Source organism: Falsochrobactrum ovis, assembly GCF_003259955.1.
Lineage (GTDB): Bacteria > Pseudomonadota > Alphaproteobacteria > Rhizobiales > Rhizobiaceae > Brucella > Brucella ovis_A.
The window spans coordinates 288358-346028 of the sequence record NZ_QLMK01000001.1; the positions used below are offsets into that span (position 1 = coordinate 288358).

Genomic DNA, 57671 nt, shown 5'->3' on the forward strand with positions numbered 1-57671 from the left:
CCGTCGACATCGCCGTCGAGGCCGATGAACAGACCGAATTCGGTCTTGTTCTTAACTTCGCCTTCAACAACGGTACCGGTTGGGTATTTGTCAGCAAAGGTTGTCCATGGGTTGTCGAGGGTCTGCTTGAGACCGAGGGAGATACGGCGCTTGACCGGATCAACTTCGAGCACAACCACTTCAACTTCCTGTGTGGTGGAAAGAATCTTGCCCGGATGGACATTCTTCTTGGTCCACGACATTTCGGAAACGTGGATAAGACCTTCGATGCCTGGCTCGATTTCGACGAATGCACCGTAATCGGTGATGTTCGTGACAGTACCGGTGATCTTCTTGCCGATCGGGTACTTCGCGCCGATACCATCCCAAGGATCGCTCTCGAGCTGCTTCATGCCGAGCGAGATACGATGGGTTTCCTGGTTGATGCGGATGATCTGCACCTTGACCGTCTGGCCGATGGTGAGGATTTCCGATGGATGGTTCACACGACGCCATGCCATGTCGGTGACGTGCAACAGACCGTCGATGCCGCCGAGATCAACAAACGCACCGTAATCGGTGATGTTCTTGACCACACCTTCAACGACCTGACCTTCTTCAAGGTTCTGAACGATTTCAGAGCGCTGTTCTGCACGGGATTCTTCAAGAACCGTACGGCGCGAAACAACGATATTGCCGCGACGCTTGTCCATTTTGAGGATTTCAAACGGCTGCGGAACGTGCATGAGCGGGGTAACGTCGCGGATCGGACGAATATCGACCTGTGAACGCGGCAAGAAGGCAACTGCGCCATCCAGATCGACGGTGAAACCACCCTTGACCTGATTGAAGATAACGCCGTCAACGCGTTCGCCATTGGCAAATTTCTGCTCGAGCTTGCCCCAGCTTTCTTCGCGGCGAGCCTTTTCACGCGACAGAACAGCTTCGCCGAGTGCGTTTTCAATGCGCTCAACGTAAACTTCAACTTCGTCGCCCGGCTTCATCGAGCCGTCTTTGCCCTTCGCGCCGAATTCCTTCAGCGGTACGCGACCTTCGACTTTGAGGCCAGCATCAATGATTGCCATGTCTTTTTCGATGGCAACGATGCGGCCCTTTACAACATAACCTTCAGCAAGATCATTATGAGCAAAGGATTCGGCCAGCAGCGACTCGAAGTCTGCGAGAGAGGGATTAAAATCAGACATAAATACTCCTGATGCATCCGGTATGAAAAAACATCGGATGCGGCGCCGGGGGTTAGCGTTGCGTTATACCTGATCTCGGCCCCGTCTATAAAGACACCGGCGCGTGGAGCGCGAAGTCAGGTTTATCAATACGAGAGCAGCCTAATTAGGGCCGTAATCCCATTAATCCAGCGTTTTGACTGAACGATCCCAGGAAAAACCCGGAAAACTATGCGCTATGCTGCGCTAAAGCGTGATCAATCAGCTTTTTTGCTGCTAGAAATGCCGTTTCTATACTCATTTCGCTCGTATCTAGCAAGTGCGCATCTGCTGCGGGCCGGAGTGGAGAATCATTTCGGCTCATGTCACGCTCGTCACGCTGTTTGATATCGCGAAAAATTTCCTCAAAATTCGCGCTTAATCCCCGCGCCGTGATTTCATCAAATCGCCGGCGTGCGCGCACTTCAGGCGAAGCGGTGACAAAGAGTTTTATCGCCGCATCGGGACAAACAACTGTTCCAATATCACGGCCATCAAGCACACTTGAAGGCAGCTTATTGGCAAATTTTCGCTGCACATCAACCAAAGTGCGACGAACCGCTGGCATGACTGCGACTTTTGATGCCGCTTCACCAATTTCATGCGCGGAGAGAATATTCTTATCCATATTAAGCAGATTAATATGTTCCGCAGCTTGAGTTGCCAGCCGCTCATCGTCAAGTGGCAACCCCTGATCGAGCAACGCTTTAGCGACAGCGCGATAGGTCAAACCCGTATCAAGATGCGGAATTCCGTAATGGATAGCAATGCGGCGGGCAAGAGTACCTTTGCCCGACGCCGCTGGTCCATCTATGGCGACGATAAAGTTTTTCATTCGGCGTCGCTTTGTTCGATTTTTGCACCAAGCCCCGCCATCATATCCATGAATTCGGGGAAGGATGTCGCAATGATCTTGTAATCATCCACGCTCACAGGCTTTTCCGATGCAAGACCCATTACGAGAAAGCTCATGGCAATACGGTGGTCAAGATGGGTTTTAGCAGTGCCGCCGCCAATTCCCTTACCATCCGGGCGTCCGCGAACGCTCAACGACATTTCGCCTTCGGTGCAATCAACGCCATTGGCTTCAAGTCCGCGCGCAACGGCTGCAAGACGATCTGATTCCTTGACGCGCAATTCATCAAGCCCATCCATGATGGTTTCGCCTTCGGCAAAAGCTGCAGCAATGGCGAGAATAGGATATTCATCAATCATTGATGGTGCACGTTCGGGCGGAACAACAATGCCTTTGAGTTTTGACGATCTCACCCGCAGGTCCGCAACATCTTCCCCGCCCGCAAGGCGAGCATTGAGCACCTCAATATCGGCACCCATTTCCTGAAGCGTGAGGATCAGACCCGTGCGTGTTGGGTTCATCAGCACATTGCGGATGGTGAGATCAGAACCCTCAACCAAAATTGCAGCAACGAGCGGGAAGGCGGTTGAGGATGGATCGCCCGGCACGTCGATAATCTGGCCGGTAAGCTGGCCTTGCCCGACAATATGGATATGACGAACGCCAGCGGAATCTGTTTCCACCGTCAGATCAGCACCAAAGCCTTGCAGCATTTTTTCGGTATGGTCGCGTGTCATAACCGGTTCGATGACAGTCGTAACGCCCGGCGTGTTAAGCCCGGCAAGCAATATGGCTGATTTAACCTGTGCCGATGCCATCGGCACGCGATAGCTGATCGGATTTGCTGTCTTTGGACCTGTAAGTGTGAGCGGCATGCGGTCGCCTTCAGCGGCCTTGACCTGCACCCCCATCTCTCTTAGCGGGTTGAGTACGCGGCCCATCGGGCGCGAGGATAAGGACGCGTCACCAATGAAGGTCGTTGTCATATCATAGGTGCCGACAAGGCCCATGGTGAGGCGTGCGCCGGTTCCGGCATTGCCGAAATCGAGCGGTGCTTCTGGCTGCAACAGGCAACCATTGCCGACACCATTGATGATCCACACATCGCCTTCTTTACGGATTTTTGCGCCCATGGCTTCCATAGCGCGGCCCGTATTGATGACATCTTCGCCTTCCAGCAAGCCTGTAATGCGGGTCTCGCCCGAGGCCAGGCCGCCAAACATGAAGGAGCGATGAGAAATGGACTTGTCGCCCGGAATGCGAATATCGCCCGATAGACCCTCTGAGCGGTGGGCGGTAGCAGGTTTCAGGGGTGAGGAATGGGACATCGATTTTCACTGTCTCATTTTTGGCGTATCTGACGCCGGGATTGAAGAAAGCGCAGCTTCCCTAGCATAGCTTCCCGACCGGGTCACCCCGCCATACTATAAATCGTGCACAGGTCTTATTTATCACAGAAAAGCACAGTGTTTTTCGAGCATTTTAAGCGAGCGAAAAAACTGTTTACGACAATGAGAGATAAAGAGTAAGTATGGAAACTGTCTTTAGCTTTGACAAAGGCAGCAAATTGCGTTTATGCACCGGGCAACATCGCAAAGCGCGTCTGCGCTGCCCGGATTAGCTTGTCTGCAAGATTGGATTGTGAGCAAGTTCGCCGGGAGCGTGTTTGGTAGATACCATAGAAGCGTTTCAGGCGCGGTATTTAAATTAATTTGTGGCCCCGGCTGAACAAAATAGCATATTACGCAATATGCGGACGGGGAACTCAGAGTAACGAGGCTAGACGTGGCAAAACCTGAACTTGGTACCAAGCGCATCGACCCGGAGACGGGCAAGAAGTTTTACGACCTCAATCGTGATCCGATTGTATCGCCCTATACTGGGATTTCCTATCCAAGATCTTATTTCGAAGCGACCGTAGCGGAAGCGCGTGCTGAAGAAGAAGCCGAAGAGGAAGAACTGGATACAGTTCTCGAAAAGCCTGAATTCGTCTCGCTTGAAGAGGCCGATGACGAAGCCAAGGGTGGCGAGGATATTCCGGATCTTGATGACGACGTTGATCTTGGCGATGACGATGAGGATGCATTCCTTGAGGAAGAGGAAGACGAGAATGATGACGTTGTCGGTATTATCGGCGGCGGCGTCAGCGACGATGATGAAGACGTCTGATTCTCTTCACTAAGCAACAAGCGGAAAGGCGGCCTCTGGGTCGCTTTTTCGTTTTATTTCCGGGATTTATGGGTTTTTTTTAGAGACTTATGGCGCGGAAGCGCAAAATATTTCATTATCAGTGTGAAAGTTGCGATTTAGCTCTTGATCTTCCTGATATTGCCCTTTAATAAGCCGCTCGACAGGGCAGTGCATTTCTGCTTTGTATTCCCTCGCAAGAGGTCTGATGGGGCCATAGCTCAGCTGGGAGAGCGCCTGCATGGCATGCAGGAGGTCAGCGGTTCGATCCCGCTTGGCTCCACCAACATAATTTCCCATACATATTGTTGCTACATTTCAATATTTACAGCCATTGTGTCGAGATGATTCCGAACAATCGTTCCGACCAAGTCCTCATGTCTTGATAATCCAATGAGAAAGCAATGGTCATGAAATAACGAATGACAGCAACAGCGTACTCTCAATATTCGACTTCAACAGCAATGAAATCCGCGTAGTCACGATTTTTACCCACAATGGTGATTTTCATTTCCTTATTTCATGATTATTTCCTATCAAAAAGCAATATAGTTAATTTTGGGGGGGCAATGTGGCCTTTTAATTATCTAAAGAGATCAAAAACTCCTAAAAAGAGTTCAAAAGAAAATAACGAAAATTCGTCAGCAGAGACGATTATTCGCTCTTTTGTTTCCTACGTAGAAACGTCCAACCTTCAGCCGTTAGAGGTTCGGGATGTAAGTAAGCTTCCTTACCCGAAGGAAAAGATCGTTCAAGCATTCCTTACTGCCATATCATCTAATATTGATTATTCTGTTAGAGAAAAACTGAAGGTTTTGGCGTTAGACATTCCTTCTTTTCAAGAAGGAGTGGGTGCTGTTGACCTTACGAGGCTCCCAAAGAATTTTGATAATCTAACGGCTCAGCCGGAAAAGTTGTTATTCGCGATTTCGCAGCATGAAACTATTTCTGAGGCTTATTCCAAGTTCGAGAAAATTGTTGCGAGTGAACAGAAAAATCTTTTGAAAATTATCGAAGCTATTGAGAAAACTGAATAATTTTTATTTACGGGATATCTAGGCAAAATTAAGAACGCAGAGGAAACCTCACAGCCTCGACACAGTGTTCATCTGAACTACAGGAGCACAGTTTGAAGGTGACGGATTTGCGGCCTTCCTTGTGGCCGACAACTGTGAGATAGTGCTTTCTGGTTGTCCTGCCCTCTCAGCTTCTGTGATGATCCAGCGACGGAGGAATGGAAGTTTACAACGCTTCTGCGTCTGCCTTCCCGTTTACCGTCAACGCTCAGTTTCTCGATTTCGTTGAAGCCTAAGCTCTGCCTATTCAGGCAGCGAGCACGCGATAAACCCGCGCTAACTTGCTTGCCTAAACGATTTTTACCTTCGTTCAAACTCGTTGAAACCCGCAGGCAGTTTCCTGGCGTTAACAGCGTGCTGGCCCCTTGCAATCAGCGGCTGGAAATGCATTCTTATAATATTACGAAAGCTAGACTCTGCTTCGCATAATAAAGACAATAAAACCATGACGGTTTTGATTATATTTATAGCGCAGTTGGGCTCACGCTATTGATTTTTGGTATTACATGCCTTTGGCACATCAAACACGCCAAAGGTTGGGGGTCAGCAACCCAATGCACAGACATTGGCGTTGCAGTACGGGGATTGATGAGGCTGTCCAGAAAAGCCTCGCCGAAGGAGAAAAATATGAATCGGAAACTGCTTTCCAGCGTTGTTTTCGCTGCAACGATAGGCTTCACCAGCGCAGCATACGCAGATATTACAATTGGTGTCGTCGCACCACTGACCGGTCCTGTTGCTGCCTATGGTGATCAGGTTAAGAAAGGTGCCGAAACTGCAGTAGAAGTGATCAATGCTGCTGGCGGTATTAAGGGCGAAAAAGTCGTTTTAAAGTTCGCTGACGACGCAGGTGAACCAAAGCAGGGTGTTTCCGCAGCCAACCAATTGGTTGGTGATGGCATCAAATTCGTTGTCGGTCCGGTAACCACGGGCGTTGCAATTCCCGTTTCGGACGTTTTTGCTGAAAACGGTATCTTGATGGTTACGCCAACGGCCACTGGGCCCGATCTGACCGCACGTGGTCTTGAAACCGTTTTTCGCACTTGTGGACGTGACGACCAGCAAGCCGACGTGATGGCCGATTACTACCTGAAGAACCTTAAAGACAAAAAAGTTGCTGTCGTCCACGATAAGGGCGCTTATGGCAAAGGACTGGCCGATGCTTTTAAGGAGGCCATTAATAAAGGTGGCGTCACGGAAGTTCATTATGATTCGGTAACGCCGGGCGATAAGGATTTCAGTGCGCTGGTCACCAAACTAAAGGCCGCTGATGCAGAAGTCATTTACTTCGGCGGATATCACGGTGAAGGTGGCCTGCTTTCACGTCAGCTACACGATGCCGGACTTGATGCCCTTATTCTTGGCGGAGAGGGTCTCTCCAACACGGAATACTGGGCTATTGGTGGTGATACGGCGCAGGGAACACTCTTCACCAATGCCGTGGATGCTACAAAAAACCCAGCTTCCAAAGAAGCGGTTGATGCGCTGACTGCGAAAAATATTCCGGTCGAAGCTTTCACCATGAATGCATATGCGGCTGTTCAGGTGCTTAAGGCAGGCATGGAGCGGGCCGATACCACCGAAGACGCAGCAGCGGTTGCAAAAGTGCTGCATGAGGGTGAGCCAATCGAAACAGTCATCGGTGAACTGACCTATGGCGGCACCGGTGATCTCACCTCACCAAGCTTCGACGTCTTTAGCTGGGATGAAGGCAAGATTGTCGGCCTCGACTAATATTCGCATTCAACGCCGGGGTTTCCCCCGGCGTTTTCTTTCAAGTTTCGGCATTCTGCCGCGTAATCAAATTCTCATATGCTGCATTTGATTTAGAGCCAGAAAAACCCAAGCAAATCCTACTGGGTGGCTGGGACGCGCGCGCAACCGGGGCGGTGGATCGCTAGCCTTGCTTTAGGCGAGCCTTCCAAAGTCCCGATTCGCTGTATCGTGCAAATGATTGTGAAATCCGCCCGCTGAAATAACCAGAATGACGCAGCTATATTGCAATATTCGGCTTTAAACTAGCCCAAACTTTATAAGCGAATACGGTTATTTCACTCTTCTTAAATATAGTTAAAGCGATCTATTTTTAGGAGTGATTTGACTTCCAGCATCTGTATAGTCGAGCAGGCAAAAGAAACTCACTCTCCAGATTTTACATTACTTAAAGAACTATTATTTCGCAAAAAATTTGTCTTTTTAATCCTATGTTAACCATAGGGCCCTATTGTTTGATACAGCAGTACCCAGCCAGGGGAGCAATTTATGCAACGCTATAGATTTGATGATAAAGCAGTTCTCACAAAGGCAATCGTTGAGCTTCTCAATCAAGGCGTAGAGCCAGACGAACTCGACTTGGTGCTTTCCCGAATTGGCCCCGTAGACCTCGATTTAATGCATGATTGTCTGGTTGAGGTGTGGGATTACAACCATCGTATTCAGGCAGAAGCCCCTATGGCCGCCTGAAGCTAGATCGCGGGCACGGTGCGCAGTCGGGCTAAAACACATTAATGATGTCATAAATCCGATACAGCGACGCTTTAATATGCTTGTATCGGACATTATCGAGAGCCATGACCACGGATGTACTGGCATGGAACTTGATAAAACAAAGGTCGGGAAAATCCCGGCCTTTTTGTTTTGTAGGGAATAAGAATATGCCCACAGCGTGATAGAGACTTTGCTAATTAACGCTGCTGAAACGCATTGTGAATTATTTGCTGAATATATTTGAGCGGCGTGGCGTGAAATTTGCCAATGATCCAGCTTTTACCGGGTTGTTTCAGACCGGGTTGAAACCCAAAGCTTGGCCGATCTGCAGAAATCAAAATACAAAATAAAATCGAAAATTGGCCTTGTTTGCGCTCCTTTTTGGCAAAGGCAGGCTAAATGTTTTCTTTTTTGCAACGCTGCTTTCTTCGCGAAAATAGCCAATTATTTCGGTAGTTTGACCTGAAATATCATCAGGGCGCGACAATTCAGACACGCAAAATTATCAACTAAAGGGTGACAAATTTCGATAATAGCTATATCGGTACGGTCGGAATTTTCAGAATTTACCGAAAACTAAGAAATCGCATATGCGCCGGATCTTCCGGATGCTAGATGGAAAAACCAATGAAACACGGCACCCCCCGAACGATCATTTCGTTCGCCGTTTTAACCCTCGCTGTTTTTCTCGTTGGCTGCGAGAATCAGGTCCTGCTCTCTCCCAAAGGTCAGGTCGGGTTGGAAGAACGCGATCTTATATATTTTGCGACGGGCATGATGCTCATCGTTATTCTGCCGGTCATTTTCATGACCCTTTATTTTGCCTGGAAGTACCGCTCCACAAATGAAGAGGCGGAATATGAACCGGATTGGCATCATTCGAACAAGATTGAGGCTACGGTCTGGTTGATTCCGGTTGCTATTATTATAGCACTCGGCACGGTAACCTGGATCGCCACACATAAGTTGGACCCATATCGTCCGATTGATTCCGACGTGCCACCCATTAATGTTGAAGTGGTTTCGCTCGACTGGAAATGGCTATTCATCTATCCCGATTATGGAATTGCCACGGTCAATGAAATGGCCATGCCTGTGGGTGTGCCGGTTAATTTCAAGCTGACTTCCAGCAATATGATGAATTCGTTCTTCATCCCCGTGCTCGGTAGCCAGGTCTATACAATGCCCAGTATGCAGACGAAACTGCATCTGATTGCTGATCAGACCGGCGAATTTGACGGTATTTCCGCAAATTATAGCGGCCAAGGCTTCGCCCAAATGCGTTTCAAAGCCCTTTCCTTGGATAGGCAAGATTTTGATAAATGGGTGGCCGAGGTTAAGGCATCTGGCCAAGATTTGAACCGCGAGCGCTATGCTTCGCTGGTGCAGCCCAGCGAAAAACATCCGGTGCAGTATTTTGCGTATACGGACAAGTCGCTGTTTCATGGCATTGTTAACCGTTGTTGGGATGGCAAATCTGTCTGCCTTGATGATCAAATGCATCGTGAGAAACTGGTAAGGGATGCGCGTGCAGATCTGCGCAATTCCTCTCCCGTCGATTTCAGCCAGTGGGCGGATGACATCATTTGCGCAATCCAGCCTCAACGCATGTCGCAGCTTGAAAACTGATTTGTCGATACCCAGCCGCCTCGGGGATTAGCTCCGGGGCTTTTGGGTAATTCGCACTCCAATCGAAGCAAGAAACGAAATGTTTGGAAAACTAACGCTCGAAGCGATACCCTTCCACGATCCTATCATCTTAACCACTCTGCTTGGGATAGTTGTTGGAGGTGTCGCTCTTCTCGCCGCTATAACCTACTATAAAAAGTGGGGCGTCCTTTGGACTAACTGGCTAACCACTGTCGATCATAAGCGGATCGGCATCATGTATATTATCTTAGCATTCGTTATGCTGTTCCGTGGTTTTTCGGACGCAATCTTGATGCGTGCGCAGCAAGCGATTGCTAGCGGGGCCAATGAAGGTTTTCTGCCGCCCCATCACTACGACCAGATATTTACCGCCCACGGCGTTATTATGATCTTCTTTGTGGCAATGCCGTTCATCGTAGGTTTGATGAACTTCGCCGTGCCATTGCAGATTGGCGCCCGCGACGTTGCTTTTCCATATCTCAACTCGCTGAGCTTCTGGCTGACGGTTGCCGGTGCGGTTTTGATCAATATCTCGCTTGGCGTGGGTGAATTCGCAAAGACTGGCTGGCTGGCCTATCCGCCGCTTTCCGGCAAAGAATTCAGTCCCGATGTCGGAATGGATTATTACTTATGGGCGTTGCAGATTTCCGGAATGGGAACGCTGCTTTCTGGCGTTAATCTTATTACCACTATCATCAAGATGCGTGCGCCCGGAATGGGGATGATGCAGGTGCCAGTTTTCACCTGGACTGCACTTTGCTCCAACATTCTGATTGTCGCAGCTTTTCCGATCTTGACGGTGACGCTTTCCCTGCTGACGCTTGATCGCTATCTGGATTTCCACTTCTTCACCAATGATTCCGGTGGCAATCCGATGATGTATGTGAACCTCATCTGGATCTGGGGACACCCGGAAGTCTATATTCTAGTTCTGCCCTGTTTTGGTGTTTTCTCCGAAGTTATCGCAACCTTCTCCAGCAAGCGGCTCTTCGGCTATACATCAATGGTCTACGCAACGCTGGCCATCACAGTGCTGTCGTTTCTGGTCTGGGTGCACCATTTCTTCACCATGGGCGGCGGCGCAAGCGTCAATGCCTTCTTTGGTGTTGCAACCATGATCATCTCTATCCCGACCGGGGCTAAGGTCTTTAACTGGCTCTTCACCATGTATAAAGGCCGCGTCCGGATGGAAACGCCGGTGCTCTGGACCATTGGTTTCATGTGTACCTTTGTTATCGGCGGTATGACCGGTGTGTTGCTGGCGGTTCCGCCTGCGGATTTTGTGCTGCATAATTCGGTGTTTTTGATCGCGCACTTCCATAATGTGATCATCTCTGGCGTGCTATTTGGCTGTTTTGCAGGCCTGATCTACTGGTGGCCGAAAGCCTTTGGCTTTAAACTGCATGAAGGCCTTGGCCGTAAAGCATTCTGGTGCTGGCTCGTCGGCTTCATTCTCGCCTTTGCTCCGCTTTATGTACTGGGCCTGATGGGCATGACCCGTCGTCTCAACCATACAGAAAACCCTGCTTGGCATATCTATCTGATTATTGCTGCGGTCGGTGTGGCAATCATTCTGTGCGGTATCGTGTTCCAGGTTCTGCAGATCATGATCTCGATCCGCGATCGCGAAAGGCTGCGTGAAACCAATGGCGACTCATGGGGTTCAGGCCGTACGCTTGAATGGTCGCTTTCTTCGCCACCACCATTCTACAATTTTGCTGAAATTCCGCATGTACGCGATCACGATAGCTGGTGGGACATGAAGCAGAATGGCTATGTGCGTCGCACCAAAAGCTTTGCCCGCATTCATATGCCAAAAAATACCGGCGCTGGTTTTGTCATCGGTATGCTGACCGTCCCGCTTGGCTTTGCAATGGTGTGGCATATTTGGTGGCTGGCGATTGCTTCTGGACTTGCAGTCCTGGGCGCCGCAATCATCCATTCTTTTAACAATGACAGAGACTATTATGTCTCGGCCGAAGAAGTGCAGTCCATTGAAGATGCCCGCACTCGGCAACTGCAAGCGCAGGAGGCTTAATCCATGAGCGCTAGCCTTACCAAGACTGCCCCGTTCAAGGGCGGAAACGAATATCCCGTTCAAGAAGACCATCATGATTCAGGGTCAACGACACTCGTTGGCTTCTGGATCTACCTGATGAGCGACTGCATTCTCTTCTCGGGTCTTTTTGCCACCTATGCCGTTCTGGCGCATCAATTTGCTGGCGGTCCGACGGGGCGCGATCTTTTCGATCTGAATTTCGTGCTGGTCGAAACCATGATCCTGCTCGTTTCCAGTGTGACCTATGGCATGGCGACGCTCGCCATGTACAAAAATAACAAGGCAGGAGTTCTTCGCTGGCTGGGCGTCACTTTCATGCTTGGCGCCGCCTTCCTTGTGATGGAAATTTATGAGTTCCATCATCTGATCTCTATTGATGCTGGGCCGGGCCGTAGCGCTTTCCTGTCTGCTTTCTTCACGCTGGTAGGCACACATGGTCTGCATATTACATCGGGCCTGATCTGGATTCTGGTGCTTGTTGGCCAGCTTCAACGCGATGGCCTTACCGAAAAGAACCGGACGCGTGTGATGTGTCTTAGCCTCTTCTGGCACTTCCTGGATATCATCTGGATCGGCGTCTTTACCCTTGTCTATCTGCTGGGTGTATTGTGATGAGCACTTCAAATGAAACACACGATCAAGCCGCACATGGAAGCGTCAAATCATATTTGATTGGCTTTGTACTGGCTGTCATTCTTACCATCGTTCCTTTCATGCTTGCCATGAACGGTTATTTCACACCGGGAACGACAGCCGCCATTGTGCTTGGATTTGCGGTGATTCAGGTGATTGTGCACCTGGTCTATTTCCTTCACCTTGATCCGAAATCTGAAAATGGCTGGAATATATTGGCATTGATCTTCGCAGTGATCATACTGGCCATCGTATTGGCTGGGTCCATCTGGGTTATGCACCACCTCGATACCAATATGATGCCAATGCATATGACACCCGATGCGGTGCGCAATCTTCCCTGAATATGAGGCTGGCCTAGCGCCAGCCTTTTTCTTTCGCTGTTGTTTTAAGTCGCGCCAGCTTGGGTCAGCGAAAATACATAGATGCGCCCCACTATTTCATATCTGTGAGTATAGTTTTATTCCAGCTTTACTGTGGCAGGATTCTTATTGTATCTACTTGTAACTTATTGTTACTGTTTACCATCTTGTTAGAAAGAACTTGCGATAACTATATGTCAATTATAAAATTACAAGTATTAAGTGCTTAATTATTATAATTTAATATAATTTAGCGGAGTTTTTCCGATGGCGTTATTTAAGAGGATTTCCCTGGCAGGGTCCTTAGCTGCTTTATTGCTTACAGGTCTGTCAGTATCTGCTTTTGCCAGCACCGCAACCGTGGCCACCAATGTGAATGTGCGCTCGGGGCCTGGCGTTGATTTCGTAAAAGTTGCTACCCTCCCTGCGGGCTATCGGGTCGATATGGGCCAGTGCCGCGGCAGCTGGTGTCAGGTGCATGCCGGTGGCGTTTATGGATGGGTTTCGGCTCGTTATCTTCGTGCGTCAGATGCGAGGCGGGCACGAAACTATGCGCCGCGGCCCGCTTATAATCCGCGATCGCAATTGGATATTGTGATCCACTCCTATCCCCCTCTTCCGCGCGATAATCCTTTTTGGGATGGTCCGATGGATTGGCGTCGGGGAGGGCATTGGTATCCGCATCGTCCTCATCGTCGCCATTGGATTCCTGTTCAACCTAGTCCGCATCCTTCGATCCCCATCTGGGGCCCGGGTCCTGTCATTCAACCCGGTGTCGCACCGGGGCCGGATTGGTCTAATATCGGGCCAGCACGTAAGCGCGGGCATTTTGCCGGGCGTTAGGCGTCGATAGTTACCCATCAGGTCATTTCCCCCTCCCCGATGACCTGACCCGCGGTCCGCCGGTTCCTCCGCCGGTGGGCCGCACTTTTGTTAACGCTCCATTGATCCTGTTTATGCTAAAAAGATACAGTTGTTGATTACTTATGTGTCAGAAACGATTCTGTCACTTGTCTGGCGCGCGTAACTTGGCGCTGGACGCGCTCTGTGTTAACTCCTGAACGTCCTGGGATCGGGGGAGTATAGGGCGCCGGTATCGGCCAATATAGAGAACGGGACAGATTGGCGTATGGTTTGGAGTAAAAGGACGATACCGGGAAGAAGCGTAGTAACGCTCATGTTGACGGCGTGTTTGTCAACGCTACACGCGTCGCCGGTTTTGGCCTTTGAGATTTTCGGTATCCGACTTTGGGGCGAAAGCAAGAAAGAGGACGCCGACGCTGTTATTGCAGACCCGAAGAACTATTCGGTAGATGTCGAAATGCTCGGCGAGCGCAAGAATGCCGATGGCTCAGAAGCTGATCTAAAATCTGTCATCGAAGGTGCCTCAAGCCTGGTTTCCGACGAGGCCAAGCCTGCTTCCGGCTCGGCAGGGCTTTTAGCCAAGGCGCGCGGCGATTATCGGCGCATTTTGGCTGCTCTTTATAGCGAAGGCCGTTATGGCGGTACGATTTCGATCAAGGTTAATGGAAGCGAGGCGGATGATATACCGCCTGACGCTGATATTCCCGATGACGCCAAGATTAATATTTCCGTTGATCCCGGTCCGCAATTTCTTTTCTCGCGTACAGCGATTTCCAACATTGCTCCGCCACCAACAGATAAGAAAGACCATGTCGAAAGCCCCGAAAGCATAGGCTTTGCACCGGGCCAAGTGGCGCGGTCGGGTACAATTTTGCGCGCAGAGCGTCTGGCCGTCGAAGCATGGCGCCAACAAGGTTATGCCAAGGCCCGCGTAACGGGTGAGAACGTCGTAGCCGATCACGCGGATGATCGTTTGAGCGCGGATATTACATTAGATCCTGGCCGCAAAGCGCATTATGGGCCTGTTAGCGTGGTGGGAACAGCACGGATTGATCCGGAATTTATCGCTTGGATGACGGGCCTTAAGCCCGGACAAGAATATGATCCCGACGATATTGAGCAGGCAAAAAAACGCCTTGGCCGGATGGAAGTTTTCCGCGCCATGAGTTTTGAAGAGGCAGAAACCATCGAACCCGATGGCAGTCTGCCCATTACCCTTAATGTGCAGGAACGTAGACCTCGGCGGATCGGTGTCGGTGCCGAATATTCCACAATCGACGGTTTTGGTGTCACAGGTTACTGGATGCATCGTAACCTGTTCGGCAAAGGTGAACGACTGCGGTTTGACGCCAAAGTCGCCGGTATAGGTGGAACACAAGATAATTCCTTCCATCCGGAAAACTTCACTTATCTGGTGGGCACAAGCTTCACAAAACCCGGCGTCTATACGCCTGATACTGATTTTGTGGCTGCGTTAGATGCAAAACGAGAAGTAATTGATTCTTATACGGAAACATCGGTGAATGCCAAAATTGGCTTCTCACAGATTTTCAGTGAAGAGCTGTCTGCTGCCATTTATGCCAAGGCAAGCCACGGGCGATTTGACGATGATTACTTTGGAAAGCGTGAGTTTACGACCGGTGGATTGCAAGCGGGTGTCATTTACGACAACCGCAATAATAAGCCAGATCCAAGCTCCGGTGTTTATCTGGAAGGCAATATAGAGCCATTCTATGAATTTCAGCGTGGCAATTTCGCAACCCGGTTTACCGCAGAAGGCAGAACCTATTACGGTTTTGGTAAGCAAGACCGGATCGTTCTGGCAGGACGTGTGAAACTTGGCTCCGTTGTTGGTGCGTCCGTTGAGGACCTGCCGCCAAGCCAGCTCTTTCTTGCAGGTGGCGGCGGCTCCATCCGTGGCTATCCCTATCGCGGCATAGGGATTGAAACACCCAATGGCGAAATAATCGCCGGGCGTTCTTTGGTGGAAGCTTCGGGCGAAATTCGTGCACGCGTCACCGATTCAATCGGCGCGGTTGCTTTCCTTGACGCAGGCTATGTCGGTGAACAATCCTATCCAGATTTTTCGGAAGATTTGCGCCTCGGCACGGGTATAGGCTTGCGTTATCTAACCGGGCTAGGCCCGCTCCGGCTGGATGCTGCGATTCCACTTAACCGCCGCTCGGGCGATCCGAGCTATGCATTTTACGTAGGCATAGGACAGGCGTTTTGACTAGATTTCTTGCTCTGCTCGCTTTTCTTCTTTTCGCATTGCCCGCTGTTGCACAGGAACAGGCGGAAGAGGAAAAATCATATTTCCTGTCCTTCGTCGAAAATCAGCTTTCCGCTCCAAATCGCCGGATTTCTATTTCCGGCATAAGTGGTTTGCTTTCATCTGAAGCATCGGTGGCCTCGATTACGGTGGCGGATCGTGACGGTGTTTGGCTCCGGATAGAAAATGCACAACTCAACTGGAGCCGCTTGGCGCTGCTCAGGGGCAATCTCAGCATTCAGTCGCTTGTTGCGGAACGAATTGATTTTATCCGCACGCCCTTGCCGGATACCAATGTACCAACACCGGAAGCCTCCACATTCAGCCTGCCCGAACTTCCGCTATCCATCAATATTGATCGCCTGGAAATCGCAAAGCTTCATTTTGGCGAAGATGTTTTCGGATTGGAATCGGATATCTCGCTTGATGGCAATCTTTCTCTGGCTGGCGGTTCTCTGAATTCAGATTTTGATATCAAACGGCTAGACGGTCCGGGAGGAAGTTTTACACTCAAGGCTGCCTATGCCAATGCAGACCAGAAGCTTGATCTGAATTTGCAAGTTTCTGAACCAGCCGATGGTATCGTCGCAAATTTGCTTAAAATTGACGGACGACCACCGGTTGAGCTTGAGCTTACGGGCGAGGGAACACTGGATAATCTGGTGGTTAATCTCGCGCTGGACACCAATAGAACAAGAACACTATCCGGAAAATTCACGCTCACCCGTCAGGGCGACGGACGCATTTTTGTTGCCGGATTTAATGGCCCGATCGCAGTCTTGGTGCCTGCACAATTCCGTGATTTTTTCGGTGCAGAAACCACACTTTCAGCCAAAGGCTTGCTGCGCGATGCGGGCGGATTCCGCCTCGACGATCTGGCTTTAAAAAGTGCTGCGCTTGATCTTAAAGCAGAAGCTGAATCCGATAATGTCGGATTTCTAAATCGCCTGCGGGTTGATGCCAGCATAAGAGATGAAGAAAAGGGGCATGTTCTTCTGCCGCTCAAAGGCGGGGAAACATTTGTTGATAATGCGCGGTTGCAGATTTCATATGGAGATCGACCGACTGATGACTGGATCGGTAAACTGGAGATTGCCAATTTTACCAATGCCACAATTTCCGCGTCATCCATTGCGCTGGACATGGGCGGTATTGCTCAAAATCTCAACAATCCAACCAACCGCCATATAACATTCAACGTTAATGGCGGCGCGCAGGGAATTTCATCGCAGGATGCAAAACTGGCGGAAGCTCTTGGCGATGCCATTACGCTGGAAATTGCCGGCGGATGGCGTAGCGGAATGCCGGTGGAGCTCGCAACCGCAAATATAGAGGGAAATGGCCTCGGTCTTGCCCTACAGGGAAACATCGTCGACGCCGCCTTTAATGGTGACATTATTGCCAATGTTGCAAGCCTTGCGCCCTTTGGTGCTTTGGCAGATCGGAAGCTTGCGGGCAGCATTAACATTAAGGCAGCCGGGACCGTTTATCCGATTAGTGGAGCCTTCCAGCTCGATTTAAACGGAAACGCCCAGAATTTGCACACCGGAACTCAAGCGCTGGATAATCTTCTGCAAGGCGATGTTCAGTTGAGCGGTGCGCTTGGACGCAGCGTCGAAGGATTTTCAGCACGTAATTTTCGTATTGGCAATGAGCGCAGCGAAATAACCGCGAATGGGTCTGTTGCATCGGATAAAGCCGATTTTGATTTTGGCGTTGCGCTCTCCGATCTGGCAATGCTTTCAGACCGGACTTCTGGTCGGTTGACGGTGAAGGGAAGTGCGCGCGGAACGGACAAGCTGATCGCTTTGGCATTGCGCGCGGACGTACCGCAAGGAGAACTCGCAGACCGCAAGTTGAACGATGCAGCGCTCGATTTCAATGCCTTGCTGGATGGCAATGTGGCAACAGGCACCACCTTGACCGGCAACTTATCGGGCAGCGCATTTCTCAATGGCCAGAGAGTGGATCTGGGCACGCTCATCAATATTGCGGATGATGAAACGCGGTTTTCAGATTTAAGCTTTAATGCTGGAGGCACAAATTTATCTGGCGATGTTACCCATACTGCGAAAGGCTTGCTGTCAGGAAATCTGAAATTAGATGCGGCCGATATATCAACCGCCGCAGCCTTATTCCTCACAGAAGCCACCGGCGCTGCCACGGCAAATATTCACCTTACAGCCAATGGTGAAAAGCAAAATCTTGATGTCACGGCCAACGCGAAAAACATAAAAATCAATCAGAACCATATTACTTCTGCTGATATCGCACTCAAAATCAGTGACCTTTTTGGAGTTCCGGTGATTGATGGCGATGCTGCCGCAAGTAATATTCTCATTGATACATTTGGTTTGGACAGTTTTGACCTAACAGCCAATGCCACGGGCGCAAAAACCGATTTTAAAGCCAGTACAAAACTCAAAATCGGCACATTGGCGACGGCTAGCGGGTCCTTGGCACCAAATGATGATGGTTTTGAACTCTTGCTGCAATCTGCCGATGTCAGCCAAGGAAACTTGAAAGCCAATCTTGCATCCCCTGCCAAAATCGCCATGAAAGGCGGTCAGATTTCTGTCGACGATCTGGTGATCAATACCGGGCAAAATGGTATGAATGGCCAAGTGAAGCTGGATGGAACAGTGGATGACCGGCTCGACCTCACAGTAGCGATCGCCAATCTTCCGCTCGCATTGGGCAATACATTTCAACCTGATCTTGGCTTGGGCGGAATAATAAATGGCAATGCAAGGATAACCGGCACGCGTGAACAGCCTGATATTGTCTTTGATGCCACAGCCCGGGATGTCACCGCGGCCCTATTGCGCGATCAGGGCATTGCAGCGCTCAATGCAGAGGCTAAAGGTCACTCCCAGAACAACCAGCTGAATGTGAACACGCATATCACCGGCGGTGGCGGCATTGATCTGCGCGCCAATGGTATAGTGCCGCTAGATAAGGGCGAATTGGCAATTGATATTAATCTTGCCAATCTTCCGCTTACGGCTCTCAATGGTGTCGTAAAAGATCAAGACCTTTCCGGCAATGTTTCCGGTACGGCACGCGTGACCGGCCCGCTCACCAATCCCGCAGCCAGTTTTAATCTGCGCGGAACCAGCCTCGCTGCAAAGCCTTTGCGCGAAAACGGACTTGCCCCGCTCACATTAGAAGCTTCCGGCCGTTATGCTGCAAACGCAATTGAGATGAGCGCCCTTAATATTGATGGCCCACAGGGTCTCAATGTGACGGCAAATGGCAAGGTTCCTTTGTCCGGCCAGGGGCTTGGCGTGAATGTCACCGGAAATGTGCCGCTGGTGCTCGCTAATCGTTTTCTTGCTGATCGCGGAAGTCAGGCTTCCGGTACTATGTCGCTGACTGCCAGTGTGAGCGGTAGCTTTGATCGGCCTCAGCTACGCGGTATGTTCTCGACAGCGGGCGCGCAATTCATCGATCCGGAAACCAATGTTCGTGTCAATGATATCAATATCATGGGCAGTATGGAGGGTGAAACGATCACGCTGCGCCAGGTCAGCGGAAATTTTGCCGGTGGCGGAACAATATCTGCTAATGGCACTATTTCAACCAATGCTGCGGCCAATTTCCCTGCCGATATCACAGTCAAACTGGACCGTGCACGCTATGCCGATGGCAAGCTTGTAGTTGCGACGGTCGGCGGGTCGATTTCGATTAAGGGTCCTTTGATGCGTGATCCGCTGATTTCGGGCCGCATTAATGTTGAACGGGCGGAAATATCTGTTCCGGAAAATCTTGGCGGTGGCGCGACATACGTGCCCGTCGAACATATCAACACGCCCGCAGCCGTTGAAGCTACTTTGGAGCGGGCAAAGGTTGAGGAACGCCGCAGCAAAGTGCCAACACCTACTGCGCGTCCGAGCATGCCTCGCCTTGATGTGGTGGTGAGTGCGCCAAATCAGGTCTTTGTGCGAGGTCGAGGTTTGGATGCAGAGCTTGGCGGACGCGTGCGCCTGACAGGCCCCCTCACCAATATTCATCCCGTTGGCGCATTTGACTTGATCCGTGGACGCATTGGTATTCTCGGCCAACGTATCACCTTCGACGAGGGTAACGTGACGCTGGTTGGCGATCTCAATCCACAGCTCAACTTCGTTGCAAGAACGGAAGGGAGCGACATCACCGCCATCGTAACGGTGACCGGAACTGTCGATAATTTGAACATTGTTTTCTCTTCGACGCCCGAATTGCCGCAAGATGAAGTGCTGGCACATCTCATCTTCAAACGCTCAATCGGAGAACTTTCACCGTTCCAGATTGCCCAATTAGCCGCCGCAGCCGCAGAGCTTGCGGGCGGTTCCAATAATTCACTAATGGGTTCAATCCGCCAAGGTGTCGGTCTTGATGATATTGATGTGGTGACCAATAGTGAGGGCGAGACCGCTGTACGGGCTGGCCGATATATAAAGGACAATATCTATCTGGGCGTTGAAGCAGGTTCAGGCGGCACAACCAAGGGGACTGTCAATCTCGATATTTCGCGCAACTTGAAAGCCAAGGGAGCGCTAGGTTCTGATGGTGATTCCAGTGTCGGTATTTTCTTTGAAAGAGATTATTGATCTATCCGGCTGCATCCGGCCCTAATCTCGAACTTCTAAAGCACAGATGGCAGGGCTTTTCTCGCTTTTCTACTGGCGGATTAATGCTTCCTAAACCATAGAAGGTCAATTCTTGGGACAAGTATAATATATTGCTTGTTCAGGATTGGGCACATCGATGTCTGGATTGCGTAAACAGTTAAGCCGCCGTCATTTTTTGCTTGGGTCTAGCGCCGTTTTGCTCGGCGGCACTGCAGGGTGTTCGCAAACGTTAGACATGTCATCTTTTCAGACAAATGTTGACCCCATGTCCACCGGGGCAATTACTCCGATGCGTCCTGCCATCAGTGTGGACAAATCTATGGGCACGCCAGAACTCATCTATGCATCTGTGCATGAGGGTCCATATACATTACCGGCTATTCCTTACGCTAAAGTGCCCAAAGAATATCGCCGCCAAATCGTAAAAGATCCAACCGGTCTGCCTCCAGGTACGATCTATGTCAGCACCAAAGATCATTTCCTTTATTATGTTTTGCCGGATGGTGAAGCGATCAGATATGGGGTGGGAATTGGTAAAGCCGGTTTTGAATGGTCAGGACGGGCGAATGTGCAATATAAACGCCAATGGCCACGCTGGACGCCACCGCCAGAAATGATCCAGCGCCAACCTGAATTGGAAAAATATCGAAACGGACAAGAGCCAGGTCCTAATAATCCGTTGGGAGCGCGTGCGCTCTATATCTACCAAAATGGTCAGGACACGGGCTACCGAATTCATGGTTCGCCTGAATGGTGGTCTATCGGAAAATCTATGTCATCGGGCTGTATACGCCTGATGAATCAAGACATTATCGATCTTTATGAGCGCGTAAAAGGGCAAGCACCGATCATAGTCGCGTGAGTTTTGTTCTCACTGCCAAGTTTATCAGAAATGCTTGTCCAGTCTCGCCAGTTTCATATGACCATCGCCACGGTGCTTGAACGTGCGTGTTACAGTTGTTTGACTGTTTAACTCACGTTTCACATAAGAGGTGAGTTGAGGTGCGATAGGCGGAACAGTAAATGCTGCTATGGTAAGCGTGATTGCAGCGATAACGCCCAGGCACCGTTCGGTTCTGGCTTGCATGTTTTCTCCTCACACTGCGTAATCGCAGCAAGTTTAAAGCCGGTCTGTAGCGACATTTGCCTAGTGAAAAGTCGAGCGATTGGTTTCAGTCAAAGCGCTGTCGATTGCTTGGACAGGTATAGGCAGTAAAGTCTGGCCGAATTCTGCCAGCATCTCGGCAAATCCGCGTGCGGCATCGGTCACATCGTCACACCGTCTCGGGCAAGCAATCGCATTGATACAAAATTCCAGAAGCCTCTGATCATCATTTTGTAGAGCAGAAATAAGCCCCAATATCAGACATTCCTCACGGCATATATGATGTGAATCGAAAGGAAAGCTGCGTAATGGGCAGAGAGCGCATTGCCTCAAAACCCGGATAAAATGCGACAATTCTCCGACTGCCTGTTTGGCAGGCCACCAGCCCAGCGCCCCATTGTAAAGTCCCCAGGCCATCTCCCAAGGAACAATTGAGCCGGTTTCAAATCCGGCTGTCCAGCGCCGATAGCCTTCCAGGACAAGCTTTTCAGGCAGCCGCTCGAAATAATCGGCACTATTTGCGCCCGTGAGATGTGATACCCGCATCATGATCGCCACCGCCAATTATAGGATGTGAGGCACTTCACATCGCGGTAGCGAGACAAGCTTAATTGCAAGCGTGGCGCTACATATCCGGTAGGCAAAAGGCTAAGCTGCCAAGGTAAGCCATCAATATTTGCAATCCGGTTCTCATCAACTTTGACCATAAGATCCTCCAATTGAAAGGGTTCAAGGCCCCGACATTAAAGGTTGCTATTAGCGGAAATATGAAAGCCTGAAAATTAAGTGGAGTCAATCGCTCAAGTTTAAAAAAATCATCCGCATATAGTCGCTATTGGAATTTGCAGGCTGCTTTGCGGCAACGCGCACGGTTTTAATCAATCGAGGATTTGAGTGGCGCTGATATGAAACATCGCCACAAATATTGACCAATCAATGATGCGAGTGCTCATCGTGATTGGAGGCGCTTTTGGAGGTGACGGAGAATTCCAGTTGGGCTTTACCTGCTTTTTCAAATTCTAACGTCACAGGAACTCGGTCGCCTTCCTTATAAGGATGATCCGGCTCAATAAACATCAGATGGTAACCACCGGATTTGAGTTCGACTGTTTCTCCCGCCGGAATTTCCAGACCATCGGAAAGTTTCCGCATTTTCATGATCTGGTTTTCCATAGTCATTTCATGGATTTCGACCCGTTTGACAGCTTCTGTGGTGGCGCTCACTAGCCGGTCGGGCTCCTTGCCTTCATTGGTGATCGTCATAAACCCGCCGGCAACTTTCGCACCGGGCACCATGGCACGAATCGATGGGTTTTCTATATTGAGCTCTCCGAGTTTAACATTGGTCGCCTGATGGCCATTGTGATTGTGGTCCGTATTCTGCTGTGCGTGCTTGCCGTGATCAGCAGCGGATGAAGCATGTACATAAAGCTGAGGAGCGGGATTTTTGAGTTTATGAGGATCTTGTTCGTCCTGCGCGATCTCGGTCCAACTCACTTCTGCATCGGTTCCACATAGTTGCGTCACTGGAAAGAAAAGCGTGGTATCCTTGTCAAAATCGGCAATCTTTCCCACCACGGTAAACTCATCAAAATGATCGCTCGGCAGGTTTCCGTCACTCCAGACAACCTGCGTCACCCCGGAAGTGATGTCTTTGCCGTTAAATTTGAGCGGTTGTGAATAGTCCCCCTTTTGGGTGGTTATCTTCCAGCCAGCCTTGGCTTGCGGTTGCGCCAAAACGAAACCTTCGGGAATATCCACCCGCACTTCGGTTGTTGCTTTTCCGCTGCATCCATGCGGAATCCGTAAGGATGCTTTGTAAAAACTTCCCGCTGTGGCCTCTTTTTCAGCAAGGGTTGAATGAGCCTGCGCTATTCCTGCCCAACTTCCAAGAAGGATCAGCGAGATCGCAATTGCGTTAAAACGAGTATTTTTCATCGTATAATCCTGAAAAGTTGAATTTCAAAACGCTGCTGCAAGCAGCAATTTGTTTCAAAATTTCAGGCAAATGGGGGTGCATGAGGCGGCGCTGATGGCGGATAAATATTGCGTCGCAGCACGGGCTGAGCCGGAGTTACCGCACTCGCTAATGCACTTTGTAAGGGGAATCCGGAAGACGAATCGGGCTCTGGGCAAAGGAAAGCAGCCGAAATCCGACAAGCTTCACAGCCAGTTTGATGTATATGCCCTTTATCGTGATTTTCGCTTGCTTGATGATCTGACAGGCAGAGCACCGGATAGCTGCCATCGGGGAGCATATATTGGGTGGATTGATACTCATTCCACTCAAATCCGACCGGGCGATGCGCAAAGGCCAGCAATACCAGGCCGATTACGCAAACAAAGCGCAATGCCTGTATGATTGACCTTGTTAAAGCGCTTTTTTTCACCTTTCCTGCTCCTGAATAGCTGTCTTTTAGCTGATCGCGGCGAATTTGACCAAGCGACATATCCGCCGCAAGCAGCACAGCTATCAGCTATCAGCTATAACGACCGCCACGCTGAATAACTTCAATCTTGTAACCATCTGGATCGTCCGCAAAGAAGAAGCGCGCCACAGGAACATCGCCATTCTTGAAATCCACCAGATTGCCAACCTTTATGCCCAATTCTTTAAAACGGGCATATTCCGCGTCAAGATCGTCCACTACAACAGCAAGATGACCATAGCCATCCCCAAGATTATAGGGCTCGGTCCGTCCTTTATTGATCGTCAACTCGACTTCAAACTCGCTCTCTTTATTGCTGAGATAAACGAGCGTGAAGGTCTCAAAATCAATCCGTTCCGCAACTGTAAGCCCGAAAGCCTCGTTGTAAAACTTAATCGATTTTTCTTCGTCGAGAACGCGTATCATTGAGTGAACCGCTTTTGCCATTATCTTTCACCTTTGCTGGTTTTTTCTGGCCGGATTGATTGGCCTTTTCACTAAAACTGGATTATCTCAGTATATATGAACCGGGCAAGGCCGCGCCTTGCCGCATAAGAGGTTGGATATATGACAAGCGTTACGCGTGAACAAATTCTGGAGCGGCTTAAATCAGTTACCGGGCCGGATTTTGAGAGCGATATTGTATCCCTTGGGCTGATTTCGGATATTTTTATTGCGAATGGCAAAGTTTTCTTTTCCATCACTGTGCCGGCCGAGCGTGCTGATGGGCTTGAGCCTATGCGGCAGGCGGCGGAGAAGGTCGTAAAGGACATTCCAGGGGTTGAAGGCGCTTTAGTGACGCTGACCGCTGAAAAGAAAGGCGGTCGCACCAGCGATGATGCTCCGCCTCCGCCTCGGACACAGCCAAGGTCGACACTATCCCCACAACGCCACCATGCCCAGCAGCGCCCCGCCACTAAGCCGGGTATTCCGGGTGTTGGCGCGATTATTGCCGTTGCATCCGGCAAGGGCGGGGTTGGTAAATCCACCACTTCGGTCAATCTTGCTCTGGGCTTAAAGGCCAATGGCTTGAGAGTTGGTATTCTCGATGCTGATATTTATGGCCCGTCCATGCCGCGACTGCTTGGCCTTAATGGTCGTCCGGAGACGATTGACGGGCGCACTTTAAAACCAATGGAAAATTATGGCCTGAAAGTCATGTCCATGGGCTTCATGGTGGATGAAGAAACGCCCATGATCTGGCGTGGCCCCATGGTCATGTCAGCACTCACCCAGATGCTGCGCGAAGTGGCTTGGGGTGAGCTTGACGTGCTCGTGGTTGACATGCCGCCCGGCACCGGTGACGCACAATTGACCATGGCACAACAAGTGCCGCTGGCCGGTGCGGTGATTGTTTCCACGCCTCAGGATCTCGCGCTTATTGATGCCCGCAAGGGCATTCAAATGTTTCGCAAGGTTGATGTGCCGCTGCTTGGTATTGTCGAAAATATGAGCTATTTCATCGCGCCCGATACGGGCACGCGCTATGATATTTTTGGCCATGGTGGCGCATGCAAGGAGGCCGAACGTATCGGCGTGCCTTTCCTTGGTGAAGTTCCCCTGCACATGGATATCCGCGCTCATTCCGATAGCGGTACACCGGTAACCGTCAGTGAGCCTGATGGTCCCCATGCCGCCATCTATCGCGAGATAGCCCGCAAAGTCTGGGAAAATATGAAAAGCGGTCAAGGCGCGGGAAAGCCTGCACCGGCGATTGTATTCGAATAAGAAAAATAGGGGAATAAGCGCTAACTTATTCCCCTTTTGATCAGGTTATAACCGTGGGCGCCTCGCGCCCGCTACGCTTTTTCACCTCCGCAATTTCTTCGGCCGCATCAATCAAGGCAGAGAGCGTTTCCTGCGTATTAAGATTGTGCAGCGTGCGGTCTGCTTCATAGCGTTCAATATAAATGCGAATGGTTGCGCCGGATGTCCCGGTTCCGGATAGGCGCAGCACCACACGGCCACCACCTTCAAAATAGATACGAATGCCCTGATGTTCGCTCACTGAATTATCGATAGGGTCATGATAGGCAAAATCATCAGCCTTTTCGATTTTCAGTCCGCTAACGAGTTTCCCCGGCAGGCTCGCTAGCTTGCTGCGTAGGTCTGAAACCAGTTGATTGGCAATATCGGAATCCACAGCCTCATAATCATGGCGCGTATAATAGTTACGCCCAAATCGCGACCAATGATCTTCGACGATTGCCTGCACGCTTTGCTTGCGCTGCGCTAGAATGTTGAGCCAGAGCAGAACAGCCCAAAGCCCATCTTTTTCGCGCACATGATCAGAACTTGTGCCGGAGCTTTCTTCTCCGCAAATTGTCACCTTTCCGGCATCCAGCAGATTGCCGAAGAATTTCCACCCGGTCGGCGTTTCATAAATGCTGATACCGAGTTTTTCTGCGACGCGATCCGCTGCCGCGCTGGTCGGCATTGAGCGTGCAATACCTTTCACCCCATCCTTATAGGCGGGGGCGAGATGCGCATTCGCAGCCAGAATGGCTAGTGAATCTGAAGGGGTCACGAAAATACCCCGACCGATAATCAGGTTACGGTCTCCATCACCATCGGAGGCGGCGCCAAAATCAGGCGCATCATCAGACATAAGCAGATCATAAAGCTCTTTCGCATAGACAAGATTGGGATCGGGATGATGTCCGCCAAAATCCGGCAGCGGTACGAAATTCATCACACTGCCCTCGGGCGCTCCCAGCCGATGTTCAAAGATTTCTTTTGCATAGGGCCCGGTAACCGCATGCATCGCGTCAAATTTAAGCCGGAACCCATCCTTGATCATTGAGCGTATGGCATCAAAATCAAACAGACTTTCCATCAGCTCGGCGTAATCAGCGACAGGGTCAAAAACAACGACTTCGGTATTGCCGATATGAGAAGTGCCGATCTTATCGATATCAATATCGGCAACATCTGCGATTTTGTACTGATCTATTTCTTTTGTCCGAGCAAAAATTGCATCGGTGATTTTTTCCGGCGCGGGCCCGCCATTGGCGATATTATATTTGATGCCGAAATCTTCTTTGGGACCACCGGGATTATGGCTTGCAGAGAGGATCACACCACCGAAAGCTCCATATTTTCGTATCATATTGGAAGCAGCCGGTGTGGATAAAATCCCGCCCTGTCCGACCATTAATCGTCCAAAGCCATTGGCCGCAGCCATTTTGATGAGCTTTTGAATAACTTCCCGATTATAATAGCGTCCGTCCCCCCCGATTATAAGGGTTTTTCCCTCATATCCTTTCAACACATCAAAGGTCGATTGGATAAAGTTTTCCGCATAATTAGGTTGTTGGAAAACCGGAACTTTCTTGCGCAGGCCTGATGTGCCAGGCTTCTGGTCCTGATAGGGTGTGGTGGCAATTATTCTTACGGTCATGTTTTTCCATTGGTTCTAAAATCAGGATGAAAGCACTTGTCGTTCTGAGAGAACTTTAGACAAGATAGTTCGAACTACTGATTTGAAAATAACAAACTGTGTGATGTCTGGCCATGCTTGTCGATATTGAACCCCATCATTGCAGAAAAGAAACGCTATTAGCAGAAATTCTTAGCCGGTCTGCTGCAACATCTGCACGTCTGTTGGTGGCAATTGCCGGCCCGCCCGGGTCGGGCAAATCCACCATGGCAGAATATTTGCATCACCAAATCAATCAGCAGGCCGATGGCCCCGCCGCCATTGTGCCCATGGATGGTTTCCATCTGGATAATGCAATTCTTGATGCACAGGGTTTGCGCCAGCGTAAAGGGTCACCCGCAACCTTTGACTGCGAAGGTTTCGAACTTTTGCTCAAACGCCTGAAAAAATCCGATAAGGATGTGGTCATTCCGCTCTTTGATCGCGAGCTTGACCTTGCAAGAGCGGGCGCCGCCGTGGTCCGTAAAAATCATCAAATCCTGTTGGTTGAAGGCAATTATCTGCTGCTTAATCAGCATCCTTGGTCTCGCCTGACTCCACTTTTTGATATGAGTGTGTTTCTAGATGTACCTTTTGCTGTACTTGAAAGACGGTTGATCCAACGCTGGCTTGATCACGGACATGATGAGGTTTCCGCACGCAAAAGAGCGCTCTCAAATGATATTCCCAATGCTGAACTCGTGGTTTCTTCGTCACTAAAGGCTGACTTTCATTGTCCCAACTATCGTGATCGCTGATATTCTCTGCGTCGCGAAGGTTGATGTTCAAGCGAGATTGCGAGCTGAAAACCGCCTCTATTATCCTGCGTAACGCGCTGGTTCGGTAGCACATCTTGCTGTGGCGTCAGAACATGCTACACCGTCGGGAGGTCTGAACGCTGCAAATGATGATTAAACATGACTGAATCTTGCTCAAAGGTCCGCGAAGCCAAATCCTCTCTTGGCCGCCCTTTATTGATATTAACAATTCTCGCGGTACTGCTGGCTTGCGCGCTGGTAGTCATGAGCATCTATCTTTTTGAAGCTGATAGTGGCGTCGATTTGGAAGCGGTGAGTTTATTAAATCATATCAATAAGTTATGATTTTTGCTGCCGCCGGTAATATAATTCAGATGAGCCGCATGTAACGCTTTGAAATATTGATTTTAACGCTCAGCCCCCTATGAGGGCTTCCGTTGATCTGGATTTACGTGGTAGATGGTAGTTCACTAAAGAACTGGTATTGGCTTGATCGAGGCAAACCGTGCGGTAAAAACCAAGAGGTGCTCATGGCATTCGAGGAGATCAAGGCGGAGATCGGACTGCTTTTCGAGCAGATGGTTAATCAGCCACAAGACGTTCACGAGATACGTGAAACTATTCGCGAAAAACTGCGGCTTCTCAGAGCAACCGGTATGCCAGTGCCGCAAGATTTGGTTGAGCTCGAAAAACGCATCGAGCAAGATTTTGATACTTAAATCCGGTTCGATTATGCGACTTACGTTTCAATCCTCTATATTTATCGCTTTACGAAGAAATTTTTTAACGCTTGGCTGCATTATGGCATTAAGCGCCTGCACTACGGCGGGCGAGGGGGCGAAAACTTCCTTGCTTTCCAGCTCAGCCACCTCCTCAAATTCTGAAAGAAACAGCGATAAATCCGTTTCACCGGATTCTGTAAGCGAGAACGGCGAGAGGCTAGGTGAGGATAAGAATTTAGCTGCGCTCGATACCCCAGCGCTGCCGCAAAACGGACCGGTGCCGGGAACGCGAAGCGAACCACAGGCAATGCTAGCTTTTGCTGATGCGCAGGCGGCCGCGTCGCCGAGTTCCTTGGCTTCAAATGTCGCTTTTGAAACTCCCGCTCACGCGCCTGCCGATCTTGATGGCCTTATCAGCAAATATTCGACCGTCTATGAAGTGCCAGAGCGTCTGGTGCGCCGCGTTGTACACCGCGAAAGCCGCTTCAATCCGGCAGCACGCAATGGGCCTTACTGGGGCTTGATGCAGATCAGCCATCCTACGGCGCGCGGCATGGGCTATAGCGGGCCAGCACATGGTTTGCTCGATGCTGAGACCAATCTGAAATATGCTGTAAGATATTTAGCCGGAGCCTATAAGGTGGCGGATGGCAATGAGAGCCAAGCGGTTCGCCTCTATGCAAGAGGCTATTATTATGATGCAAAGCGCAAAGGGCTACTCAGAGAAACTGGTTTAGATGGTAGCTTTAGAAGACAGGCGGCAAAGCAAGCGGCTGCTACATCATCAGCCGGCAAAATATCGGCGGTGCCGACACCTGCAACCGCTCCCATACAGGCTTCGTTGACATCCGCTGAGAACTAAAGCTGCATCACGGAAACTGGTCATCTTGCTGCTGTAAAGCCGTGCTAATCTGATAGCGTTCTTAGATTGTACGGAGCACGTCCGATGATGGCGTGCTTTCGCGTTTTGCGGAATGGATGTGAGATTGTCCTATTCAATTGAATGGAAATATGACCGGGCTGAACTTTGGGCGGATGGTATCATCCACCTATTGGGCGTGGTGCTGGCCATTATTGGTGCAATTTCCATGCTCCTTTATTTGTTGCCAAATGTTGCGCCAGCAATATCGGTTTCATCAAGCATTTATCTGGCCAGTTTGCTGATAGCGCTTGTTATTTCGGCCATTTACAATGTGTGGCCGGTCTCACCAACCAAATGGTTTTTGCGCCGTTTTGATCATTCGGCCATCTATTTGTTGATCGCGGGCACCTATACGCCCTTCGCCATCCATATGGGCGAGCGTGCCTTGCCCTTATTGACTTTCGTTTGGAGCGTGGCGGCATTTGGTATTGCCCTTAAGCTTCTTTTTCCCGGTCGTTTCGACCGGCTTTCCATTCTGCTTTATCTGGCATTGGGCTGGAGCGGTATTTGGGTCTATGATGCCATGGTGCAGTCTTTGCCACTGTCAGTTTTCTGGCTGATTGCGGCAGGTGGCGTGGTCTATTCATTAGGTGTGATCTTTCATATTTGGGAGCGCCTGCGCTTCCAAAATGCAATCTGGCATGGCTTTGTGGTAGTGGGCGCAGCGCTCCATTATTGCGCAGTGTTTTTCGTAAGTATTGCAAATTAGTTTGGCCCGCTGGTCACGCGAAAAGCTTCGGCAATGCAGGGAGGCTTTTTAAACCTGCCTCGGTTTTCATTAAAATCGGCCCTAATGAAAATCGCGAGATTTGGGCATTATGCGTAGATTGCGCGGATGATGGGCCATTTGCGAAGGAGCCTGTAGCTGCGGTGCCGCCTTGCCTCCGATTTGGCTTAATGCGATGGACCGATCTTCTATTTTATTCGCAACAAGATGCACAATCCCTTCCGGGCTCCGCTGAATCCGTCCCTCGACAAGGATCAGCGTTGCCCCCATCACTTCACGACGAAGCCTTTTCATAATTTTTGGCCATACGACAATATTAACAATGCCAGTTTCGTCTTCCATAGTGATAAAGACCACGCCCTTGGCGCTGCCTGGGCGCTGGCGAACAGTCACAATCCCTGCCACTTTAACACGCCGTCCGTCAGAGGCTTCCTGCGCATCGCGACAGGTGAAAACCCCTTCTGCGGCAAGTTCCTCGCGCATATATTGCAAAGGATGACCTTTAAGCGAAAGCCGCGTCGTTTCATAATCTGCGATCACATGCTCGGAAGCCGCCATTTCGGGAAGCTTTGTATGTGGCTCTTTCGCTAATTCACTTATTGCAGCGGCACGGAAAAGCGGCAAGATCTCATCATTAGGCAGGCGACGAACAGCCCATAGAGCAGCGCGCCGATCTATGCCAAGTGAGCCAAATGCATCGGAATCAGCCAAAAGCGTGTAACTACGTCGATCAAGCCGCACCCGGCGGTGCATATCTTCAATGCTCCGATAGGGATTTTGGCGTTCCGCAATCAAAAGTTTGGCATGTTTTTCAAGAAAGCCATCGATCTGGCGAAAACCAAGCCGCAGTGCCGGGCGAATATCGTTAGTTTTCTCTAAAACATTGTCCCATTGGCTGAAATTAACGTCTATGGGGAGAACTTTCACGCCATGTTCGCGCGCATCCCGCACAATCTGAGCCGGGGCATAAAACCCCATAGGCTGAGAATTGAGCAAAGCAGCCGCAAAGATTTCTGGATGATGGCATTTGATCCAAGCGGACACATAAACCAATAATGCAAAACTTGCCGCATGGCTTTCAGGGAAACCATATTCGCCAAAGCCTTTGATCTGGTTGAAGCAATTTTCCGCAAATGCCCTATCATAACCACGCCGCACCATGCCTTCGATCATTTTTGTTTGCATTTTATGGATGGTTCCAACTTTGCGAAAAGTTGCCATGGCGCGCCGCAATTGATTGGCTTCATCGGGCGTGAATTTCGCCGCTTCAATAGCAATTCGCATGGCTTGTTCCTGAAACAGCGGTACTCCTTTGGTTTTTATTAGAATATTACGTAGCTCGTCAGGAGGACCAAATTCCGGTGAAGGGGAGGGATAGTGGGTCGGCTCCTGATTGTTTCGCCGGCGTAGATAAGGATGCACCATATCACCCTGGATAGGACCAGGACGAACAATCGCAACCTCGATAACAAGATCATAAAATACACGCGGCTTGATGCGCGGAAGCATATTCATCTGCGCTCGGCTTTCCACCTGAAATACCCCCAGAGAATCGCCTTTGCAAAGCATGTCATAGACCGCCTTATCGTTGCGAGGCAGATCGGCGAGCGTCAGTTTTTTACCATCATTTACCTCTGGATTATGCCGGTGAATAAGATCGAACGCCTTGCGAATGCAAGTAAGCATACCCAGCGAAAGCACATCGACTTTCATCAGCCCCAGTGTGTCAATGTCATCCTTATCCCATTCAATAAAATAGCGGTCTTTCATGGCTGCCGGACCAATAGGAACTGTCTCGTCCAGCCGGTCCTGCGTCAGCACGAAACCGCCGACATGCTGCGAAAGATGTCGAGGAAATCCGATCAACATATGAGCAAGTTCCACCGTGCGGTGAATAAGCGGATTATCCGGATCGAGCCCCGCTTGTCTGATATGTTGCTTGTCGATGCCGCCACTGGAAAGACCCCAGACTGTATTTGCCAGCGCGGCTGTTACATCTTCTGTAAGTCCAAGCGCCTTGCCGACATCACGCACAGCGCTGCGAGATCGATAGCTGATGACGGTTGCAACAATGGCAGCGCGATCCGTTGAATAGCGCTGATAAATATATTGCATGACCTCTTCACGTCGCTCATGTTCAAAATCGACGTCAATATCCGGCGGCTCTTTTCGTTCCTCTGAGACAAAACGCTCGAACAAAAGATCGATCTCTATCGGGCTTACACCGGTTATTCCCAGGCAGAAGCAGACGACCGAATTTGCAGCTGAACCCCGTCCCTGGCAAAGAATATTTTTGGAGCGGGCAAAGGCTACAATATCATAAACTGTCAAAAAATAGGGCGCATAGCCAAGCTTCTCGATAAGCGCCAGCTCCTTATTAATCAGAAGTTTTACCTTGTCCGGTATCGTATCCGCACCATAAAGCCGAGCAGCACCTTGCCAGGTGAGATCGTGGAGATGTTGTTGGGCTGTTTTGCCCGCAGGGACGGGTTCATCCGGATAAGCATAACTCAGCTCATCAAGAGTGAAGTTGATAGGTGCGGTGAAATCCACTGTGGCATTTACGGCCTCCGGATAATTCCGGTAAAGGCGTAGCATTTCTTGAGGTGGTTTGAGATGGCGCTCAGCATTTTTCTCAAGCAAACGACCAGCTGTAAAAACTGTAGTATGATGCCGGGTAGCGGTCAGAACATCCTGTAATGCTCGTCTTTCTGGATGATGATAAAGCACGTCATTGGTGGCCAGAAGCGGCACGCCCGCTTGTGCTGCAAGCTGAGCAATGCGCTCGGCGCGACGTCCATCCTGACCTTGATGCGGCATGGTTAAAGCCAGCCATACGCAACCGGGAGCTGCCTGCGCAATTTTGGCCAATCGTGCTGGAAAATCAGCTTGCTCATCTTCGGGTGGAAAGACGGCAATTTGAAATTGTCGAGCCCGAAAAAGAATATCAGTCCAGATTAAATGGCATTCGCCTTTAAGATCAGCGCGTCTTTTCCCTTCCGTTAACAGGCGAGAAAGTTGGCCATAGGCCGTGCGATCGCGAGGATAGACAAGCATATCTGGCGTGTCATCGATGAAGGAAAGGCGACATCCGATAAAGAGCCGAAAATTGCATATGTCTCGGAATTCCTTCCAAGCTGAATGCGCACGCACCACACCTGCAAGTGTATTTCGATCTGCAATACCGATGCCCGAAAGGCCCAATTCCTGCGCCCGCAATACCAGCTCCTGTGGGTGGGATGCACCGCAAAGGAAGGAAAAATTACTGGTCACAGCCATTTCATAATAATCAGCCATTATGCAAACAGCCCATGCAGAAACCAGCGTGGCTGAATTTGGTCTCCATAGGAGCCTTCCCGAAAAATCCAGAAACGCTGGCCATTTTCATCTTCAACCCGATAATAATCCCGCAAAGGACGCGGTGCTTTTCCAATGGAAAGCCACCATTCCTCCTCGATCCGTTCTGGCCCTTCTGCAAGGCGCACTTGATGGCGGACCCGTCGCCACTGGAAAAATCCGGGCGGATTATCCGGAATTTCAGCCGTAGCCTCTATGGGCTGGGGCGGATGAAACAATTTGATCGGTCGTGCAGGGGGATCACCCGGAAGACATGGCATAAGGTAGGGCAGAGTGTCATACCCGGTTTCACTTGTTTGGGACGCATGAAGGGCAGGGCGCATGAAAAAAGCCCGCTCCGGCACATGGGTATCACGCGGGAAAGAGATCAGCACCCGATGGGGGCCTAGGCGAGCGGAAAGCCGGTCAATAAGCTGGCTCAAACCAGTTTCATCTTCTTCATGTTGATCAAGACCAGTCTGACGCTGAACAATAGGCGCGCTGCGCAGGGCGGCAAGCCGGATCAGGTCAAAACCAAAACCAGCATCAAGTGGATCGGTAAGCGCGTTCAATCTTTCGCGCACAAGGCGAAGAAAGATAGATGTATCACGCAAAGCTTGGCCGGTTTCGATGTGAATATGGCGAACCTCACCATCAACGCGGAAAAATGAAGCCTCAATAAGGGTTGCGCCTTTTCCTTTTATTGCGAGTTGTTCAAAGAGATCGTTAGCCAGTTCCTGCAAAATCACTTCTACTAATTCCATTGTAGCAAGCGGTTCGGAAAGCCTGCGTTCGCAGCTCAAAGGCACAATCATGCGCAGAGGCGAAATTGGAGCGTGTTCATTTGCAAAGAGACGGTCTAATTTGGTGGCAAGATCAGGCCCGAAGCGGGCAGTAAGGGCTGCCCGAGGCAGCGCCATCACATCACCAATGGTTTTAAGTCCTGCGCGCTTCAAACCCGTTTCGGTAGCGGGAACAAGTTCCAACGCAGTGATCGGTAATCGAGGCAAAACCGCGACGGTTTTTTCCTTGCTGAAAACCCCGCCTTTGGTATTGCGAGCAAGAAGCCGGGCGGCAAACGCATTCTCACTCACCGCAGCTTTGGTGGTAAGCCCCGCTTTTTCGAACCGCTCGATCACATCGGCGCCCATGGCGTGCACCCCACCAAAAAGATGAGCGCAGCCGGTTATATCCAGTATTAATCCATAGGGCAGATCCAAGGCGACCAGCGGCGTATAGCGCTCACACCAATGGGCAAGTCGGTTGAGAAGGGCAGCATCAAGCTCGACTTCTGCCGCCACCACTTCCAAACCTTCCACCCGGGCGCGGGCATCTGTCAGAGCCATGCCAGGAAAAAGACCGAGCTTTGCGGCTTTTGCGTCCACCGCGCTTAATCGCAAAGCATTGGCGATGCGATCGGTCACGACAAGCGGCAGCTCCGGCTTAGTGTCAGGCAGAGCGGCGCGGCGTAAGCGGTCCGTGGGCAGAAAGGGGAACCACAGTGCGAGGAATAGACGTTTCCCTTTTTCTCTCTGAGATGCCAAAGGAAAGTTCTTCATTGTTCCATTCCATGATCCATTGGCCACACATGCCATGGCGGTTTCGTTCCAATACGGCATTAAATGCAGGCTTTCCGGGAGCGCCAGCGCCACTTGAATAGGAGGGTGCGGGTGCAATGCGCCATCGGCTGACCGCAGCACTTTGCATTGAACTGCGATGGCTACGCAGAAGGATGATCGGCGTCTGTGCTGTTCCCGCCGCCAAAAGCAGCCGACGTGATACTGTCAAATCAAGGCATTTTGGCCGACCCGAAAGAGCGATCACGATACTGGAAACAGTGTGAGCACCCTTTCCCCCATGATTGGCTTCCAACGCATCGTTAGCCGCCTTCAACACATCCTGCGCTCCGGGGCAGCGCACGAACAAAAACCTCGCCGGATCAAGCCCAAAAGCATGAAGCCCGGGTGGGTAGAGACGACCATATTCATCAGCGGCTTGTTCTTCCTCAATCCAGATGAAAGGGCGCTCAGCTTTTGCCGAACGCCACGCTAGCCCCAGTGCAAAACCAGTGGCCGCCATAGGTGCCCCGGGATTTTCCGCAACAACTTCGTGCAGAGCATTTCCGGCAAGCCCATACGGAAAAGCCGCATCCGCTAACTCATGTCCGAGTGTAAAACGATGCGCAGTTTCAGAATTATTCAAACCATTATCGTCTATAAAATTTCTTTGCTGGGTGTTGCTTTCAATGGCCAAAACCATGCGCCGCAACGCCGCGATGTCGATGCCGCTCACGTTAGAATCTCTCTCAACTGTTCGCTATTTGTTCTAGTATTGAATCGAGTCTGAGAAGAGTCAAGCGGAGTCTACTCACCATGTAATGCTTTGGCTCATCAGAAAGAGTTTCACGCTCAATCCCTGCGCGTGGTATATAGTAGAAAGCTAAAATAAGGGGACGGAATATGAGATATATTATCGTGAGTGCTTTTATTAGCCTCGATGGCGTTATGCAGGCACCGGGAGGGCCAGAAGAAGATACATCCGGCGGATTTTCCTTTGGTGGCTGGACGTTTCCTTATTGGGATGATGCCCTTGCCGAGGCGATGGAGGAGACATTCAGCAGTCCATTCGATCTGCTTTTGGGCCGCAAAACTTATGATATTTTTGCCGCTCACTGGCCTTTGGTTGAAACGGATCCACAAGCAGAAAACTACAATGAAGAAAATATGCTGATAGCGGATCAGTTCAATCAAGCCACCAAATATGTGGCAACGCATCGCCCTGAAAGTCTTAATTGGGAAAATAGCGAACCGCTGGGCAGCGATATTGTCAAACGCTTGCAAGAGTTAAAAAATGCCGATGGCAAAGATTTAATGGTGCAAGGTAGTAGCGAATTGGTGCATCAGCTTTTTGCTCATGGTCTGGTGGATCAATTAAGGTTGCTGACTTATCCGGTAATATTAGGCGTTGGTAAGCGGCTGTTTGATAAAAGCAGTAACCCGACGCGGTTTAAATTACAGCGGATGAAAACTTCTCCTAGCGGCGTCATAATGAGCATTTATGAGCGGGATGGAAAGATTGAAACAGGTTCATTTGCATAGCATCGGCTGCACACTTATTTGAATAATATAGGCAAAATAAAACGCTCCCCTCTTGTGAAGAGAGCGTTTCTCTTTTACTCGTCTGTAAAATTAACGACGATCGCGTGCAGCCAGAGTGCGCAGACGCAGCGCGTTGAGCTTGATAAAGCCTGCTGCATCCTTCTGGTCGTAAGCGCCCTGATCATCTTCAAAAGTAACCAGCTTGTCAGAATAGAGCGACTTTTCCGATTCGCGTCCGATCACCATTACATTGCCCTTATAGAGCTTGAGGGTGACTTCACCTTCAACATGGCGCTGACTATGGTCAATCGCTGCCTGCAGCATTTCACGCTCTGGCGAGAACCAGAAGCCATAATAGATGAGTTCCGCATAACGAGGCATCAGCTCATCTTTGAGGTGAGCCGCACCGCGATCCAGCGTGATCGATTCAATAGCGCGGTGAGCTGTAAGCAGAATCGTGCCGCCGGGCGTTTCATAAACGCCGCGGGACTTCATACCAACAAAGCGGTTTTCAACGAGATCGAGACGGCCAATACCATTATCGCGACCATAATCATTGAGCTTGGCAAGCAAAGTTGCAGGCGACAAGCGCTCGCCATTGATAGAGACAGCATCACCGCGTTCAAAGCCGATTTTGATGATCGTTGGCTTGTCAGGGGCAGCTTCAGGCGAAATCGTGCGCATATGCACATATTCTGGTGCCTCTACCGCAGGATCTTCCAGCACTTTTCCTTCCGATGATGAGTGCAGCAGATTAGCGTCAACAGAGAAGGGCGCTTCGCCAAGTTTATCTTTTGCAACCGGGATCTGGTGCTGTTCAGCAAATTCAAGCAGATGGGTACGGCTCTTGAACGACCAGTCGCGCCAAGGAGCGATGATCTTGATATCCGGATTGAGCGCATAGGCCGAAAGCTCGAACCGAACCTGATCATTGCCCTTACCGGTCGCGCCATGTGCAATCGCATCCGCACCCGTCTTTTCGGCGATTTCGATCAGATGTTTGGAGATTAGCGGACGGGCAATCGAAGTGCCAAGCAGATAAACGCCTTCATAAACCGCATTGGCGCGAAACATCGGAAAGACAAAATCCCGTACGAATTCTTCGCGCACATCTTCAACGAAGATTTCCTTGATGCCCAGCATTTCAGCTTTCTTGCGGGCCGGTTCCAATTCCTCGCCCTGACCAAGGTCGGCGGTAAAGGTCACCACTTCCGCCCCTAGTTCCGTCTGAAGCCATTTCAGAATGATCGAGGTATCAAGGCCTCCCGAATAGGCCAGAACGACTTTTTTGACGTCTTTAAGCTTGCTCATAATCAACTTCCGTCTGATGCAATGGGGCTTCGAGAATTTGGCCCGAGATTGGCATGTTGGAAGTCTTTTATCAGTTGCATACCCATGCGCAAGCCAGATGGTGCAATCCAATTAAAAAGATAAAAAAATCAGATGAACTCAAACGCGTTTCGCGTTACCTTCCGGCAAATTTTGGGGGTGCTCCATGTCGTTTATATCTGAACTGAACTTTATCCCGAGCTGGCAGGTGTTTGCCCAGTTTGCGATTGCGACTTTTGTTCTCTCAATAACCCCGGGTCCCGACATGACGCTTTTTGTCGGGCGCACTCTCTCGCAGGGTCGTCTGGCAGGTCTGGCCTGCATGGCTGGCGCAAGCACCGGGATCATCATTCATACAACGATGGTCGCGCTGGGCCTTTCTGCACTGATAGTGGCGTCGCCCGCAGCCTTCACCGTTCTTAAAGTTGTGGGTGCGGTTTATCTTGTCTGGCTTGCCGTGCAGGCCATACGCCACGGATCGGCCTTCTCACCGGAAATGAACGGGCTTAAGAAAAATACGATTTTTCAAAATTGGGCCACAGGATTGGGCATTAATCTGTTAAATCCGAAGATCATCCTGTTTAACATGACCTTCTTGCCACAATTCGTTTCCGCCCATGATCCGCATGCGGTCGGCAAATTGTTTTTTCTGGGACTTTCCTTCATTCCGCTATCGCTGCCCTTCACTATTCCAATGATCTTGGCAGCGGATAAGTTCGCCGGACTTTTGAAAAAGAATCCGAAAATAACGAGAATTGTGGATTGGCTTTTTGCAGGTATTTTCTCAGCCTTCGCATTGAGGATTATCACGGCGCAGGCAAAGTGATTCCAGGATTCAGCGCTGTTTAAAAACCGGCCAGCATTCCTGCCTGCGATCAGCCAGTAAACAAACCCGCCCACAATACCAGCACCGATAATTGCAGCAGACATGTTTACTTCCAGATATGTGCTCTCAGAAGAGCTAAAAAACGCACTGGTGCCAAGGCCAGCAAGCGCAATCGCCAGCCCTGCGAGGCAATAAAATAGCGATGAGCGATAGAAACGCACTTCTGCAATCAAAATGACGAGAGCGGCCGGGATGACACTGGCGCTGCCAGCAATAGTGGCCAGCACGAAACCGCCGATAAATACGCTCGACCAGAAACCCGTCGCCGCCATAAAACCGCTTGCATCATGAAGGTTGGCCATCATGCCAAAATCATAAATCAGTGCATCAAAACCGACGCTTCGAAAAAGAATAGCTGCCCAGAACCAGCCCGCCGCCAATACTGCTGCGCAATAGCCAAACAGGATCGCGACGAACCGCATAATATAATCAAATATATCGGTCACTCGCCGTGGCCTGCGATCATCATAGCTTCAAGTGCGAGGCGATCACTCTTGCGCATACGCTCAGATTCTGACTTCAATTGCCCACAGGCCGCCAGAATATCCCGCCCGCGCGGTGTGCGAATAGGTGAAGCATAACCGGCGGCGTTAATGTAATCGGCAAAACGCTCAATCTGCTCCCAATCCGAGCACTGGTAATTGGTGCCAGGCCAGGGGTTAAACGGGATAAGATTGATCTTAGCCGGAATACCGCGCAACAACTTCACCAATTGCTTGGCGTCTTCCAGACTGTCGTTAATATCTTTCAGCATCACATATTCAAACGTAATGCGTTTGGCGTTCGACAGGCCCGGATATTCGCGACAGGCTTTGAGGAGCTGTTCCAGCGGATATTTCTTATTGATAGGCACCAAAATATCGCGCAGCTCATCACGAACCGCATGCAGAGAAATAGCCAGCATCACGCCGATTTCTTCACCAGTACGATAGATTTCAGGCACGACGCCAGATGTTGAAAGCGTGATACGGCGCTTGGAAAGTGACAGGCCATCACCATCGGAAGCGATCAAAAGAGCTTTCTTCACTTCCTCAAAATTATAGAGTGGCTCCCCCATGCCCATCATTACAATATTGGTAATCTTGCGACCTTCCGCCGGGACAATCGCACCATCGGGCGTGTCCGAGGCAGGAAAATCACCAAGCCGATCGCGCGCTGTTAAAAGCTGCGCCAGAATTTCTTCGGCTGTCAAATTGCGCACAAGCTTCTGCGTTCCAGTATGGCAAAACGAGCAGGTGAGGGTGCAGCCCACCTGAGAAGAGATGCAGAGCGTGCCCCGACCTTCTTCCGGAATATAAACACTTTCAATCTCGACCGGACGGCCCGCGCCACGGGGCGGAAAACGAAATAGCCATTTGCGTGTGCCATCCTGAGAAATTTGTTCTTCAACCACTTCCGGGCGTGCAATGGTGAAATGCTGCGCCAGCAAAGCGCGTAAATCCTTGGATATGTTGCGCATATCGTCAAAGTCTGACACTCCGCGAACATAGAGCCAATGCCATAGCTGGCTGATGCGCATTTTCACCTGACGCGGTGCCACGCCCAGCTCAATTAAGCTTTGCTTGATCTCCTCGCGCGACATGCCGATGAGCGACGGCTTTTGTTCACGATTGGCGCGCACATATTGGGCAAGCTGATCGCGCGTGTCATCGATGGTAAGGTCGAACGAAATAGACATAATTTCACTATTATCTGGGTGTTGCAATCAGCGCCAATAATCTGTCGATTGCATAAAGCGCAGCCAAGCTCAATCGAGCCATTTGCGCAGCTTCTTAACATAGAATTAAGCTGCCGTCATCCTGCTCTTTAGCTGGCAGCTATGCGTATTTGATATGAAACAGAAATAGCACGCGTGAACCGATATTTTGGCTCACGCTTGCTTCTATGCAAAAAGCCGGGCAATTGCCCGACTTAATGTTTGTGAATTGGGCTAGATCAATTGCACTTTTGAATAGCGTTAAGTGCAGCCGTGATACCTTTCAATGAATAGGTATAGCTGGTTTTGGTTCCGCGTCTTGATTGTGCCTGAACCTTCATCTCAGCTCCGCCACGCATCGCAGCGATAAGCTGGGGCTCTTCCGCTGCATTTTCCATCCAGCCAGACTTACCATTGACGAACATAGTGAAGTTACGATTGCCAATGGTAACGGTAACTTTGCTATTCGGGTTTAGATCATAGCCGGCCATAAATTGCGGCTCAAAGCTGATATTTTGCCCCGGCTTCTGACTTACGAGGAAGAAATTGTCACCATGATCGACATTAGTTGGTGCTTTTTCTGTAGGAACGGAAAGGACGTAGCAGACCTTGCCATTGCCCGACTGGTAGCTATAGGCACCCCAGGCATTGAACTGGCTGATCTGGCTCGGGGTCTGGGCGAGTGCCTGACCCGCCATACCAATCATGAACACAGAAGCCGCGACGATCGATTTTCCAAGCATTGTTCTTACCGGTTCTCTTTCGTTTGCTTCAAACTTGAAATCACTGCTCTCAAAAACCTTTTGGTCTCATGAAAACAGTGCACGGAAATGGTGCGCGACCTTGGGTGACGCCCATCATTTCCAACGGCGGGATATCGTCGCTGCACGCGTCGTCCCATTCAGTTAACCGTAATCTGCCTTGATTGAGGTTACTAAACGGTGAAGTTTTATAAGAAAACTCAAACGAAAAGCTGCTTGCCCCACGATTCCATAATTGATTTGATCCAAAAGAAAGCGGCAACAGTTTGTCATTAAAACATAAGCACCGCTAGCAGTACTCAATTTTCACCAATAGCCCACATTATGCAGGCAATTAGACATCATCTTTGGCGAGAGCTTGCTGGGCTGCAATCCGATGCGCAGGGGTAATATGTGTTTTTACCGCAGTTAGGGCGGCCATGAGAACGGCGATATCATCGGTGAAACCTATTCCGGCGAGAATATCCGGCACGAAATCAAGCGGTAACACAAAATAAGCAAGAGCCGCCATCAACGTCATCCGCACGCGCGTTGGCGTATTCTGATCAAGCGCACAATAATAGGCGGCAACGACTTCTGGCATAAATGGCACCGCCCGTCCGGCACGACGCACCGTTTTCCAGAACCCCCGTTTTACTTTCTCACTGCGCTTGCGATATTGGCGATCATCACCCGGATCGAGGATTTCATCAATTTTGACGCTATCCATATCTGCTTATCTCCTATGGCGTGAATCTCCCGCCCTCAAGGTTAAAGATGGTGAGAGATGGAACTTTTCGCAAGTTCTGCTTTCAGCTTGTCAGTGAGTTCATCTTTTGGGCGAGTTTAATATCAAGTTCGGTAATGCCATTTTCGCTATGGGTTGCGAGCGTCACATCCACGCGATTATAAACATTGAACCATTCCGGATGGTGGTCAATCTTCTCAGCATAAAGCGCTACACGCGTCATAAAGCCAAAGGCTTCGCTGAAATTTTTGAACTTGAAGCTTTTCGAAATAGCCTCGCGATCTGGAATTTTCTGCCAGCCTTCCAAGCTCGCAAGCGCTTGCTTTAACTCGTCATCATTCAGCCGATTGCGCTGCATGGTAATTTGCCTATGCTTAGTTTCAAAGATTCTTGATCTTGCAGGCGAGCAGCCCGCAAGTCTTAATAATCCCGCAAGTCTTAATAATATAGCACAGGTGCAAGAGTTCCGTGACCCTATCAGCCCCGACCAGTATTCTATTTGTTTGTGCCGGTAATATTTGTCGTTCGCCGCTGGCGGAAGGTGTGATGGCCGAAGTTCTCAAACAACGCAGGATTGATCACGTCTTGATCGATTCGGCCGGAACGAATAATTATCATACGGGCGAAGCGCCAGACCGCCGTTCCATCCGTGTGGCCGCCAAGAATAATCTTGATATTTCTGCTCAACGCTGCCGCCAATTAACAGCAGCAGATTTCAATCGCTTTGATCTCATTTTGGGCATGGATCATTATAATATGCGCATGATTGCTGAACGCGCCCCGGCTCAGTTTAGTGCGACCACCGGGCTTTTCACTGAAATAGCCCAAGGAAACGCAATTGAAATCCCCGATCCATATTATGGAGATATCGGGGATTTCGAGCAGGTTTATCGTATGGTTCTGGCAGCTTCGAGATCGCTTGCTGACCAATTCTGGCGCATTGAAGAGACAAGCGGCCAGGCTTCCTCTACGACATAGGGCCCTCCGCCCGTAGATTCGCGCGAAGACATGAGCACAAAGCGGCCAACCTTAAACGGAAGCGTTGTAAAATTGCCCCTTCCCGAAAGATAGCGAGCGACATCGTCGATTCGTACATTGCTTTTCAATCGGGCCAAAGTCACATGCGGTGTAAATTTGCGCGGATCGGCTGGGAGCCCCAAACGTTGGCAAATCCGCTCAATTTCTGCCTGTAGAGCAATCAGATCAGGCGAAGCGGATACACCAGCATAGATGCTGTGCGGCTTTTTTGTGCCAAATGCATCCACACCTGCGAGGCTGAGCATGAATTCGGGCCGTTTGACACGATCCAAAGCATGGGCGATCTCGTCAGCAATATGTCCTTCTACATCTCCTATAAAACGCAGTGTGAGATGGTAATTCTCAACATCAATCCAGCGTGCGCCCGGAAGTCCGCCTCTTAGCAATGAGAGCGAAAGCGCGGCGTCGCGCGGGATTTCGAGGGCAGTAAAGAGACGCGGCATGAGCATCCTCCTCGAATGGTTTTAACATATCCAGCGAATCATTGATTGCGCTTGGGAGCAAGCTGATAATGCCTCCGCTGCAAATTACCCGTTGGATGTCCCCGTCTTTTGCAGTGCATCCAGCGTTTTTTCGATCAGAGGTAAAAACTTGCTTACTATCATCCCCACGCCTTTTTCGTTGGGGTGCATTCCGTCCTCTAGTAAAAAATCCTTCTGCGTAGCCACTCCGTCGAGGAAAAACGGATAGAGTGCTATTTGGTGCTTTTGAGCAAGCCGGGGATAGATAGGGTTAAACTTATCAGCATAATCCTCTCCCATATTGGGCGGAGCCAGCATTCCGGCAAGGATGATGTCGATATCGCGCTCTTTTAATCGGGTGATCATAGTATCGAGATTTTTCTCAGTAATCTCGGGCGAGATGCCACGTAATGCGTCATTGGCTCCAAGTTCGAGAATAACCAGATCGGTCCCATCTGGAACCGACCAGTCAATGCGTGACAATCCGCCCGTTGTCGTGTCCCCCGAAACTCCTGCATTCTCCACGGTGACATTAAATCCCTTTTCGTGCAGGGCTGTTTCAAGCTGTTGTGGAAATCCGGCATTGCCAGGCAAGAGGTAGCCAGCCATTAAACTATCGCCGAAACCGACAATCTTGATCTGCGAGAGTTGTTCTGTTGGAAGTGCGTCTCCAAGCCCTGTCGGCTCTTCCGCCTTGGCCGCAGCGACAGCGAGAATTAATGCGCAAAAACCCACAATAAAGTGGCGCGAAAAGGTCAGGACGGGATTTGAGTGTTTGAAACGCATCATCAATGACCCATATTTGAGAAACTGCGGACAAGCCGCGCAAGAACTTCTCTGTAATAATCGGCGCAAAACAAGTCCAAATTTGTGGCGTGCTCTGGTTCTAATATTCATATAGGAAGAAATACGCGTGACGGAACAGGCGAGCGCACCGATTATCATTCTCGAAAACATTGATCTGACCCTTGGACATGCTGCCTCTTCGGTCCATGTTCTCAAAAATATTTCTCTTGAAATCGCCAAGGGGCAATCGGTGGGCGTGGTCGGTCCGTCAGGCTCTGGCAAATCGACGCTGCTCATGGTGCTGGCGGGACTTGAAAAGGTCGATAGTGGCACTGTGAAAATTGCAGGCGAGACGATTAGCGCCATGAGCGAAGATCAAGCGGCAGCTTTTCGGGGTGCCAATATTGGCATCGTTTTTCAGTCTTTCCATCTGATTCCCAATATGACTGCGCTTGAAAATGTCGCCGTGCCGCTTGAGCTTGCAGGTCGCAAGGATGCTTTTGAGATAGCTCAGCGTGAATTAGAAGCCGTAGGGCTTGGCGAACGTCTCACCCATTACCCGTCGGAACTTTCGGGCGGGGAGCAGCAACGCGTGGCCATCGCACGTGCGCTTGCACCATCTCCTAAGATCCTGATTGCCGATGAGCCGACCGGTAATCTCGACACGGCAACAGGCCGCCAGATTGCTGATCTATTATTTGCCAAACAGCGGGAAAACGGCCTCACCATGGTGCTTGTTACCCACGATCCCTTGCTTGCCGCGCGCTGTGATCGTGAAATTCCAGTGCGCAATGGTTTAATCGAAGATCCGGCGCATAATGCAGCGTTTCCGAAAAATCTGGCGGTCGGCCTATGAGGTCAGCGCGTTCTATTTTGCTGGCATTGCGCTTTGCCCTGTGCGAAATGCGCGGCGGGCTTTCAGGCTTTTATATTTTCCTGGCCTGTATCGCTCTGGGGGTCGCGGCAATCGGCGGCGTCAACTCCGTCGCGCATTCTGTAAGCGCCGGGATTGCATCCGAAGGCCAGACTATTCTTGGCGGGGATATAAGCTTTGCCCTTAATCAGCGAGAGGTGAGTGAGCCAGAACGCGCTTTTATCGAAGGTCTCGGGCCTATCGCTGAAACGGCTACTATGCGTTCAATGGCAAGGCTTCCCGATGGTTCTGATCAATCACTTGTTGAGGTAAAAGCAGTCGATCAGGCCTATCCGCTCTATGGTGATCTCAAGGTTGAGCCGCCAATGGCGCTCAAGGAAATCACTGCTGAAAAAGGCGGAGTTTATGGCGCTGCGGTGTCGCAAGGTTTTCTAGACCGCATGGGCGTGCCACTCGGTACGAAAGTTCTGCTTGGATCCGAAACTTTTGAATTACGCACCGTAATTCAGTCTGAGCCAGACCTTCTATCATCAGGTTTTAATTTTGCACCGCGCTTTCTGGTTTCGCTGGATGGATTGCGCGCTTCCGGATTGATCCAGCCGGGAAGCCTTGTTGATCATATTTATAAGGTCCGGCTGCCCGATGGAGCTCCGGATTCGGCGATTGCCGCTGTGCGCCAGCAGGCGGCAGCGGATTTCCCCAGTTCTGGGTGGAATATTCGCTCACGCGGCAATGCAGCGCCCGCACTGAGCGCAAATATTGAACGTTTCTCACAGTTTCTAACACTCGTCGGTTTAACTGCTCTTATTGTTGGCGGTGTTGGGGTGGCCAATGCTGTGCGCGCCTATCTTGAAGCTAAGCGCGGCGTCATAGCCACATTCAAATCGCTTGGCGCACCAGCTGGCTTTGCAGTGCTGGTCTATCTCGTTCAGATATTGGTGATCGGCTTTATCGGAATAATTCTGGGGCTTATCTTTGCGGCTGCGATGCCCTATCTCGCCGCAGCAATTCTTGCAGATTATCTGCCTGTGGCAGCCGGCGGCGGATTTTATCCAAAAGCGCTGGGGCTCGCAGCTATTTTTGGCGTAATGACTACACTCGCTTTCGCCATCATTCCACTAGGCCGCGCTCGCAATATCCCGGCTACCGCCTTATTCCGTGAACAGGGCTTTGATCAGCGCGGTTTGCCGCCATTTCTCTATCTTGCTTGTTCTCTATTATTGATCGCTGCTCTGGCGGGCCTTGCACTATATGTGGCTTATGATCGGCGGATCGCTGCGATTTTTCTGATCTCTACCGTGGCTGCTTTCGGAATATTGCGCCTTGTGGCGGACGGCATACGCTGGCTCGCAAGACATGCACCGCGTGTGCGATCAACAGCGCTACGGCTTGCAATCGGCAATATCCACCGACCGGGTGCGTTGACGCCTTCCGTTGTTCTGTCTCTCGGGCTTGGCCTGACTTTGATGGTTGCTATTGCGCTTATCGATGGAAATTTACGCCGACAGGTTTCTGAAAATATTCCTGCGCAAGCGCCTGATTTCTTTTTCGTCGATATTCAGAACAATGATATCGGAGATTTTAAAGACCTGCTCAGCAACATTGTGCCTGACGGAAAGCTAACATCGGGTCCGATGCTCCGAGGGCGTATCATTGAGCTTAACGGGCAAAATGTCCGGGACATGAAGATCCCGCCTGAAGCTGCCTGGGTGCTGCGGGGTGATCGCGGTCTTACCTTTGCTGAGCAATTGCCCGAAAACTCCACCTTGGGTGAAGGGAAATGGTGGCCAGAAAATTACGATGGAGAGCCGCTGGTTTCCTTTGCTGAACGGGAAGGTAAAGAGCTTGGCCTGCAACTGGGTGACACTGTGACGATCAATGTGCTGGGCCGCAATATCTCGGCGAAGATCGCCAGTTTCCGGCAAGTGCAGTGGGAAACTTTGGCGATGAATTTTGTCATGGTATTTTCGCCCAACACTTTTGCAGGTGCGCCAGCAACATGGCTTGCGACATTGACGATACCGGAAGATCAGAAAGCTCTTGCACCCGAGGTTTTGCGACAAGTGACCAAAACCTGGCCAGCAGTGACCACTGTGAGTGTGACCGATGCTTTGGATGTCGCCAATGATCTGATCAGCCAGCTTGCAACGGCGATTCGGGCAGCTTCTGCCATCGCCCTCGCTGCGTCAGTGCTGGTATTGGGAGGAGCGCTGGCGGCTGGCAATCGTGCGCGAGTCCATGACGCAGTTGTCCTTAAGACGCTGGGCGCCACCCGACGCACTCTTATATTAGCCTATGTGACGGAATATATGTTGCTGGGCCTAGCCACCTCGATTTTTGCACTGGTGGCGGGCGGTATTGCTGGATGGTATGTGGTCGTTGAAGTGATGAAGCTTAAAGCGCAGTTTTTGCCCGATATTGCCATCATGACCGTATTCATCGCTCTGATTCTGACGGTTGGATTCGGGCTGGCGGGGACTTGGCGCGTGCTCGGTCAAAAGCCTGCAACGGTTCTACGAACAGTATAAAGTAGCTGTAATATTTAGCAGCGGCTTTGTTAACCTATTGGAAGTCATAGAGAATGGCTTTCAAATTTCGACGCATATCATGGCGATTTTTCGCAAGAACTACTTGTGTATAAGCGGTAAAATCCCCATAATATCGCTAGGCATGCTGGGGTCCCGCCAGCGGCGCCTGGTGGCGGCTTGAAGTTGTGTTTCAAATTACCTAGTTTTTCGGAGATGAGCACGACAAACAATGAAAAAGCGCCCCGACACCCGACGGGACAACGCAAGAGGAATTTAAGTCATGGCTGACTATCGTAACATTCAGGCCCAGAGGACCGTTGGCGGTGCCCGCGTTGGCGCTGACATTGATCAGGGTCTGCGCAGCTATATGCTGGGCGTCTACAACATGATGGCAATCGGCCTGGCCGTTACCGGTCTGGCTGCTTTTGCTGTTGCCGCACTCGCAACGACCACGGACCCATCCGCTGCCGTTGCTCAGCTTCCAAATGGTAAAATGATCACCGCACTGGGTGCAGCGCTTTACACTTCCCCGCTTCGCTGGGTTGTTATGCTTGCGCCTTTGGCAGCGGTATTCTTCCTCAGCTTCCGTATTGAGCGTCTTTCGGTTGCGACGGCCAATGCAGTATTCTGGGGCTATGCAGCGCTTGTAGGTCTTTCGCTGTCGTCGATTTTCTTGGTTTTCACCGGCCAGAGCATCGTTCGCACTTTCTTTGTGACCGCCGCTTCCTTCGGTGCGCTCTCGCTTTATGGTTACACAACCAAGCGCGATCTTTCGGCGATGGGCTCATTCCTGATTATGGGTCTTTTCGGCCTCATCATCGCCTCGGTCGTTAACATTTTCCTCGGCTCAACCGCTTTGCAATTTGCAATCTCGGTCATTGGTGTCCTGATTTTTGCTGGTCTGACCGCTTATGACACGCAGTCGATCAAGGAAATGTATTACGAAGGCGATGGTTCAGAAACCCACGGCCGTAAGGTTGTGATGGGCGCGCTGCGTCTCTATCTCGACTTCATCAACATGTTCATGTTCTTGCTGCAATTTATGGGCAACCGCGAATAAGCGAATAAAACATGGGTTGAATAGGGCAGCATTTGCTGCCCTTTTTGCTTTTATGCGGTCAGTTTCTGATGCATTCTGCATCTACCAATATTAACCCCCAGCCCGGTTTCACATGCCCCTTATTCGCAAATTCTCGTCGCCCGACATAGATGCGGTTACCGCAATCTATGCCCATGCAGTTCTTTATGGTGCCGGTACTTATGAGATTGAGCCACCTTCGCGTGACGAGATGAAAACTCGCTTCGAAAGAATTGTGAAACAAGGTTTTCCTATTTTGATAGCTGAGGAAAATGGCATTGTGCTCGGCTATGCTTATGCCAGCCATTTCCGCAACAGAGCGGCCTATAATTGGCTTGCGGAAGACTCGATCTATGTGTCGCCCGACGCCAAAGGCAAAGGCGTGGGGAAAAGTCTGCTCCAGGAATTGGTGCTGCGAACAGAAGCGCTGGGATTTCGGCAGATGCTTGCAGTTATCGGCGATGGCGACGGCAATATTGGCTCGGTCAAACTGCATGAGAGCCTCGGCTTTACCCATTGCGGGTCTATTCGCGCTTCAGGCTATAAGCATGGGCGCTGGCTAAATACTATTTTGATGCAACTACCGCTTAATGGCGGCGATGTGGATGCACCACAAGCCAGCCCGCTTCTGTCTCCTCTTTGATAACTTTATCGATTAAGCCTTTTATTCAGCTAGTCGGCTTCCTGCGGGAAAATTTTCCAATAGCGGGGACGGAATGCGATTCGAGTTTTTTCAGCTGCCGGATGGTTGGCGGGAATTTCGATTTCGATACGGTCACACGCTCCGCCAATTTCAAGTTCAACACGCCGTTTTCCTCCGGAACGTCGGCTGGCAATCACAGTTCCGGCTATGCAGCCGCCACAACCTTCCAGAAGCTCAACCTCATGCGGACGAAAATAGAGAAGCGCCGGCCCGTCGGAAATTTCAGGCGCGCTCAATCCAACCATCCGGTCTGAATGCCAAATTTCTCCGCCTTCCAAATGAACCGGGAGTTTGCTGGATTCGCCAATGAAGCTGTAGACGAAAGGCGAATTAGGCGCATCATAAACTTCGTCAGGCCTGCCAATCTGTTCGATCCGGCCCTGGCTCATCACTACAACCCGATCCGCAAGTTCTAGCGCCTCGTCTTGATCATGCGTAACGAAAACCGTTGTATGGCCGGTTCTATCATGAATATCGCGCAACCAGCGGCGGAGTTCTTTGCGTACTTGCGCATCAAGCGCGCCAAATGGTTCGTCTAATAGCAGCACTTTCGGCTCAATGGCCATGGCACGGGCCAAAGCTACGCGCTGGCGCTGGCCGCCGGACAATTGCGAGGGATAACGGTTTTCAAGACCTTTCAACTGAACCAGTTCCAGAAGCTCAATGGCGCGGCGTCGAATTTCTGTAGCGGTAGGCCGGGTTTTGCTTGGTCGAACTTTTAGGCCAAAACCGATATTCTCAGCCACTGTCATATGACGAAACAAGGCATAATGCTGAAAGACAAAGCCAACATTGCGCTCTTGAACGCTCTTTTGAGATGCGTCTTCCTCGCCAAAGAAAATGGCGCCTTCCGTTGGGCTTTCAAGCCCGGCAATAAGGCGAAGCAAGGTTGTTTTGCCAGATCCAGATGGACCCAACAGTGCGATCAACTCGCTCGATTGAATATCCAGCGACACTTCGTGTAACGCCGGAAAGCGAGCAAATTCTTTACGCACACCGGCGACTCGAACTTCCATTCCCATCCTTTTCCCACCTGATCGGCGGTCTTTCTATGGTTGCGCTTCATTCTGCCCAACTACACAAACCGAGATTGATTATCGTTTCCTAGAGCATCAAAGCGCGCTCTCGCTGCTCACTTCCTCTCTGAAACGTCGCTCCAGATAGATTTTGATTGCCAGCGATAACAGCGCCAGCAATGCGAGTAGGGATGCGACGGCAAACGCAGCAACAAAATTATATTCATTATAAAGAATTTCGACCTGCAAAGGCATAGTATTGGTAACCCCGCGAATATGACCGGACACCACCGAGACCGCGCCAAACTCTCCCATTGCCCGCGCATTACAGAGCAACACACCGTATAAAAGCCCCCATTTTATGTTCGGTAAGGTCACATAGCGAAATGTCTGCCATCCAGTTGCCCCAAGCGAAATTGCTGCCTCTTCATCGCCGGTTCCCTGTTCTTGCATCAGCGGTATTAGTTCCCTTGCTACAAAGGGGAAAGTAACAAACATCGTCGCAAGAACGATCCCAGGAACAGCGAATAATATTTCTATTCCGTGCCGCGATAGCCACGGGCCAAGCACACTGTGACTTGCAAAAAGCAAGACGAAAACCAGACCTGAAATCACCGGCGAGATCGAAAATGGCAGGTCAATGAGTGTGATGAGAAAGGCTTTGCCTTTAAATTCAAACTTGGCGATTGCCCAGGCTGCCGCTATGCCAAATAGCGTGTTTACCGGAACGGCTATTGCTGCCACCAGCAAGGTGAGGCGGATCGCTGCCAACGCATCGGGCTCTGTGAGTGACGTAATATATTCTGCGGCCCCCTTGCGGAATGCTTCTACAAAAACTGCGATAACTGGCAATATGAGAAATAGCCCCAAAAAACTAAGTGCGATCATTATCAGCAAAAGTTGGGTGCCAAAGCTCTCAGTCGTCGATCGGTGATCGGTATGGGCTGCATTATTCGCCATAGCCATATCTCCGTCGGCTCCAGCTTTGAAAAAGATTGATGAGGAACAGCATCCCAAACGACATGATCAGCATGATGGTTGCGAGCGCAATCGCACCTGCATAATCATATTCTTCCAATTTTATGACGATCAGCAGCGGAGCGATTTCAGAGACATATGGCGTGTTTCCTGCAATGAAGATAACCGAGCCATATTCACCAATGCCGCGTGCAAAAGCGAGTGCGAAACCTGTCAAAATAGCCGGTTGCAGTGCAGGAAGTAGAACACGTGCAATCGTTTGAAACCGGGTCGCGCCCAGCGTTGCCGCTGCTTCTTCTACTTCCTGACTTATTTCCTCAATAATGGGCTGAACCGTGCGCACAACGAATGGCAGCCCGATAAAAACCAATGCAACGACAATCCCCGCCCGCGAGAAAGCAATATGGATGTCGAATGGTAAAAGCAGGCTCCCAATCCAGCCATTGGGCGCATAAATTGATGCAAGTGCGATGCCAGCGACGGCCGTTGGAAGCGCAAAGGGAATATCGACTATTGCATCCACAAAGCGGCGGCCAATGAAGCGATAGCGAACCAATACCCAAGCCAGGATGGTTCCGAATATGACATTTATCAGTGCGGCTATAAAAGCAGTCCCAAAGCTGGTTTCTAATGCTCTTAAAGTGCGTTCATCTGTAATCAGCCGCCAGAACCCAGCAGGCCCCACATCAAGTGAGCGCAATATCAGTGTTGCGAGTGGAATGAGGATCAGCAAAGTCAGATAGGTAATGCTGAAACCGAAGGTCAATCCGAATCCCGGAATGACACTGGGTTTTTGAAACCGCCAACCTTCTCTCGCTTTTGTGCGGAGCGAAGCCATTAATAATTGATCCTTATTATTCGGGCCCGAGACCCGCCGCATCAAACAATAGACTTAAACAATAGATGCTCTGAGCAGCATGGATCAGCGATGAGGCTTGTAGATCTGGTCAAAGGTACCACCATCACCGAAATGGAAAGGTTGCGCCTTGCTCCATCCGCCAAATATTGGATCATCAATCGTTACAAGTTCCAGCTTGGGAAAGTCACGCCTTTGATCAACAGGGATAATATCAGGATTTGATGGGCGATAAAAATGTTTTGCTGCAATCGTCTGCCCTTCTGGTGAATAGAGATATTCCAGATAAGCTTGGGCCAATTTAGTGGTGCCATTTTGCTCGGCATTTTTGTCCACTAGAGCTACCGGCGGTTCTGCCAGGATTGATTGCGCCGGTACAACAATATCAAGCGCATCATCCCCAAATTCGGCTATCGAAAGATAAGCCTCATTTTCCCATGCGAGTAATACATCCCCAAGCTGGCGCTGCACAAAACTGGTTGTAGATCCTCGCGCTCCCGTATCCAAAACCGGCACATGGCGGAACAGTTCAGCGATATAGGCTCTGATCTTCTGCTCATCGCCGCCAAATTCTTTATGTGCCCATGCCCATGCGGCAAGATAGTTCCAGCGCGCACCGCCAGAAGTCTTGGGATTAGGCGTGATGATCTCCACGCCGTCTTTTATAAGATCACCCCAATCCTTAATTCCTTTCGGATTGCCTTTGCGTACCAGAAACACAATGGTCGATGTGTAAGGAGAGGAATTATTGGGAAGGCGCTGACGCCAGTCTTTGTTAATTTTGCCTGATAGCTCAGCAATGGCATCAATATCGCTTTGAAGCGCGAGGGTAACGACATCAGCCTTTACCCCATCTATAACGGAACGTGCCTGCTTGCCTGATCCGCCATGCGACATGCGAATGGTGATATCTTCGCCCGCTTCCGCCTTCCAATATTTTGCAAAAGCGGCATTATAATCCTTATACAACTCTCGCGTTGGATCATAAGACACGTTGAGAAGAACTTGACCCGCATGGCCCGTTCCAATCCCCGCCCAGATGGTTGGTACAGTTAATAGTGCTGCAACTAGCAATATGCGTTTCGATAACTTCATGACTGTCTCTCCGCGTGTGCTCATTCGCTAACCTTAGCAGAGGCGCAGCTCTCCTGAAGACAGCCGGACTACCATAATTTACGATCAGATTCGAAATTTCTCCGCGTCTTTGTCAGGTAGCGAGAATATTTTCCTCAACCATGCGCAGCTCCCTTATTAAAGTGAAATAAAATATCCGCAGTGATAAGCGGCGGCTGTGCCGGTTCGTTCCATCCCAGAAAGTTATAAATCTGATAGCGCCATAAACCGATCTGCTCATGCAGAGCCACATCGAATACAAGAAAATTTAGCCCTGCAGATGAGATATTCGTGTGAGAAGTTGTGAGATAGGCGGCCGCAATTGGCGTTGGCTTCAACCCGAAATGATTAAAATAGACAAGGTTGCGTCGCAAAAAAGGTGCCGATTGCAGAAGTACCACCTTTGCTGGCTTTAGCTCTCGCAAGATCTGGGAGGTAAATTTGGCATTTTGCCAGCTATTATGACTTCGGCTTTCCGTGATGATTGAAGCGTCGTCGATTCCTGCTTTTTTCAGCTGATCCGCTATCGAATCGGCTTCAGATATGCCGGTATCATCATTGTTTCCACCACTTGCAATGAGCCTACACTGCAAGTTTTTCAATTCGCATTGTCGCAAATATTTAGCAGCGGCAAAAATCGGCCCAAACGAGAAAGCTAAGGGTTCCACCACCTGATGGTTCTCTTCAGTAATGGCCTGAGTACCCAGACCCAAAACGACAAAAACCGTATTGTCCTCAAGTGGAGATTGCAGTTGCGACGCAAAAGGGGATTGAAGGCGGCTCATAAGATAATCAGGGACTAGCCCCGACGCGATAGAGCCATAACTGATCACGGAAAAAGCGATTAGCAATCCGCCCGTGGCAGACCATCGAAGCCAACAAAGGGAAATGCCTAGAATAAAGACCGCAAATATAATGTTGAGGGTCATAATGAGATCCGATTGGCAATTGATTGTTGAAATTAACAGCTTGAGATAAGCAAAATATACAAGACGATAAGGAAAAAGATAATCGCAATAAATGAGGTCCGGAATGGGTTGCGGGGGGCAATTGGTTCCGGACCTCCGCCAATCTTTCGATCAGCTTTCTATAAACTCAGCACGTGAAAATTGGTTGCATAAAAATATGAATTTTTTCGTCTGCGTGATTAATTTTTGTGTTTTTCACCACGGTAACCCCGGATTTAGCCGCAAACACCAGCATTTAAGTAAGCGTGGACACGAAATTACGATGCGAAAAATTTCATATTTTAGGAAGGCTCGCCACTTCGAAAAATATGGCGCTCTTTTTCGGACGCGTCACCTTCCTTTATCGAATCACTTGATTTCATCTACTACCCCATGCTTGAAGCTGTTAACCCATAAGACGGGATAGCCATGGCTTGCGATTATCGCGAAAGGAAAGATTATGAAGCCTGTTTTCTTGCAGCTCCAATGCGCGCCCGGCAAAACTTATGAAGTGGCTGACGCTCTTTTTCGGCGGGAAATCGTCTCAGAACTCTATTCTACGAGTGGTGAATATGATCTGCTGATGAAAATCTATGTCACGGAAGGCCAAGATATCGGTAAGTTTATCAACGAAAACGTGCTGGATATTCCCAATATCGTGCGCTCATTGACAACCTTGACCTTTACGGCATTCTGACGTCACGTAAATGATTGATTTACCATAACCCAGCTATATTGCTTCTGTGAGGAACCTCCCGATGCTGTGCGCATTTAATTTTTTAAAAGCCATAAAATTGTTGCGTAAGAGCATCTAGAGTAGGCCGGGAACAGCGATGGACGATCTGGAACATAAGCGGATTTTGGTTGTTGAGGATGAAATTTTTGTCGCTCTCGACTTAGCCGCAACCGTTGAAGATGCTAATGGAACCGTGATCGGCCCCGTCGGCACCGTGCGACAAGCGATAGAGCTGCTCGACCGATATGATATCGATGCAGCCATTCTCGATGTTAATCTCGCCGATGGCGACTTCGAGCCCATATTGCACCAGCTCAAAAGCCGCGATGTCTTTGTAGTGGTACATACCGGCGGTGGCTTACCCGCCGCCATAGCCGCACAATATCCGGAGATGCCGGTTTTCCAAAAGCCTATTCCCCTTAATGTACTGACACGTTCTCTCGCTTCCGCATTAGGATCGAATACATCCTTGTGATGTGGCAACATCATTGCGTTTGCGCTCTGAAATCTTTTGCAATATTATTCTTATAATGCTATATTGCACTTGCTGGAAGTAGCGATTGATTTCGCACGCCAGAACCTCCCCGCTGGTTGCATCCTCTGCGCTGGATCACCCTCTTGAGCTGGTTTGTAGAGACAAGCCGGATAGAAGAAAGTGCCGGGGTAATTGCGCTTGGTATGGTGCAATGGTTCTGGCATACCAGCAGGTGAAACTTTTCTGAAAGGCGTTTTGTTACGCAGAGCGTCAGAATATCAAACGAGCGATTGCTCAGATAAATGGCAATTGCCTAGAGAAGGACCGAAAATGCCTCCTTATCGTTCGCGAACTACCACCCACGGTCGCAATATGGCGGGCGCGCGCGGCCTATGGCGCGCCACTGGTATGAAGGATGAGGATTTCGGCAAGCCCATTATTGCGGTGGTCAACTCTTTCACGCAATTTGTGCCAGGCCACGTCCATTTGAAGGATCTTGGCCAGCTCGTAGCACGCGAGATTGAAAAAGCTGGCGGTGTGGCCAAAGAATTTAACACCATTGCCGTCGATGATGGTATCGCTATGGGCCATGATGGCATGCTGTATTCGCTGCCTTCACGTGAGCTGATCGCTGATTCCGTCGAATATATGGTCAATGCGCATTGTGCCGATGCGATGGTTTGTATCTCTAACTGCGATAAGATCACTCCCGGCATGCTTATGGCTGCGATGCGCCTGAATATTCCGGTTGTGTTCGTTTCGGGCGGCCCGATGGAAGCGGGTAAAGTCGTCTGGGATGACGAGGTTAAAAAGCTTGATCTCGTCGATGCTATGGTTGCGGCTGCCGATGATCATTATACCGACGAGCAGGTCAAGGCTATTGAGCGTTCGGCCTGCCCGACCTGCGGTTCATGCTCGGGAATGTTCACGGCAAACTCGATGAACTGTCTCACCGAAGCAATAGGCCTTGCGCTGCCAGGCAATGGCTCTACCCTTGCAACCCATGTTGATCGCAAGCGTCTTTTCGTGGAAGCTGGTCACCTCATCGTTGATCTTGCTCGTCGTTATTATGAGCAGGACGATGTTAATGTCTTGCCGCGTTCAATCGTTACGTTTGAAACCTTCCAAAACGCGATGACGCTTGATATCGCTATGGGTGGTTCGACCAATACTGTGCTTCACTTGCTTGCCGCCGCGCAAGAAGCAGAAGTTGATTTCACCATGGCTGATATCGACAAGCTTTCGCGGCGTGTTCCAGTGCTTTGTAAGGTCGCGCCTGCTGTCGCCAATGTTCATATGGAAGACGTGCACCGTGCCGGCGGTATTATGGGCATTCTCGGACAGCTCGACCGTGCTGGCCTGCTCGACACTTCACGTCCGACGATTCATTCCGAAACATTGGGCAAGGCGCTTGAGCAATGGGACATCTCGCGTTCCAACAGCGAAATGGTGCACAAATTCTTCTGCGCCGCTCCCGGAGGTGTGCCGACACAGGTAGCATTCAGTCAGGAACGCCGCTTTGATAGCGTCGATGCCGATCGCGAAAACGGCGTCATCCGCTCCAAAGAACATGCATTCAGTCAGGATGGTGGGCTAGCCGTTCTTTATGGCAATCTCGCCGAAGATGGCTGCATTGTGAAAACCGCTGGTGTTGACGAAGAGATTCTCACTTTCTCGGGAACTGCACGTATTTTTGAAAGCCAGGATTCGGCTGTGCTCGGCATTTTGAACGGCAAGATCAAGCCGGGTGATATTGTGCTGATCCGCTATGAGGGTCCACGCGGCGGTCCCGGTATGCAGGAGATGCTGTATCCGACCAGCTATTTGAAATCGAAAGGCTTAGGAAAAGTCTGCGCGCTCATCACTGATGGTCGTTTCTCTGGCGGGTCTTCAGGTCTTTCCATTGG

At 50.3% G+C, this 57671-nt stretch carries 52 protein-coding genes, 1 tRNA gene and 1 pseudogene (2 of these 54 only partly in view); 29 read left to right on the forward strand and 25 right to left on the reverse strand.

The features are described from left to right. From rpsA to aroA, 3 genes are all read right to left on the reverse strand, one after another. A protein-coding gene (gene rpsA / locus C7374_RS01375; protein WP_111573812.1) for a 30S ribosomal protein S1 crosses the window boundary here: on the reverse strand, positions 1-1184 show its 5' portion. It extends 517 nt beyond the left edge of the window; the window shows 1184 of its 1701 coding nt (coding positions 1-1184); it begins with the start codon at positions 1182-1184; the stop codon falls past the left edge of the window. A gap of 208 nt (positions 1185-1392) precedes the next feature. Next, complete coding sequence (gene cmk, locus C7374_RS01380) at positions 1393-2037, reverse strand: (d)CMP kinase (protein ID WP_111573813.1); 645 nt, start codon at positions 2035-2037, stop codon at positions 1393-1395. Then, entirely contained in the window at positions 2034-3386 is a 1353-nt protein-coding gene (gene aroA / locus C7374_RS01385; RefSeq protein ID WP_111573814.1) for a 3-phosphoshikimate 1-carboxyvinyltransferase, read from the reverse strand. Before aroA ends, cmk begins: the two co-directional genes overlap by 4 nt. A 457-nt stretch (positions 3387-3843) precedes the next feature. On the opposite strand from aroA, the gene C7374_RS01390 reads away from it, so the two are divergent. The 13 genes from C7374_RS01390 to C7374_RS01450 all read left to right on the forward strand — a co-directional run bounded on the left by C7374_RS01390 (position 3844) and on the right by C7374_RS01450 (position 21123). After that, positions 3844-4227 carry a TIGR02300 family protein gene (locus C7374_RS01390; protein ID WP_111573815.1) on the forward strand — a complete coding sequence of 128 codons (384 nt, stop codon included), beginning with the start codon at positions 3844-3846 and terminating at the stop codon, positions 4225-4227. Positions 4228-4455: 228 nt separating this feature from the next. Beyond that, a tRNA-Ala gene (locus C7374_RS01395) sits at positions 4456-4531 on the forward strand. Positions 4532-4742: 211 nt separating this feature from the next. After that, positions 4743-5282, forward strand: a complete 540-nt coding sequence (locus C7374_RS01400; protein WP_111573816.1) for a hypothetical protein — start codon at positions 4743-4745, stop codon at positions 5280-5282. Positions 5283-5948: 666 nt separating this feature from the next. Beyond that, a complete protein-coding gene (locus C7374_RS01405) occupies positions 5949-7055 on the forward strand; it encodes a branched-chain amino acid ABC transporter substrate-binding protein (protein WP_111573817.1) in 1107 nt (368 codons plus the stop codon). Positions 7056-7583: 528 nt separating this feature from the next. After that, positions 7584-7784 carry a hypothetical protein gene (locus tag C7374_RS01410; protein ID WP_111573818.1) on the forward strand — a complete coding sequence of 67 codons (201 nt, stop codon included), beginning with the start codon at positions 7584-7586 and terminating at the stop codon, positions 7782-7784. A 651-nt stretch (positions 7785-8435) separates the two neighbouring features. Further along, entirely contained in the window at positions 8436-9437 is a 1002-nt protein-coding gene (gene cyoA / locus C7374_RS01415; protein ID WP_111573819.1) for a ubiquinol oxidase subunit II, read from the forward strand. Between the two features lie 79 nt (positions 9438-9516). Continuing rightward, a complete protein-coding gene (gene cyoB, locus C7374_RS01420) occupies positions 9517-11496 on the forward strand; it encodes a cytochrome o ubiquinol oxidase subunit I (protein ID WP_111573820.1) in 1980 nt (659 codons plus the stop codon). Positions 11497-11499: 3 nt separating this feature from the next. Further along, positions 11500-12129, forward strand: a complete 630-nt coding sequence (gene cyoC / locus C7374_RS01425; RefSeq protein ID WP_111573821.1) for a cytochrome o ubiquinol oxidase subunit III — start codon at positions 11500-11502, stop codon at positions 12127-12129. Beyond that, positions 12129-12494 carry a cytochrome o ubiquinol oxidase subunit IV gene (cyoD, locus tag C7374_RS01430; protein WP_111573822.1) on the forward strand — a complete coding sequence of 122 codons (366 nt, stop codon included), beginning with the start codon at positions 12129-12131 and terminating at the stop codon, positions 12492-12494. The genes cyoC and cyoD overlap by 1 nt, the downstream gene beginning before the upstream one ends. Positions 12495-12779: 285 nt before the next feature. Then, entirely contained in the window at positions 12780-13355 is a 576-nt protein-coding gene (locus tag C7374_RS01435) for an SH3 domain-containing protein (RefSeq protein WP_111573823.1), read from the forward strand. A gap of 286 nt (positions 13356-13641) precedes the next feature. Continuing rightward, positions 13642-15609: an autotransporter assembly complex protein TamA gene (locus C7374_RS01440; RefSeq protein WP_111573824.1), complete on the forward strand. Its 1968-nt coding sequence runs from the start codon at positions 13642-13644 to the stop codon at positions 15607-15609. Continuing rightward, positions 15606-20240 carry a translocation/assembly module TamB domain-containing protein gene (locus C7374_RS01445; RefSeq protein WP_111573825.1) on the forward strand — a complete coding sequence of 1545 codons (4635 nt, stop codon included), beginning with the start codon at positions 15606-15608 and terminating at the stop codon, positions 20238-20240. The genes C7374_RS01440 and C7374_RS01445 overlap by 4 nt, the downstream gene beginning before the upstream one ends. Before the next feature lie 157 nt (positions 20241-20397). After that, positions 20398-21123 (forward strand): L,D-transpeptidase, encoded by a 726-nt coding sequence (locus tag C7374_RS01450; RefSeq protein WP_111573826.1) that lies wholly within the window; start codon positions 20398-20400, stop codon positions 21121-21123. Between the two features lie 24 nt (positions 21124-21147). Here C7374_RS01450 and C7374_RS01455 read toward each other — a convergent pair whose 3' ends face one another. The 5 genes from C7374_RS01455 to C7374_RS01475 all read right to left on the reverse strand — a co-directional run bounded on the left by C7374_RS01455 (position 21148) and on the right by C7374_RS01475 (position 24242). Beyond that, entirely contained in the window at positions 21148-21348 is a 201-nt protein-coding gene (locus C7374_RS01455; protein WP_111573827.1) for a hypothetical protein, read from the reverse strand. Positions 21349-21408: 60 nt separating this feature from the next. Next, a complete protein-coding gene (locus C7374_RS01460; RefSeq protein WP_210205062.1) occupies positions 21409-21918 on the reverse strand; it encodes a hypothetical protein in 510 nt (169 codons plus the stop codon). A gap of 381 nt (positions 21919-22299) precedes the next feature. Then, a complete protein-coding gene (locus tag C7374_RS01465) occupies positions 22300-23304 on the reverse strand; it encodes a DUF1775 domain-containing protein (RefSeq protein ID WP_111573829.1) in 1005 nt (334 codons plus the stop codon). Between the two features lie 62 nt (positions 23305-23366). Beyond that, positions 23367-23756, reverse strand: coding sequence for a hypothetical protein (locus C7374_RS01470; RefSeq protein ID WP_111574241.1), 390 nt, complete (start codon positions 23754-23756; stop codon positions 23367-23369). Positions 23757-23846: 90 nt separating this feature from the next. Continuing rightward, positions 23847-24242 (reverse strand): VOC family protein, encoded by a 396-nt coding sequence (locus C7374_RS01475; RefSeq protein WP_111573830.1) that lies wholly within the window; start codon positions 24240-24242, stop codon positions 23847-23849. 120 nt (positions 24243-24362) lie between these two features. On the opposite strand from C7374_RS01475, the gene apbC reads away from it, so the two are divergent. Then, positions 24363-25523, forward strand: coding sequence for an iron-sulfur cluster carrier protein ApbC (gene apbC / locus C7374_RS01480; RefSeq protein WP_111573831.1), 1161 nt, complete (start codon positions 24363-24365; stop codon positions 25521-25523). 40 nt (positions 25524-25563) lie between these two features. Here apbC and C7374_RS01485 read toward each other — a convergent pair whose 3' ends face one another. Further along, on the reverse strand, positions 25564-27195 hold the full coding sequence (locus tag C7374_RS01485; protein WP_111573832.1) for an alpha-D-glucose phosphate-specific phosphoglucomutase: 1632 nt from the start codon (positions 27193-27195) through the stop codon (positions 25564-25566). Between the two features lie 113 nt (positions 27196-27308). On the opposite strand from C7374_RS01485, the gene C7374_RS01490 reads away from it, so the two are divergent. The 5 genes from C7374_RS01490 (at position 27309) to trhA (ending at position 30324) form a co-directional block, all read left to right on the forward strand. Continuing rightward, positions 27309-27971, forward strand: coding sequence for a nucleoside/nucleotide kinase family protein (locus tag C7374_RS01490; RefSeq protein ID WP_111573833.1), 663 nt, complete (start codon positions 27309-27311; stop codon positions 27969-27971). Between the two features lie 159 nt (positions 27972-28130). Next, positions 28131-28316, forward strand: coding sequence for a hypothetical protein (locus C7374_RS01495; protein ID WP_111573834.1), 186 nt, complete (start codon positions 28131-28133; stop codon positions 28314-28316). A gap of 185 nt (positions 28317-28501) precedes the next feature. Further along, positions 28502-28690 carry a hypothetical protein gene (locus C7374_RS01500; RefSeq protein WP_111573835.1) on the forward strand — a complete coding sequence of 63 codons (189 nt, stop codon included), beginning with the start codon at positions 28502-28504 and terminating at the stop codon, positions 28688-28690. A 13-nt stretch (positions 28691-28703) separates the two neighbouring features. Further along, positions 28704-29555 carry a lytic transglycosylase domain-containing protein gene (locus C7374_RS01505; protein ID WP_111573836.1) on the forward strand — a complete coding sequence of 284 codons (852 nt, stop codon included), beginning with the start codon at positions 28704-28706 and terminating at the stop codon, positions 29553-29555. A gap of 112 nt (positions 29556-29667) precedes the next feature. Next, positions 29668-30324 (forward strand): PAQR family membrane homeostasis protein TrhA, encoded by a 657-nt coding sequence (gene trhA, locus C7374_RS01510; RefSeq protein WP_111573837.1) that lies wholly within the window; start codon positions 29668-29670, stop codon positions 30322-30324. Positions 30325-30405: 81 nt separating this feature from the next. Here trhA and C7374_RS01515 read toward each other — a convergent pair whose 3' ends face one another. The 3 genes from C7374_RS01515 to C7374_RS01525 are packed head-to-tail and all read right to left on the reverse strand — an operon-like array spanning position 30406 to position 35970. Next, positions 30406-33639 (reverse strand): error-prone DNA polymerase, encoded by a 3234-nt coding sequence (locus C7374_RS01515; RefSeq protein WP_111573838.1) that lies wholly within the window; start codon positions 33637-33639, stop codon positions 30406-30408. Then, on the reverse strand, positions 33639-35237 hold the full coding sequence (locus C7374_RS01520; RefSeq protein WP_111573839.1) for a Y-family DNA polymerase: 1599 nt from the start codon (positions 35235-35237) through the stop codon (positions 33639-33641). Before C7374_RS01520 ends, C7374_RS01515 begins: the two co-directional genes overlap by 1 nt. Then, a complete protein-coding gene (locus C7374_RS01525) occupies positions 35128-35970 on the reverse strand; it encodes an ImuA family protein (protein WP_111573840.1) in 843 nt (280 codons plus the stop codon). The genes C7374_RS01520 and C7374_RS01525 overlap by 110 nt, the downstream gene beginning before the upstream one ends. A gap of 167 nt (positions 35971-36137) precedes the next feature. Here C7374_RS01525 and C7374_RS01530 point away from each other — a divergent pair, with 167 nt between their 5' ends. Continuing rightward, entirely contained in the window at positions 36138-36776 is a 639-nt protein-coding gene (locus tag C7374_RS01530) for a dihydrofolate reductase family protein (RefSeq protein WP_111573841.1), read from the forward strand. Between the two features lie 90 nt (positions 36777-36866). Here the strand turns inward: C7374_RS01530 and C7374_RS01535 are convergent, their stop codons facing one another. Beyond that, positions 36867-38087 carry an argininosuccinate synthase gene (locus C7374_RS01535; RefSeq protein WP_111573842.1) on the reverse strand — a complete coding sequence of 407 codons (1221 nt, stop codon included), beginning with the start codon at positions 38085-38087 and terminating at the stop codon, positions 36867-36869. 184 nt (positions 38088-38271) lie between these two features. On the opposite strand from C7374_RS01535, the gene C7374_RS01540 reads away from it, so the two are divergent. Continuing rightward, positions 38272-38931: a LysE family translocator gene (locus tag C7374_RS01540; RefSeq protein WP_111573843.1), complete on the forward strand. Its 660-nt coding sequence runs from the start codon at positions 38272-38274 to the stop codon at positions 38929-38931. 17 nt (positions 38932-38948) lie between these two features. Here the strand turns inward: C7374_RS01540 and C7374_RS16335 are convergent. From C7374_RS16335 to C7374_RS01565, 5 genes and pseudogenes are all read right to left on the reverse strand, one after another. Then, positions 38949-39437, reverse strand: a pseudogene (locus C7374_RS16335) (hypothetical protein); the annotation flags it as partial. Next, positions 39434-40669 carry a dual-specificity RNA methyltransferase RlmN gene (rlmN, locus tag C7374_RS01550; RefSeq protein WP_111573844.1) on the reverse strand — a complete coding sequence of 412 codons (1236 nt, stop codon included), beginning with the start codon at positions 40667-40669 and terminating at the stop codon, positions 39434-39436. The gene rlmN and the pseudogene C7374_RS16335, both read right to left, overlap by 4 nt. A gap of 257 nt (positions 40670-40926) precedes the next feature. After that, entirely contained in the window at positions 40927-41430 is a 504-nt protein-coding gene (locus C7374_RS01555) for an invasion associated locus B family protein (protein WP_111573845.1), read from the reverse strand. Positions 41431-41782: 352 nt separating this feature from the next. After that, positions 41783-42157: a YkvA family protein gene (locus tag C7374_RS01560; protein ID WP_111573846.1), complete on the reverse strand. Its 375-nt coding sequence runs from the start codon at positions 42155-42157 to the stop codon at positions 41783-41785. 82 nt (positions 42158-42239) lie between these two features. Next, positions 42240-42539: a 4a-hydroxytetrahydrobiopterin dehydratase gene (locus C7374_RS01565; RefSeq protein WP_280968778.1), complete on the reverse strand. Its 300-nt coding sequence runs from the start codon at positions 42537-42539 to the stop codon at positions 42240-42242. Between the two features lie 104 nt (positions 42540-42643). On the opposite strand from C7374_RS01565, the gene C7374_RS01570 reads away from it, so the two are divergent. Then, the gene (locus C7374_RS01570; RefSeq protein WP_111573848.1) at positions 42644-43153 is read left to right on the forward strand and encodes a low molecular weight protein-tyrosine-phosphatase; all 510 of its coding nucleotides are present in this window, start codon (positions 42644-42646) and stop codon (positions 43151-43153) included. Here C7374_RS01570 and thpR read toward each other — a convergent pair. Further along, the gene (gene thpR, locus C7374_RS01575; protein WP_111573849.1) at positions 43063-43656 is read right to left on the reverse strand and encodes an RNA 2',3'-cyclic phosphodiesterase; all 594 of its coding nucleotides are present in this window, start codon (positions 43654-43656) and stop codon (positions 43063-43065) included. The two genes, C7374_RS01570 and thpR, sit on opposite strands and share 91 nt — an antisense overlap. An 84-nt stretch (positions 43657-43740) precedes the next feature. Beyond that, positions 43741-44463, reverse strand: a complete 723-nt coding sequence (locus tag C7374_RS01580) for an arylesterase (protein WP_374849882.1) — start codon at positions 44461-44463, stop codon at positions 43741-43743. Positions 44464-44587: 124 nt separating this feature from the next. On the opposite strand from C7374_RS01580, the gene C7374_RS01585 reads away from it, so the two are divergent. The 4 genes from C7374_RS01585 (at position 44588) to C7374_RS01600 (ending at position 49583) form a co-directional block, all read left to right on the forward strand. Next, positions 44588-45316, forward strand: a complete 729-nt coding sequence (locus C7374_RS01585; RefSeq protein WP_111573850.1) for an ABC transporter ATP-binding protein — start codon at positions 44588-44590, stop codon at positions 45314-45316. After that, positions 45313-47862, forward strand: coding sequence for an ABC transporter permease (locus tag C7374_RS01590; RefSeq protein WP_111573851.1), 2550 nt, complete (start codon positions 45313-45315; stop codon positions 47860-47862). The genes C7374_RS01585 and C7374_RS01590 overlap by 4 nt, the downstream gene beginning before the upstream one ends. Positions 47863-48142: 280 nt before the next feature. Beyond that, positions 48143-48922 carry a Bax inhibitor-1/YccA family protein gene (locus tag C7374_RS01595; protein WP_111573852.1) on the forward strand — a complete coding sequence of 260 codons (780 nt, stop codon included), beginning with the start codon at positions 48143-48145 and terminating at the stop codon, positions 48920-48922. A gap of 112 nt (positions 48923-49034) precedes the next feature. Next, entirely contained in the window at positions 49035-49583 is a 549-nt protein-coding gene (locus C7374_RS01600; RefSeq protein ID WP_111573853.1) for a GNAT family N-acetyltransferase, read from the forward strand. 29 nt (positions 49584-49612) lie between these two features. On the opposite strand, the gene C7374_RS01605 is transcribed toward C7374_RS01600, so the two are convergent. The 5 genes from C7374_RS01605 to C7374_RS01625 form a co-directional block, all read right to left on the reverse strand. Next, positions 49613-50659: a sulfate/molybdate ABC transporter ATP-binding protein gene (locus C7374_RS01605; protein ID WP_111573854.1), complete on the reverse strand. Its 1047-nt coding sequence runs from the start codon at positions 50657-50659 to the stop codon at positions 49613-49615. 96 nt (positions 50660-50755) lie between these two features. Further along, positions 50756-51619: a sulfate ABC transporter permease subunit CysW gene (cysW, locus tag C7374_RS01610; protein ID WP_111573855.1), complete on the reverse strand. Its 864-nt coding sequence runs from the start codon at positions 51617-51619 to the stop codon at positions 50756-50758. Then, a complete protein-coding gene (cysT, locus tag C7374_RS01615) occupies positions 51609-52475 on the reverse strand; it encodes a sulfate ABC transporter permease subunit CysT (RefSeq protein ID WP_111573856.1) in 867 nt (288 codons plus the stop codon). Before cysT ends, cysW begins: the two co-directional genes overlap by 11 nt. Before the next feature lie 84 nt (positions 52476-52559). Then, positions 52560-53588, reverse strand: a complete 1029-nt coding sequence (locus C7374_RS01620; RefSeq protein WP_111573857.1) for a sulfate ABC transporter substrate-binding protein — start codon at positions 53586-53588, stop codon at positions 52560-52562. A gap of 134 nt (positions 53589-53722) precedes the next feature. Then, positions 53723-54535 carry a YdcF family protein gene (locus tag C7374_RS01625; protein ID WP_111573858.1) on the reverse strand — a complete coding sequence of 271 codons (813 nt, stop codon included), beginning with the start codon at positions 54533-54535 and terminating at the stop codon, positions 53723-53725. Between the two features lie 478 nt (positions 54536-55013). Here C7374_RS01625 and C7374_RS01630 point away from each other — a divergent pair, with 478 nt between their 5' ends. From C7374_RS01630 to ilvD, 3 genes are all read left to right on the forward strand, one after another. Continuing rightward, entirely contained in the window at positions 55014-55250 is a 237-nt protein-coding gene (locus C7374_RS01630; RefSeq protein ID WP_111573859.1) for an Lrp/AsnC ligand binding domain-containing protein, read from the forward strand. Between the two features lie 136 nt (positions 55251-55386). Further along, positions 55387-55764 carry a response regulator gene (locus tag C7374_RS01635; protein WP_111573860.1) on the forward strand — a complete coding sequence of 126 codons (378 nt, stop codon included), beginning with the start codon at positions 55387-55389 and terminating at the stop codon, positions 55762-55764. A gap of 330 nt (positions 55765-56094) precedes the next feature. Then, on the forward strand, positions 56095-57671 hold the 5' portion of the coding sequence (gene ilvD / locus C7374_RS01640) for a dihydroxy-acid dehydratase (RefSeq protein ID WP_111573861.1). Its footprint extends 259 nt past the window's final position; only the first 1577 of its 1836 coding nucleotides appear in the window; the start codon lies at positions 56095-56097; the stop codon falls past the right edge of the window.

What these genes read in the sequence shown, in the direction of transcription:
- cysW (WP_111573855.1), bottom strand. Translation starts at nt 51,619, where the DNA reads ATGGCGAATAATGCAGCCCATACCGATCACCGATCGACGACTGAGAGC.
- cysT (WP_111573856.1), bottom strand. Translation starts at nt 52,475, where the DNA reads ATGGCTTCGCTCCGCACAAAAGCGAGAGAAGGTTGGCGGTTTCAAAAA.
- aroA (WP_111573814.1), bottom strand. Translation starts at nt 3,386, where the DNA reads ATGTCCCATTCCTCACCCCTGAAACCTGCTACCGCCCACCGCTCAGAG.
- cmk (WP_111573813.1), bottom strand. Translation starts at nt 2,037, where the DNA reads ATGAAAAACTTTATCGTCGCCATAGATGGACCAGCGGCGTCGGGCAAA.
- C7374_RS01515 (WP_111573838.1), bottom strand. Translation starts at nt 33,639, where the DNA reads ATGGCTGATTATTATGAAATGGCTGTGACCAGTAATTTTTCCTTCCTT.
- C7374_RS01505 (WP_111573836.1), top strand. Translation starts at nt 28,704, where the DNA reads ATGCGACTTACGTTTCAATCCTCTATATTTATCGCTTTACGAAGAAAT.
- C7374_RS01450 (WP_111573826.1), top strand. Translation starts at nt 20,398, where the DNA reads ATGTCTGGATTGCGTAAACAGTTAAGCCGCCGTCATTTTTTGCTTGGG.
- cyoB (WP_111573820.1), top strand. Translation starts at nt 9,517, where the DNA reads ATGTTTGGAAAACTAACGCTCGAAGCGATACCCTTCCACGATCCTATC.
- C7374_RS01435 (WP_111573823.1), top strand. Translation starts at nt 12,780, where the DNA reads ATGGCGTTATTTAAGAGGATTTCCCTGGCAGGGTCCTTAGCTGCTTTA.
- cyoD (WP_111573822.1), top strand. Translation starts at nt 12,129, where the DNA reads ATGAGCACTTCAAATGAAACACACGATCAAGCCGCACATGGAAGCGTC.
- rlmN (WP_111573844.1), bottom strand. Translation starts at nt 40,669, where the DNA reads ATGTCTATTTCGTTCGACCTTACCATCGATGACACGCGCGATCAGCTT.
- C7374_RS01500 (WP_111573835.1), top strand. Translation starts at nt 28,502, where the DNA reads ATGGCATTCGAGGAGATCAAGGCGGAGATCGGACTGCTTTTCGAGCAG.
- C7374_RS01410 (WP_111573818.1), top strand. Translation starts at nt 7,584, where the DNA reads ATGCAACGCTATAGATTTGATGATAAAGCAGTTCTCACAAAGGCAATC.
- C7374_RS01485 (WP_111573832.1), bottom strand. Translation starts at nt 27,195, where the DNA reads ATGACCGTAAGAATAATTGCCACCACACCCTATCAGGACCAGAAGCCT.
- cyoC (WP_111573821.1), top strand. Translation starts at nt 11,500, where the DNA reads ATGAGCGCTAGCCTTACCAAGACTGCCCCGTTCAAGGGCGGAAACGAA.
- C7374_RS01495 (WP_111573834.1), top strand. Translation starts at nt 28,131, where the DNA reads ATGACTGAATCTTGCTCAAAGGTCCGCGAAGCCAAATCCTCTCTTGGC.
- C7374_RS01580 (WP_374849882.1), bottom strand. Translation starts at nt 44,463, where the DNA reads ATGATGCGTTTCAAACACTCAAATCCCGTCCTGACCTTTTCGCGCCAC.
- C7374_RS01530 (WP_111573841.1), top strand. Translation starts at nt 36,138, where the DNA reads ATGAGATATATTATCGTGAGTGCTTTTATTAGCCTCGATGGCGTTATG.
- cyoA (WP_111573819.1), top strand. Translation starts at nt 8,436, where the DNA reads ATGAAACACGGCACCCCCCGAACGATCATTTCGTTCGCCGTTTTAACC.
- C7374_RS01440 (WP_111573824.1), top strand. Translation starts at nt 13,642, where the DNA reads ATGGTTTGGAGTAAAAGGACGATACCGGGAAGAAGCGTAGTAACGCTC.
- C7374_RS01455 (WP_111573827.1), bottom strand. Translation starts at nt 21,348, where the DNA reads ATGCAAGCCAGAACCGAACGGTGCCTGGGCGTTATCGCTGCAATCACG.
- apbC (WP_111573831.1), top strand. Translation starts at nt 24,363, where the DNA reads ATGACAAGCGTTACGCGTGAACAAATTCTGGAGCGGCTTAAATCAGTT.
- C7374_RS01560 (WP_111573846.1), bottom strand. Translation starts at nt 42,157, where the DNA reads ATGGATAGCGTCAAAATTGATGAAATCCTCGATCCGGGTGATGATCGC.
- C7374_RS01540 (WP_111573843.1), top strand. Translation starts at nt 38,272, where the DNA reads ATGTCGTTTATATCTGAACTGAACTTTATCCCGAGCTGGCAGGTGTTT.
- C7374_RS01590 (WP_111573851.1), top strand. Translation starts at nt 45,313, where the DNA reads ATGAGGTCAGCGCGTTCTATTTTGCTGGCATTGCGCTTTGCCCTGTGC.
- C7374_RS01595 (WP_111573852.1), top strand. Translation starts at nt 48,143, where the DNA reads ATGGCTGACTATCGTAACATTCAGGCCCAGAGGACCGTTGGCGGTGCC.
- C7374_RS01405 (WP_111573817.1), top strand. Translation starts at nt 5,949, where the DNA reads ATGAATCGGAAACTGCTTTCCAGCGTTGTTTTCGCTGCAACGATAGGC.
- C7374_RS01475 (WP_111573830.1), bottom strand. Translation starts at nt 24,242, where the DNA reads ATGGCAAAAGCGGTTCACTCAATGATACGCGTTCTCGACGAAGAAAAA.
- C7374_RS01625 (WP_111573858.1), bottom strand. Translation starts at nt 54,535, where the DNA reads ATGACCCTCAACATTATATTTGCGGTCTTTATTCTAGGCATTTCCCTT.
- C7374_RS01465 (WP_111573829.1), bottom strand. Translation starts at nt 23,304, where the DNA reads ATGAAAAATACTCGTTTTAACGCAATTGCGATCTCGCTGATCCTTCTT.
- C7374_RS01555 (WP_111573845.1), bottom strand. Translation starts at nt 41,430, where the DNA reads ATGCTTGGAAAATCGATCGTCGCGGCTTCTGTGTTCATGATTGGTATG.
- trhA (WP_111573837.1), top strand. Translation starts at nt 29,668, where the DNA reads ATGGATGTGAGATTGTCCTATTCAATTGAATGGAAATATGACCGGGCT.
- thpR (WP_111573849.1), bottom strand. Translation starts at nt 43,656, where the DNA reads ATGCCGCGTCTCTTTACTGCCCTCGAAATCCCGCGCGACGCCGCGCTT.
- C7374_RS01605 (WP_111573854.1), bottom strand. Translation starts at nt 50,659, where the DNA reads ATGGAAGTTCGAGTCGCCGGTGTGCGTAAAGAATTTGCTCGCTTTCCG.
- C7374_RS01400 (WP_111573816.1), top strand. Translation starts at nt 4,743, where the DNA reads ATGGTGATTTTCATTTCCTTATTTCATGATTATTTCCTATCAAAAAGC.
- C7374_RS01635 (WP_111573860.1), top strand. Translation starts at nt 55,387, where the DNA reads ATGGACGATCTGGAACATAAGCGGATTTTGGTTGTTGAGGATGAAATT.
- C7374_RS01535 (WP_111573842.1), bottom strand. Translation starts at nt 38,087, where the DNA reads ATGAGCAAGCTTAAAGACGTCAAAAAAGTCGTTCTGGCCTATTCGGGA.
- C7374_RS01620 (WP_111573857.1), bottom strand. Translation starts at nt 53,588, where the DNA reads ATGAAGTTATCGAAACGCATATTGCTAGTTGCAGCACTATTAACTGTA.
- C7374_RS01520 (WP_111573839.1), bottom strand. Translation starts at nt 35,237, where the DNA reads ATGAAGAACTTTCCTTTGGCATCTCAGAGAGAAAAAGGGAAACGTCTA.
- C7374_RS01490 (WP_111573833.1), top strand. Translation starts at nt 27,309, where the DNA reads ATGCTTGTCGATATTGAACCCCATCATTGCAGAAAAGAAACGCTATTA.
- C7374_RS01600 (WP_111573853.1), top strand. Translation starts at nt 49,035, where the DNA reads ATGCCCCTTATTCGCAAATTCTCGTCGCCCGACATAGATGCGGTTACC.
- C7374_RS01630 (WP_111573859.1), top strand. Translation starts at nt 55,014, where the DNA reads ATGAAGCCTGTTTTCTTGCAGCTCCAATGCGCGCCCGGCAAAACTTAT.